Source organism: Rhodococcus sp. IEGM 1306, from assembly GCF_036541985.1.
Classification (GTDB): Bacteria; Actinomycetota; Actinomycetes; order Mycobacteriales; family Mycobacteriaceae; genus Rhodococcus_F; species Rhodococcus_F qingshengii.
In genome coordinates, this window is record NZ_JAZHFF010000003.1 from 518098 (window position 1) to 575768 (window position 57671).

A 57671-nucleotide genomic window follows, 5' to 3' on the forward strand; every position below is an offset into this window, starting at 1 on the left:
CCTTGTCGTTTTCGGTCACCGCGCAAGCACCACATCGGTAGTGCGGACACCTTCGCGCTCACTGCGATCGAGGCCGTCGAGAATTTCTGCCACCGACAACTTCTGGCCGTCGACGATCAGCGTCGCATCAGGGTCGACGTCCAGCCAGGGAACGAGCACGAATGCCCGAAGATGCGCGCGCGGATGCGGAAGTGTGAGCGCCGGATCGGAACTGACAACGCCTTCGCAGTCGACCACGTCCACGTCCAGGCTCCGGGGTCCCCACCGCTGTTCACGCACCCGGTCTGCGGCTTCCTCGAGCGCTTGCGATCGGCGAAGCCACTCAGCGGCGTCGGCCTCGGGATCGTCGACCACCACCACCGCGTTGTAGAAATCCTGCTGCTCGACGCCACCCCACGGCGCCGTCGAGTAGACCGGTGAGACAGCAACGACAGCGCTGCCCAGCCCGTCGACGACGGACTGCAGGTGAGCCACGCTGTCGCCGATGTTGGAACCGATCGACAGAACAGCGCGCGTCATACCGATCTGGTCCGATGTGCGACGACGGCGACGTCCGCGAAGACCAGCGGAATCGGTGCCGAAGGTTTGTGGACCACGACCTCGACGCTCTCGACCCGCGAATCCTTCATGACGTCGTCCGCGATCTCCGCAGCGACGGTCTCGATGAGATCGCGCGACGGGCCGGCGACGATGGCTGCGGCGGCCTCCGCCAACTCGCCGTAGTGCAGAGTCTGAGTCAGGTCGTCCGACGCTGCGGCTGGAGCCAGGTCCATCCACACGGTGATGTCGATGAAGAAGTCCTGACCGTCACGCTTCTCGTGGTCGAACACTCCGTGGTTGCCGCGAACCTTCAGCCCGCGCAATTCGATTCGGTCCCCCATGTCAGGCCCTTTCTCGTCCACGGTTCCAGGCGTCGACCACGGCAATGGCGTCGAGCGAGGCTTGTGCGTCGTGCACCCGAACTCCCCAGGCACCCTCACGCGCCGCAAGCGCGGAGACCACGGCCGTCGCAGTCTCGCGCCCACCGGGCGGACGGGGATTGCCGTCGGGATCGCTGAGCAGAGACCCGAGGAAACGCTTGCGGGAGGCTCCGACGAGCACCGGGAATCCGGTCGCGTTGAACTCGGGTAGTGCTCGCAACAGTGCCCAGTTGTGGTCGGCGTTCTTCGCGAACCCGAGGCCGGGGTCGAGGATGATCGACGACGAATCGACACCGGCCTTCAACGCCAGATCGACCTGCGACAGCAGTTCGTCACGGACGTCGCGGACCACGTCGTCGTACTGATCGGCGCTGCCGCGGTGGACGTAGTCACCGGCCGAGCGCCAATGCATGAGGATCCAGGGCACTCCGGCGTCGGCCACAACGGATGCCATGTCGGGGTCTGCGCGACCGCCCGATACGTCGTTGACGATGCCTACGCCCGCTTCGATCGCGGCGGCGGCGACGGAAGCACGCATCGTGTCGACGCTGACGCGAATTCCGGCTGCCACGAGTTCTTCGATCACCGGGGCAATGCGATCGGCCTCGAGTTTCGGATCGACGCGGGTGGCTCCCGGGCGCGTCGACTCGCCGCCGACGTCGACGATGTCGACGCCTATGCGTTGCAGTTCGAGCCCGCGAGCGATCGCCGCGTCACGATCGAGAAATTGACCACCGTCGGAAAACGAATCGGCGGTGACGTTCAGAATCCCCATCACGACCATCCGGGCCGGATCGCTGCCTGCAACGGGAGCCGCGGACATCTCGCTCACTTACGCAGGATGAGGTCCAGCGCTTCGGACCGTGAGGCCGCGCTGGATTGCAGGAGCCCACGAACCGCAGACGTGGTCGTGCTGGCTCCGGGCTTGCGGATACCGCGCATCGCCATGCAGAGATGCTCGGCTTCGATGACGACGATGGCTCCACGCGGGTCGAGCTTGCGCATCAATGCATCCGCGATCTGACTGGTCAGGCGTTCTTGAACCTGCGGACGCTTGGCGTACAGATCGACGACGCGCGCGAGCTTCGACAAACCGGTGACCTTGCCCGACTTTCCCGGGATGTAGCCGACGTGGGCGACGCCGTGGAAGGACACCAGGTGGTGCTCGCACGTCGAGAACATCGGAATGTCTCGCACGAGCACCAATTCCTGGTGACCCTCGTCGAAGGTCGTGTTCAACGCGTCGTCGGGCTCGGAGTACAGACCCGCGAAGATCTCCTTGTACGAGCGCGCAACCCGGGCCGGCGTGTCGAGCAGGCCTGGGCGCTCCGGATCTTCACCGACCGCGATCAACAATTCCCGTACGGCAGCCTCTGCCCGCGCCTGATCGAACGGGCGGCCCGTTCCGAGCGACACCAGTTCACTGGCCACATCATTCACCGACAACCGAACTCTCCTCGAGAATTGTTCACAGGTCCCCCGCCGCAGAGCCTAGTGGCGCAGGGTCAGCGAGATCCGTCCGGTCCGTCCCAGCGAGCGGTGCTCGGGCCGTCGTCCTCAGCCGAATGATGCGGCGGCGGAGTCTGCGGTTGTTCCGGCGTGGGGCTCTGCCACTGGTTTTCGCCTGACGGGTTTCCCCGATTCGGATCGGCGAAGGGTCCACCGTCCGGGTACTGCACCGGGTAATCGGGCTGCGCGGGGTAACGGCGGCCGGGATGCGGCTGCTCCGGGTACGCCTGCTGGCCCGGATGCGGCTGACCGTACTGCCCCTGATCGGGCTGGGGCTGACCGTGTTGGGGCTGTCCGTACTGGCCCTGCGACTGGTTCGGCGGGGTCGGACTCTGTCCACCGGTGTATCCACCCGACTGCTGTCCGGGGTACGTCGGAGACGGATTCTCACGCGGAGGCCAACCCGGTGCCGACCATCCGGCGGGCGCTCCGTAGTCCGGTGTTCCCGGTTGCGGCGTCTGCTGCGGAGCACTCGGCTGTGGGTACGAAGGCTGTGCGTAGCCGTTGGAAGGTCCCTGGTTGCCGTTGTTGGGGAGACCACCGTTGTTGGGGACACCACCGTTGGGGGCACCGCTGTTGGGTGCGCCTGCCTTGACGAGAACAGGTGCGGCAGCGGGCTCCGGCCACGTCTCGCCGCGCTCGATTGCGAGTTCGCGCGGAGTCTTCACCGGCGGACGATCCGAAGGCGTACGCCCACCGAAATCGTTGAAAGCCGTGATGCGCGGACGCTTTTCGACGCCGGCAAGGATCTTCTCGAGGTCCTTGCGAGTCAACGTCTCACGCTCGAGCAGTTCGGTCGCGATGAGGTCGAGCGCATCGCGGTACTCGTTGAGGATGGCCCACGCTTCGGTGTGCGCTGCCTCGATGAGGTTGCGCACCTCCTCGTCGATTTCGCGGGCGATCTCGTGGGAGTAGTCGGACTGAACGCCCATCGAACGGCCGAGGAACGGATCCCCGCCCTCCTGTCCGTAGCGAACTGCGCCGAGCTTGGCGCTCATGCCGTATTCGGTGACCATTGCGCGGGCGATCTTGGTCGCCATGTCGATATCCGACGACGCTCCGGTGGTGGGCTCGTGGAACACCAGCTCCTCGGCGGCGCGTCCACCCATTGCCATGACGAGACGAGCGATCATCTCCGAACGCGTCATCAAACCCTTGTCGTCCTCGGGCACCGTCATCGCGTGACCGCCGGTGCGACCGCGAGCGAGGATCGTGACCTTGTAGACCGGCTCGATGTCAGGCATTGCCCAAGCAGCCAGCGTGTGACCGCCCTCGTGGTACGCCGTGATCTTCTTCTCGTGCTCGCTGATGATGCGACTCTTACGCCGCGGTCCACCGACAACACGGTCCACCGATTCCTCGAGCGACGCTTCGGTGATGACGGTCCCGTTTTCGCGTGCGGTGAGCAGCGCAGCCTCGTTGATGACGTTCGCAAGATCGGCGCCGGACATGCCGACGGTCCGCTTGGCGAGACCTTCGAGGTCGGCGTTGGGATCGATCGGCTTGCCCTGCGAGTGCACGCGCAAGATCGCGCGGCGACCGGCGAGGTCGGGGGCCCCGACCGGAATCTGGCGATCGAAGCGTCCCGGACGCAGCAGTGCGGGATCCAGGATGTCGGGACGGTTGGTTGCGGCGATCAAGATGATGCCGGTGCGATCACCGAAGCCGTCCATCTCGACGAGCAACTGGTTGAGTGTCTGCTCGCGCTCGTCGTGTCCGCCGCCCAGGCCTGCGCCGCGCTGACGACCGACGGCGTCGATCTCGTCGACGAAGATGATGCAGGGGCTGTTCTGCTTGGCCTGCTCGAACATGTCGCGAACGCGCGAAGCACCGACACCGACGAACATCTCGACGAAGTCAGAACCGGAGATGGTGAAGAACGGGACGCCGGCTTCGCCTGCGACAGCGCGAGCGAGCAGCGTCTTACCGGTTCCGGGAGGGCCGTACAGCAGCACACCGCGCGGAATCTTGGCGCCGAGTGCCTGGTAGCGAGCCGGGTTCTGCAGGAAGTCCTTGATCTCGTACAGCTCTTCGACAGCCTCGTCCGCACCGGCGACGTCGGCGAACGTGGTTTTCGGCATGTCCTTGGTGAGCTGCTTGGCCTTCGACTTACCGAATCCCATGACTCCGCCGCGACCACCGCCGCCCTGCATCCGGTTCATGACGAAGAAGAAGATGCCGAACAGAATGATCATCGGCAGCACGAACAGAAGGATCGACGTCAGCCAACTCTCCTGAGTGACCGTCGTGTTGAACTTGTCCGCTCCGGCGCCTTCGACCTTGTCGAAGATCTGCTCCGACGCACTCGCGGGGTACTTCGCCAGGATCTGCGTCTTACCGTCGGTGGCGTCGTTGCCGTTCTTGAGCCACAGACGAACCTGCTGCTCACGGTCGTCGATCTGCGCCGACGCAACGTTCTTGGCGTCGAGTTGGGAGATCGCGACCGAGGTGTCGACGGTCTTGAAGTCGCGGGTGTCGTTGCTGAAGTAACTGAAGGCATAGATCACCAACAGCACGACGGCTACGAGTAGCACGTTACGGAACACAGTCTTACGGTTCATACAGGTCGGCCGATGTGGCCGGTCCTTTCGAGAGTGCGGGTCTGCCAGGTCGCCTTCCGGCTGCCAACCGGACACCTGCAGGTTACCGCGATCGGCCCCATCGATGCCCGCCAGCAGCCGTGCCGCTTGGTCGGAACGGTCGTCACTGTGTTCAACGTGCGTATTGCCGATCAGGTTCCCGGGCTACGTCGCAGCACAGTTTCCCGTGAGCGAACACGCTCACAGTGGTTATCGTGCGCTTTTCCGACGCTCGTCCGTCGTTATTCGTCAGGCCGTGTCGGAGAGGATTCCCGCAACAGCGTCAGCGGCGCCCGACGGGTCACCGTCGATGATCCGGTGTGCGAGCCGATCTAACCGCGCAGACAGCCGAACCGAGGATTCGGGCACGTCCGCCTGCTGGGCGATGGTGTCGTCGAGATCAGCCAACAAGCCACCTCCGGCCAGGTGCCGGATGCAGCGCCACGTCTCGGCGAAGTTCCTCGCGGTCCCGTCGTCGGTCAGCATCGCGACCCGCAGCGCAGCGTTGGGATTCGACGCCGCCGCCCGCGCCAGACCGGCCATGATCGCTTCCCTGGCCGCAGTCAGTTCGTCGACGGTTCGGTCTTTCAACCGCACTCCCGAGTCCGCAGAGCGGCCCGCGTCAGGCGTCGGAGCTTCACGAATCACTGCACCGTTGCCGTGCTGGATTTCGACTCGGCCCCGGATTTCGAGGGCAACGAGCGCCTGAGCGAGCGACGCGCGACTCACGCCGAGTTCGGCAGCCAGGCTGCGTTCGGGAGGAAGCCGATCGCCGGGCGAAAGACCTTGAGCCTCGATGAAATTCGAGATGTGCTCGGCCAACTGCTCGTACAGACGCGGACGCTTCAATCGTCCGGGCAGGCCCGAGCGCGAGCCGGGCGATGACGTCGAATTCATGCCTCGGAGTGTACTTGACAAATGGCGCAGTGGCAGAGAGGCTAGGCCAATTCCAAGTGATGCAGACCACAAGCTGGTCGCGAACGGATTGAGAGTTCGATGGCAAATGTCATAGCCCTGTCAGTACTTGTCCTGGTGTTCGTCATATCCACCGTGAGGTCGGTGAACATGGGTGCACTCGCCCTGGTGGCTGCCTTCGTCGTCGGAACACTGGTCTTCACCGTCGATACCAGCGAGATCCTCGACGGTTTCCCGGCCAGCCTCTTCGTCATCCTGGTCGGTGTCACTTACCTGTTCGCGCTGGCCAGAAACAACGGCACGGTCGACTGGATCATTCACGCGGCAGTGCGGGCGGTCAGAGGACGAGTGGCCCTCGTGCCGTGGGCGATGTTCGCGGTGTGCGCGGCAGTGACCGCCATGGGCGCGGTCAGTCCCGCTGCCGTCGCCATCATCGCGCCCGTGGCGATGGGCTTCGCCACCCGCTACCGGATCCACCCCATGCTGATGGGCTTCATGGTCGTCCAGGGCGCAACGGCGGGCAGCTTCTCCCCCATCGGAATCTTCGGCGTGATCACCAACGACGTCATGCGCCAGAACGGTCTCCCGTCGAGCCCGGCCTTGCTGTTCGTCTCGACCTTCGCGGCCGCGGCCGTTGTCGCTGCCATCGCGTACGTCTCGTTCGGCGGACGCGCGTTGATTGCGCGCGGCGCCTCCGAGCGCGTGCTCGTCAACGCAGTCGGAAACGCGTCGGGCGGTGGCGACACCATCACCGGTTCGGGTTCCGGCGACAGCTCGAAGGGTGGCGGTAGGTCCTCGGGTGGGACCGCTCCGCACGAGGGAGCACTCAATCTCGAGCGGCGACTCACCTTGCTCGGACTGGCGTCACTTGCACTCGGCGCCTTGGTCTTCGACCTCGACGTGGGATTCACCGCACTGACCGTCGCGGTACTCCTCACCCTGATCTTCCCGGCCTCCGCCCGCGGAGCCGTCGACAAGATCAGCTGGGGCACCGTGCTCCTCATCGGCGGAATCGTCACGTACGTGGCCCTACTTCAGAACCAGAACACCGTCCAGTGGCTCGGGGATTCGGTAGCGCACGTGGGCATTCCACTTCTCGCGGCCTTCTTGATCTGTCTGATCGGCGCGATCGTATCGGCGTTTGCGTCCACCACGGGAATCCTCGGCGCACTCATCCCTTTGGCAATTCCATTCCTCATGACCGGTCAGGTCAATGCAACCGGTCTGGTCATCGCGCTGGCGATCTCGTCGTCTCTGGTCGATTGCAGTCCGTTCTCGACCAACGGCGCACTGGTGGTGGCGAACGCCGCTCCGGAAGAACGCGACGTGGTGTTCGGGCTGACGATGCGGTGGGGCATGACCATCATGGTCGTGACGCCGATCCTCGCCTGGCTGCTGTTCGTTGTTCCATGGTCCGTCTGAATCTTCGCTCAAAGAAAGGGAACTCGCGATGAACAGCGAATCCACACTTTTGCGCTCCCTCGACCCCCACATCTTCGACGATCACGGAGCGGCGGTCAGTTTCGGCGAAGGCGCAACCCTCTCTCGCGCCGACCTGTTGGCCGCCGCCACCGCGGTCGCCGATCGAATCCACGGTGCGCAGCGAGTAGCAGTACAGGCCGCCGCCGGCGTCGATACGGTGGTTGCTGTGACCGGCGCGCTGATCGCCGGTGTTGCCGTGGTCCCGATCCCACCCGACTCCGGCCCGCTAGAACGTCAGCACATCATCGCCGATTCGAAGGCCGAACTGCTACTCGGAGAAGGACTGTCGGATTCGAGTATCCCGTTGATCCCCATCGATATTCACGCACGATCGTCGACGTCGTATCCCGAACCGAACGCGGCAGCCACCGCCCTGATCATGTACACCTCGGGAACCACAGGAGCACCGAAAGGCGTCGTCCTCTCGCGAGCAGCGATCGCAGCGGATCTCGACGCGCTTGCCCACGTGTGGAATTGGACTCCGGAAGACACACTCGTCCACGGGCTACCCCTCTTCCACGTCCACGGGTTGATTCTCGGCGTGTTGGGCGCCTTACGCGTCGGTTCACCGCTGATTCACACTGTCAGACCGACCCCGGAGTCGTACGCCGCAGCGGGTGGCTCGCTGTATTTCGGTGTTCCGACCGTCTGGTCACGAGTGTGCGGAGATCCCTCGGCGGCAGCCGCATTGCGATCCGCGCGTCTGCTCGTGTCCGGCAGCGCGCCACTTCCGGTTCCGTTGTTCGAGCGGATGAAATCGCTGACCGGGCTGGCTCCCGTCGAGCGCTACGGAATGAGTGAAACTCTCATCACCGTCAGCACGACGCACGACGGCGAACGTCGCCCGGGTTGGGTCGGCCACGCTGTTCCCGGAGTCAGAACGAGGTTGCGCGGCGAGAACGGTGAACTGTCGGCGCACGACGGTGAGCAGCTTGGGCAACTGGAAGTCGCGGGAGCCGTGCTCTTCGACGAGTACCTCGGGACCCCCTCGAAGACAGCGGAATCCATGACCGAGGACGGCTGGTTCCGCACCGGCGACATCGCGGTGATCGACGACAGCGGATTCCACCGCATCGTCGGACGCGAGTCTGTCGACATGATCAAGTCCGGTGGATACCGCATCGGTGCAGGCGAGGTGGAACAGGCGCTTCTGGCGTACCCGGGGGTTCACGAGGCCGCCGTCGTCGGTGTGCCGGACGACGACCTCGGACAGCGCATAGTCGCCTTCATCGTCGGGGAGGTAGCCGACTGCGCAGTGGTTTCGGACTTCGTCGCCGAATCGCTGTCGATCCACAAGCGTCCTCGCCAGGTTTGTCTGGTCGACAGCTTGCCCCGCAACGCCATGGGCAAGGTGCAGAAGAAACTGCTGACGCTCTGAGGTTGGACCTGTAACAGCCACCGACGAACCCAGCGGCTGTTACAGGCTCATTTGCAGTACGGGTCGGTCGGACTAGGCGGCGAGAGCGGGAAATACGACAACCGATCCATCACGCCGTCTTGCGATCTCGATCGCCACGTCGGATTCGTTGTCCGACATGGCGACCCCATCTCCCAACTCCCGCAACAGGTATGCGGTCCGCAGCATCTTGTCGACCTCACTCGACTTGAACACGAAATCACGAACACCGTGTGATCGGTCAAGCCTCAACTCGGACAGTCCCATGAGCAGTGACGCGATCCCCGACTCCAACTTCGAGACTCGCTACTGATCGCTCTTCAACGCGCGAGTAAAGCTCTCGAATGGGTTGGCCTCGTCCATCTGAGCGTGCTCCACGGCTTGAAGGACGATCACACGTTCTTGAGCGCGATAGCGAGTGCGGCAAGCTCGAGGTGGGCGCGGAACTCGCCACCCTCCTCGTCGATTTCAGTGAACTAGCTTGGAGTCAGCCACTCTCCAACAGGACGGCAACAACTCCACACAAATGCCGCACCTCGGCGACGGTCGGCGCAAGTTCGTAGGCATGGTGGTGACAGACGTTGCTCAATCTGTTCCATGCCATTGCTGCGGCGTCGGCACGTGCCGGTGTGTCGAGGGAACGCAGTATCACCAATCGCGAGCGCATGCTTGCTTGCGGCGCTTCGGCATTCAGCGCGATGCACCGTTCGGCTACCAGTTCCTCCAATGCCTGCCTGGCCAGAAATGCAGCCAACCGTGCCGAACTTCCAGCAGCACCGACACTTCCATCGAGCAGTAGCTCCGCATTTCGCAGCACGACAGCCGGCGGCATCTGTGTTGTCATTCCGCGAGGATCCCGTCGACCGTCTTCCTGAGGTCATTCACTTCGCTCCTCGTGATCGACATGTCGGCCCCGACATGCGAGCCGGCGTTAGCAATGTTGAGCGTCGCTTTGCGCCCTTCTCGCAGAATTTGCCACTGTGACAAAGGCTTCTCGGCATCGCCGTACACCGCGAGCGCGATCTTGTCCCTCGTCTTTTTCACCGACGTCCACCGGTTCTCGGTGTCGACCCGACTCTCGCCCGCCTTGTGCTGCTTCGCGTAATACACTTGTTGCGCCGCGGATTCCAATGCCAACCGGAACAAACCTGGCGCCACTCGGCGCTTGACCTCGTCGGGAACGTTCTCGTCGAGCACCAGCGCGCGGACGTCGTCCACATAACGAGTCGCCTGGTTCAGTGTCTCTGCGACACAGACCTGCGATCCGGTCTCACGTGCAACCTCGACCAGTCGCGCATTCACCGCAAGTTGCCGTATCGCGGTGGCCAATCGGTCGTCGTGGGAGAACACGATGACCTGCCGTGTCTCCGACAACTTCGACAACACTCGGATGAACCCGTCGATCTTGGCCGGGTCCATCGCCTGAATCGGGTCATCGAGAACGATGAAGCGGAACGGACTGTTCGGTGTGGTCGCACGCGGAATGAACAGTGCAAGCGCCAAAGCGTGCAACTCCCCCTGACTCATCACCGCCAATGCTTCGGTCGGCACTCCGTCCACCGACCCTTTCAGCACCGCCCTGCGTCGAGTATTGCTGCCTTCCAGGCTGATCGACCCGATGTCGACGTTGCTTTCCTGCCTGAGCTCCGACCAAATCTCGCGCGCCTGCTCCGCGATCGGCTCGAGTCTCTGATTCCGCAGTTCTGCCGCGTGGGCGGCTACCCACTTCTTCGCCGCATCCAGGACTTTGACGGTGTCATCACTCAAACGTGCGTCACGCTCGAGGTTGACCCACGTCATCAAACGACCCGCGATCGGAGCCCATGTGTCTTCCTGCTCAGCGATTGCGAGCGACGCCTCTTCGCGCACGGCGTTCGCAGCGTCGATCACCGCAGGCAAGGTCTTCTCGATGTGCTCGGCGAGTTCGGTTACTCCGGTCGGCGCACCTTGGGCAGCGACCACTGAATCTCGGTACCGGGTCAACGACTCCAATTCCTGGCCGTCGACCGATTCCAGCCGTACCAGCTCGTTCAGCAATTCCTTTGCCGCCCGACATGCGTTGTCAAGATCGCGCCGAGACTGCCGATACTTACCCAGCTTGCTGTTCTGTTCCGCGAGGCGCGTTCGGGATTGGGCAGCCCAGGCGTCATCCAGCACCCCCTCCGCGCATACCGGACATTCGATTATGCCTGTGCCACTGTGCAATTGAATTGCTCTGTCGAGGATATCGCTGCGCTGTTCCACTACGGACAAAGCATCGCCGGCGTGCTCGACGGTGTCGGCGACCGCAACCCGGAGATCGGCGACAACCACCTCGATCGCCGACTTCTGCGGGACCGCCAGAGTCGCGCACCTGCGCAGACCAGACAAGGTGGGAGCAACAGCCGAGCCGGAGCCTGTCGCGAGCGCAAGCACTTCGTCGAGATCGTGAGTCCGCTTCTTCAACTGAGTGACGGCGGATTGTGCACGCTCGTCTGCTGATTCAGCGACGATTTGCTTGAGTTGACGCAGATCTTCATTCGCGCGCTGACGCGGAATCTTGGCAGCCTTCAGCGCGGCGATGAGCCGCTTCTCAGCGTCGGCGATCTCGTCCAGTCCCAACAGCTTTGCAAGTGCGTCGTACAGCGTCGACGGGCTGTCCTCCACCAGCCCTCCGATCTCGTCGTAAGACAAGATCGGCCGATGCAGCTCGACGGCGGACTTCCATCCGAGTTCGTCGGTGCCGACAGTGCGCTTCTGCTTGCCCGTCTGGGTCCACGCTTGGTTGTCGTGCAACGTGGCACCGATCGGCCAGTCGACGCCGACGACGGTCGGTTGGGAACCCTCGACGGTCAGCCCGACACGCACCTCGCATGGATCCGGGCTGTGTAAGTTTCGCCAGCTGTCAGCCCATAGTTTCGCCTTGTTTTTCCACCGGTAGCTCGAGCTGGTGACTGCAAATTCAAGAGCTTCGGCAAAACTCGACTTACCCGACCCGTTGCGCCCACTGACGATGGTGATGCCGGGCGCAGGATGCAGATCGAGAACGGCTTTCGGCCCGATGCCGCGGAAGCCGGCGACCGAAATGGATGTAAGGAATGCCCCAACTGGTTCTTCGTCTGGGCCGCCGGCGGTTTCGGGTCGGGTTCTCAGCTGTTCCGCACCGCCGATCTGCTTGCTGAGTGCATCATCACCCTCGAGTGCTGCAAGAACGAGATACTTCGCCGCATCAGGCAGATTCGTGTCTCCGTCGATCGCGTCCCAGACGACCTCGTCGAGCGATCTTTCCGCTTCTCTGTTGGCAGTTGTCACCAGAACTCCCTCGCCTCGTCGATCCCAACCGACCCAACGGTTTCATATGGGACCGACAGTACGTCGCGGCGAGGGCGCTCAGCTGTCCGTCAGGACACGACGAAATGCGACAGGATCGCCTGGACTTCGTAGATGTCGACCTGCTTGGTGAACTGTTTCTGGATCGGTGTCGCGTTCCCCGAGATCCAGATCTTCAGCTCGGCGTCGAGATCGAAGGTTCCGGCTGTCTCGACCGCGAAGTGGGTGATCGACCGGTACGGCACACTGTGGTACTCGATCTTGCGGCCCGTCAGCCCCTGCTTGTCGACCATCAAGAGTCGCCGATTCGTGAACAGAAATGCGTCGCGAACCAACTGATACGCCGCATGAACCTGCTCGCCGTGGCCGAGCAGACGTGCGTATTCGTGGTGCGCCGCAGCGGGATCGATTTTTCCAGCGTTACCGATCAACCCGTCCATGAGACCCATCAGGCCCGATACCTCCGTGCTCGTCCAAGTTGCCTCCACGGTCGAAGGCGACAGCGACGCTATCGGTGCACGAGTCAGTGGTGTTACCGGCGAGCAGGCTCAGCCGCCGTAGACCTCGGGGTCCAGGGTGCCGATGTACGGCAGATCGCGGTACCGCTCGGCGTAGTCGAGGCCGTAACCGACGACGAACTCGTTGGGGATGTCGAAGCCCACGTCCCGGACGTCGACGTCGATCTTGACCGCGTCGGGCTTGCGGAGCAAGGTGACGACCTCGAGCGAAGCGGGGTTACGAGTCTTGAGGTTGCGCATCAACCACGACAGCGTGAGACCGGAGTCGATGATGTCCTCGACGATCAGCACGTGGCGACCGGCGATGTCCTTGTCGAGGTCCTTGAGGATGCGGACGACGCCCGAAGACGAGGTCGAGGATCCGTAGGAGCTGACGGCCATGAATTCCATCTGCGACGGGATCGGCAGGGCGCGGGCGAAGTCGGTCATGAAGAAGACCGCACCTTTGAGGACGCCGATCAGCAGGAGATCCCCTTCGGGGGCGCCTGTCGGGTAACGCTTGGCGATGTCCTCAGCCAGTTCCGCCGTTCGAGCACGGATCTGTTCTTCGGAGATCAGTACCGATGCGATGTCGCCCTCGTACACGCGTCAAACCCTTCGTCGGTCTTCGAATCCGAGGATCAGCCTGCCACGTCGCCGGGCCGCCACCAACCTCGCCTCCGGTGTTCCGCCCCCGATCGCGACGCCGCCTTGCCCCCGCCAGTCGATCACCAGGGCGTCGACCGCGCGTAATTGTTTGTCGGTCAATGCTTTTGCGCCACCTTGCAGTAGCCAGGCCCGTAGAGCGCGTCGACGGATTGCGGTGGGGGCTTCGGCAAGTGTGTCCACTTCCACTTCTCCGTCGACGACAACCCGTAGGAGTAGGGCCTCGGCGTACTCGTCGAGCGCCTCGCCGTCCTCACGTAACTGCGTCGCGGTTCGGGCCAACGCCTCGGGAACTCCCCCACCGAGAATTTCTTCGAGTAGCGGCAACGCCTCGTGCCGCAGACGGACACGAGTGAACTCGGGATTGTCGTTGTGCGGGTCCTCCCACGGCGTGATTCCCAGGTCGACGCAGGCCGCCCTGGTTACCGATCGACGGATGCCGAGCAGCGGCCGTCCCCAGGGGTCGTCGAATGCCGCCATACCCTGAATCGATCGCCCACCGGACCCGCGGGATAGTCCGAGAAGGACGGTCTCTGCTTGATCGTCGAGCGTGTGTCCGAGCAGAACCGGGAGGTCAGTCCTGGCGTCGCGCAGGGCGTTGTACCGAGCCTCACGCGCTGCGGCCTCGAGACTCCCACCATCGGCTACGTCGACGGTCAGCACCGTCGCGGTCCGGCAACCCAGCGCCAGCGCCTGATCCGCGGCCGAGCGTGCGACGGCATCGGAGCCGTCTTGTAGTCGATGGTCCACGATCAACGCGTCGACAGAATCGGTTTCCGCCACGGCTGCTGCGGTCAGCGCCAACGAATCGGCTCCCCCGGACAGGGCGACGACCACACGGCGTCGTGGCTCGTATGCGACCGTCCACGCCCGCACAGCCTGTCGCAACGCGAGTAGGGCAGGCGTCTCAGGCAGCAGCATCTAGCCGAGAACGCGCTTTACCCACGCGTCGGGATTGTCGATCTCGTCGAGCAACGGCAAGGTCTCGGGCCCGGTCCAGATGGTGTTGAACTGCTCCATGCCGACCTTGAGGACCACCGCGTCGACGAAGGCCTTGCCGCGTACGTACTGCGCCATCTTGGCGTCCATGCCGAGCAGCATCTTGATGATCCGCTGCACGGGGTTGGACTTGCGCTGCCGACGCTTGTCGAAGGCCGCTCGGATAGTGGCCACCGACGGCACCACGGCAGGGCCGACGGCGTCCATCACGTGGTCGGCATGCCCTTCGAGGAGGGTGCCGAGCACGAGCATCCGATCCAGCGCGTCACGCTGGGGTTCTGCCTGCGAGGCACGCAGCAGGCCGATGATCCCGCCCGCCGTCGCACCGTCACTGGAGTCGGGTTCCTTCCGCGAACGCAGCTCTGCGGCGAGGCGCCCGACGACGTCGGTCATCGACTCGTCCACCGTCGCTCCGAGCGTTTCGACGGATTCCTTCATGTACTCCGCGAGCCACGGCGAGGAAGAGAACTGGACCCGGTGAGTGACCTCGTGCAGGCAGACCCACAACCGGAAGTCACTCGGATTCAGCCGAAGGGACCGTTCGACGGAGACGATGTTCGGTGTGACCAGGAGCAGCGTGCCGTGCTCGCCGGTGAACGGGTCGTACTGCCCGAGGATCGCCGAAGACAGGTACGCCAGCATTGCTCCGGCCTGCAAGCCCGCCGGCTTTCCGACGATGAGATTGCCACTGCCGTCGGGGTCGGCGCCGGTGAGATGCGCCATCGACCGCGAGGCCGCCGTGATCCACCCGGCCCGGTCGAGCACGTCAGCGGCCGGGACCGGTAGGCCGTCGGCCAAACCGGTCACCTCACGAACCGGCAGTTCTGCACGCTTGGACGCTTCGGCGAGTTCTGCGGTTGCCGTTTCGGCCGTGTAGCGAGACATCGCGGGGCCGCCGCGCGCCAGTTTTATCCCGGCTTTGGCGGCAAGACTCCAGTCGACGGCACCACCGAGCGGGGCCGAGGCTTCATCATCGTGTGGAGTCTTTTCGGCCACTATTGGCACCCGCAATTCCTCAATGCTCCGGCAATCGCGTCCAGGGCAGGACGGCTCACTTCTGGCGGCCGGTCATTGGACATCAGTGCGAAGGTGAGCACTCGCCCGTTCTGATCGACCACGAATCCTGACAACGCGCTGGCCGTCGAGAGAGTTCCCGTCTTGGCGCGTACCCAACCCGCACCGGTTCGGTTTCCGGACGCGTAGCGGTCGGACAAACTTCCCGTTCCGCCGGCCACCGGAAGGTAGTCCAGCAGCGGACGAAGTTTCGGATCACCGTCACCGGCCGCGGCCGTCATGACGCGATCGAGTACCTGAGCGGGAATGAGATCGTCGACGGACAGTCCGCTGGAATCGTGCAGCGAAACTCCGCTGTAGTCGAACCCGGCCGCCTGCAAGGTCTTACCGGTCGCGTCGACGGCTCCGGTGAACGAGGCTTCGATTCCAGAGGCAATCGCGACCTCACGCCCGATGGTCTCGGCGAGCACGTTGTCGGAATGTTCCATCATCTGCAACAGCCGGTCGCTCAGCGGCGCCGACTGCACAGTGGCGATCGGCTTGGCACCGGCAGGCGCCGCGCCGAGACTCACGTTGGCAGGATCGACGCCGAGTGCCTGAGCGAGGACCTTGCCCGCGTCCAACGCGGGAGTCTCCGAACGGGGCGACTCGTCTTGAGTGCCGTCGTACCGACCACCTTCGATCATCACCGATTCGATCGGAGTGATGTAGCCCGCGGCAATGTCAGCGGGGAACCAGCCGGTGGCCATGTTGTCGCCCTTGAACAAACTCGAGTCCACCACGACGCTGGTCACCGGCGTACCGGCAGCCTTGATCTGGTCGACGAGATCCGCGACGTGAGCGGCGTTGGCGTAGTACCCGCTCTGCCCCTTCGGCGTCGCCGTCAGCGTCGGATCCCCGCCGCCGACCAGAACGATCTGGCCGGGGCTCGATCCGGGCACCACCGTCGTGGACAGCCTGTGGTCGAGCGGCAACTTCAGCAGTGCCGCCGATGCGGTGAGCACCTTCGTCGTGGACGCAGGCGTCATCGGCGTCGACGGGTCTGCGCTCCACAGAACGTTGCCGGTCAATGCGTCAGCCACGACTCCGGTGAACTTCCCCAGATCCGGGTTGGCCACGGCCGGGCCGATCGCCGCAGCGATTCCCGACGCGCTCGGGATCGGTGCGTCCGTCGGGACGGGCACCACCTGAGGTGACGGCGTCACGAGAGCAGGCTGCGGCGACGTAGTCACGGTCGCGCTGCCGGCAGTGTCGTTCGACGTACCGAGTTTCACGACGACAACTCCAGCGACGGCCAGTACAACAACTGCACCGACCGCCAGAAGGATGCGGAAGTTACGCCGTCGACTCTCTTCCAACGAGCCGATCTTCTTCTTTCCTTGGCCCGCCAACGCCCCTCCGTCTGTGCTCTGCCTACTGGGTGGTCAGGCAACCTTATCCTTGACCCGATATCCTTCCGACGAATCATTACCGACACGACAGCGAGGAATCGGCGTGGAGTTCGACGTCACCATCGAGATCCCCAAGGGTCAGCGCAACAAGTACGAGGTCGACCACGTAACCGGTCGCGTCAAACTCGATCGCTACCTCTACACAGCTTTCGGCTACCCGGCCGACTACGGCTTCATCGAAAACACCCTGGGTGAGGACGGCGATCCGCTCGACGCCATGGTCCTGCTCCCCGAGTCGGTCTTCCCCGGCGTCATCGTCGAGGCTCGCGCAGTCGCGATGTTCAAGATGGTCGACGAGGCCGGCGGAGACGACAAGGTCCTCTGCGTTCCGGCCGGCGACCCCCGCTGGGATCACATCCAGGATCTGGGTGACATCTCACAGTTCGAGCTCGACGCGATCAAGCACTTCTTCGTCCACTACAAGGACTTGGAGCCGAACAAGCACGTCGAGGCTGCCAACTGGGTCGGCCGCGCCGAGGCTGAGGCTGAGATCGAGGCTTCGATCAAGCGTCTCGCTGCCAACGGCGGTCACTGAGCTCGAGTTCTCAGGCCTTACGAAAATCCCCGCACATCGGAAGATGTGCGGGGATTTTTTGTGCTGTTTTTACTCGCCCTTGCAGTTTCTACTCACCCTTGCAGTTTCTACTCACCCTGGAAGACCGGCGGGCGCTTCTGGAAGACGGCGGTGATGGCCTCGGTCAGATCCTGCGAAGGCAGGAACGCCGCGTTCCAGGCTGCGACGTAGCGAAGGCTGTCGTTCACGCTCGCGCTGCGGGTGTGATCGAGCACGTCCTTGATGCCGTGGACCACGAGCGGCGGGTTGAGAGCAATCTCCTTGGCGGTCGCGCGCGCCGCGGCCAGTACTGCGTCGGCGTCTTCGAACACGTCGTTGACGAGACCGATCTTCTCCGCGCGCGCTGCGTCGATGTCCTTGCCGGTCAGAGCCAACTCACGCAGGTGTCCGTCGCCGATGATCGCGGGCAGACGCGCGAGGCTGCCCATGTCCGCGACGATCGCGACCTTGACCTCGCGGATGCTGAACTTGGCGTCGGCACTCGCGTAGCGGATGTCCGCTGCCGTGATCAGGTCGACGCCGCCGCCGATGCACCAGCCCTGCACAGCTGCGACGACGGGCTTGCGGCAGTCTGCGACGGCATTGATGCCCGACTGCATGCGCTTGATCATGTCGTGGAACTTGGTGCGCGGGCCCGCCTGAGCCTTGTCCGCGAGGACGGCACCGAATTCGCCGCTCATCGCCGGCAGGTCCAGGCCGAACGAGAAGTGCTTGCCGGAACCGGCGATGACGATTGCACGCACCTCGGGATCGGCGTCGAGGTCGGCGAAGATTTCGGGGAGTTCACTCCAGAAATCCGGCCCCATCGCGTTGCCCTTGCTCGGCCCGATCAGCGTCACCTGGGCGATGTTGTCTTCGCGCTCGACGGTGAACGCATTCCAGCTCTTCTGTTCAGTCATTACTCAAGAGTAACTAAAGGTCGGGCTCAGCCGAAGACCGCTGCCTTCATCCGAAAATTCCTGCCTCGTCGATTACCAGTACGACGAGGGTGACGGCCATCAGGGCGAACATGATGAGCATCGCCATCCTGGCCGCCCGCTCACTGGTCGGCGGGAAAACGCGCTGCGCCGGATGCTCGGCCACGTACTCGGACAAGGACATGGTCCTGGCACGTGAGCGTGTCGGATTCTGTACCGCTGCTGTTGTAGCCATGTCGGTGATCCTTTCAACTACGCAATCTCAGTCAGGTACCCCAAAGGTGAAGTACCCGACTGAGTTCGACTTCTCCAATGTAGACCCGCAGACCGAAGAAGTCAGCGTGAGTTTCGTGCGAATTACCTGAGAGTTAGTCCACACAGGGGATGCCGCCATTCGCGTCGGCTCGGATGGGTGATCCCTGTGCTCCCGTATTGGGAATCGTCCCGGCCGATACCGACGGACCGGGTTGCACCGGAGCAGTCGAGAACACGGTCTCCGCATTGTCCTCACCGATCAGTACAGACACTGATTCGGCCGCTGCCTGCTCGTTCGACACCGCGACCACACCCAACTGCTCGGCCAGCGCCTCTGCGACAGCTTTGGCGCCGGCCCCATAGCTGACCACCGACTTTGCCGTCGGAGGTGCGGTGCTCACCTCGCCGACTTCGACTCCCGACGCTTTCACCTCCGACGCCAACGCGGCGCCCAACCCGTCCGTCGCGGTTCCGTTGCGGATGTCCACAACTTCGTTCCCGGTCGAGATCGCGGTGTCCATCGCAGGGGCAGACGCAGAGTCGCCTCCCGCGAAGATCCTCGACACTTCACTACGCAGACGCGCCGGATCGACCGTGTTGACGTCCTGGCCGTCGACGGTCTCGTATCCCTCGATCGGCAGGGTGTAGAAGTCGATGTTCCCACCCGCGAGAGCGCTTGCCTGAGAAGCGAATCGGACGGGATCCATGGCGGAATCGATCACCACGTCCTTCTTCACCACGTCGGCGAGTGCCGTCATCTTCGGAATGTTGCCGATGACGCCGGAGCCCTTCAGGTTGGCAATCACCGCACTGATGAATGCCTGTTGCCGATGGGTGCGATCCAAGTCCCCGTTGTCGAGACCGTGGCGTTGACGGACAAACGAAAGCGCCTGTGACGCATCGAGAGTCTGAACCCCGGCCGGGAATTTGGCACCCGAGAAGTCGTCCTGCACCGGATTGTTGAGGCACACCTGAACGGGGCCGATAGCCGAGACGACGTCGTAGAAGCCCATCAGGTTCACTTCGGCAAAGTGATCGATCGGAACCTTGAGCAGATTCTGCACGGTGGTCAATGTCGAGCGCCTTCCGACTTCCCGTGCTTGCTGTTCTCGCGCAGCAGGATCCGTCACACCGTCCGCTACGAGTTTGGCGTCCGCGTCAGCCTTCGCCATTCCGTAGGCTTCCTTGATCTTGGCCATTCCGTAGCCGGGCACCGCGACGTAATCGTCGCGTGGGATCGCCACCGCACTGGCCTTGCCGCCGTCGCCCGGAACATGGAGCAGGATAAGCGTGTTCGTGTTGTACCCACCCACGTCGCTGTCCCCCGCATGCAACTTGTCGGTGACGAACTCTGCCGGCAGATCGCTGCCGTCCATCGCTTTACGACTGTCGAGCCCGATCAACAAGATGTTGGTATCCCCGCCTGGTGAACTGCCGGCGTCGTCACCGAGAGCGGAGAGCGCGTCCGATCGATACAGCCCCGACGTGAGATCCGACTGCACGTACCACCCGATTCCGACGCCCACCAGAATTGTCGTCGACAAGGAGGCGGCCGCCAGCTTGCGCCCCACCGAGAGCGTCGACCGCTGCGGTTGACGCCTACGCCTGTGCCTGTTTGCCGAGTGTCGAGGTCGCGGTTCCACGGCCGACACGCTATCCACCGTTCCTGAGTAGAACCTGTCGATACCGGACACAGCTGGTCATTCGCTGAAAGAACGCTGAGAATGAAGTCCGAATTGGGCAAATCTGCTCTAGGCTCCGCCCTGTGGACCGCCGACGCTTCCTCAGTGCCCTCGCAGCAGCAACCCTGACCGGAACCGCCGCGGTGACCATGGGAACCGCTTGTTCGTCACGTTCGGTCGGGACGGCGGTCGCCGCAGCCGACGAACCAGCGGCCCCCGCGCCTGTCCCCGATCTGCCGCCCGCCTTGTTGCCGCCTCCACCGCCGTCTGCCCGGGTGCCACTGCCCGGTGGCGGATCGTTGACCGCCCTGCCAGGTGGCGGAGATCTGCTCGCCCTGACGGTTGACGACGGGGCCAGCTCCGAAGTCGTGCGACTCTACACACAGTTCGCAAAAGACACCGGTATCCGTTTGACGTACTTCGTCAACGGGCAATACAACTCGTGGACCGAAAACGCCGGACTTCTGAGACCGCTGGTCGAGAGCGGACAAATTCAGCTCGGCAATCACACCTACTCGCACCCGGATCTGACGTCCGTGTCGAAGCAGCAGATCGCCGACGAGCTGACGAAGAACGGAACGTTCCTGCGCAACACCTACGGTGTGGACGCGGCGCCGTACTTTCGACCGCCGTACGGAAGGCACAACGCGACAGTCGATTCCGTGGCCGCAAGCGTCGGCTACACCGTGCCCACCCTCTGGTTCGGGTCACTGTCGGATTCTTCCTTGATCACCGAGGAGTACATCCTCCAAATGGCGAACCAGTACTTCAATCCGGGGGCCATAGTGATCGGACACCTCAACTATCTGCCCGTGACCCACGTGTATCCGCAACTGGTGGACATCATCCGGAGCCGAAACCTGCGGACGGTCACGCTCAACGATGTGTATCTGAAGCCGTGACGCCGTGGTGACCGCAGCAGACAACGAGGTCCCGGCTGAAAACCCGGTTCCGTCTGTGAAACAACGCACCGAGGCCTGGCTGCTCGCGGACATCACCGAGGAACCCGCCGGACATCTGGGGCCACACCGGATGGCGCCGAAGAAGGAGAAGCGCCACCCGTGGTGGAAGGTGATGTGCCTGACGGGTGTCGATTACTTCTCCACTCTCGGCTACCAACCCGGTATCGCGGCGCTGGCGGCCGGCACGTTGGCTCCCGTCGCGACAGTCGTATTGATCCTGCTGACGCTGTTCGGTGCGCTCCCGGTCTACCGGCGAGTGGCCCGCGAGAGTCCGCACGGCGAGGGTTCGATCGCCATGCTCGAGAAGCTGCTGCCCAAGTGGCGCGGCAAGATCTTCGTTCTCGTGCTTCTCGGCTTCGCGGCCACCGATTTCCTCATCACCATGACGCTCTCGGCTGCCGACGCCACGGCACACCTCGCCGAGAATCCTTTTGCACCAACCGTTCTCTCCGGACACACCGTCGCTGTCACCCTGGTTTTGCTTGCGCTCCTCGCTGCGGTATTCCTCCGCGGCTTCACCGAAGCTATCGGTATTGCGGTCGGATTGGTCGCCGTCTACCTCGCCTTGAACGTGGTGGTCATCTCCGTGGGTTTGTGGCACATCGCGACTGCGCCGTCGTTGGTCACCGACTGGACGCGCGCCATGACCACCGAGCATGGAAATCCGGCGATGATGATCCTGATAGCGCTGATCGTCTTCCCGAAGTTGGCGCTCGGCCTGTCCGGCTTCGAAACCGGGGTCGCGGTCATGCCGCAGATCAAGGGCGAGCCACACGACACCGAACAGAATCCACGCGGCCGCATCAAAGGCGCACGGCGCCTGCTCACCACGGCGGCACTGATCATGAGTGGATTCCTGCTGACGTCGAGCCTGGTCACCACCATCCTGATCCCGGAGAACGAGTTCCAGCCCGGAGGCGCTGCCAACGGCCGCGCGCTTGCCTTCCTCGCGCACGACTATCTGGGTGAGATCTTCGGAAGCGTCTACGATCTCAGCACGATCCTGATCCTTTGGTTTGCCGGTGCGTCGGCAATGGCAGGGTTGCTCAATCTTGTTCCGAGGTATCTCCCCCGCTACGGCATGGCACCGTCGTGGGCCCGCGCCGTGCGTCCGCTGGTCCTCGTGTTCAGCGTCATCGCCATCACTGTCACGATCTACTTCGACGCCGGCGTCGACGCACAAAGTTCCGCGTACGCAACCGGCGTCCTTGTGCTCATCTCGTCGGCGACCGTCGCCGTTGCACTGTCTGCTCGCAAGCACGGTCAACGAAAACTGTTCGTAGGATTCAGTTTTGTCGCGGTTCTGTTCGTCTACACGACCATCGCGAACATTTTCGAACGCCCGGACGGTGTGAAAGTGGCGTCGTTCTTCATCGCCGCGATCATGGTGGTGTCCTTTCTTTCCCGGATCTCGCGAGCCTTCGAACTACGGGCAACCTCCGTCGAATTCGACGAGACGGCGCTGCAATTCATCGCCGAGGCAGCCGAGAAGGGTTACCTCGCGATGGTGGCGCACGACGTCGACCGTCTCGACGAGGACGAGTATCGGCAGAAGGAATCGCAGCAGCGCGCCGAAAGCAACATCCCGGAGGCGGAGTCGATCATCTTCATCGAAGTCAACGTCACGGACTCCTCCGAATTCAGCACCGACCTCCTCGTCCACGGACGACAGCGCGGCGAGCACCGGATTCTCTGGGTCGACAGCCCTGCCGTCCCCAACACCATTGCGGCGGTTCTCCTGCGGACGAGGGACATCACCGGCGTGATTCCCGACGTCTACTTCGAGTGGACGGAGGGAAACCCGATCATGTACCTGCTCCGATTCCTCTTCATCGGTGAGGGTGAGACGGCTCCGGTGACCCGTGAGGTTCTACGTCGCGCCGAACCCGATCAGTCCCGACGGCCCCACGTCCACGTCGGTTGACACGGCACTCCCCTTGACCGCTCACGCGGGTACAGATGCGGAGTTGATCGCACGGCCAGCATTGTTGATTGCTTCGGGCACAACCGACCTCGGCCACGAGGTTCGAGCATCCTGCGAGAACGCATCCGGTGAACATCTGCAGCCTCGGAAGTCGGCGAATATCAGTGACAAGCAGTTGGGAGCAGGACGGGCTTACCGGGGCGGGGAGTGGTTGAACGCGATTCTTCGTTCGATCTATGGTCCGGAGCAGACGCTTAGTGGACAATGCGAACATGACGACCTGCGCTCCTGCTCAAACCGTGCACTTTGATCAGAAGCATTACACGGCAGTGGTTTCTGGCGCGAAAGTTTCCACCGTCCGCTGGCGCGAAGACATACACGAAGGGCCGGCAATTTTCATCTTCGATAATCACACGACCGCCCGCCCCTTGCAGGACAGGTCACCGCTGTAGAAACGTACGATCTCGCTCATCTGTCGCCGCTAGCAGCTCGCCAGCCACCCGGTACCGACATGACGAATTTCGCAAGACAACTCCGGGTCAACTACTACCCCGAGATGCCTGAAGACGCTGTTGTTCAGGTGGTCGTCATAGCCACTGGTCACCACGGGGATTCGTCACTGCCCACGACGTAGTGCGACCGAACTCAGCCGTCGAAAACGTCTGTTGCACTTCCGTGTGCGTAGAGGTCTGCGCTGCCGGCGCCGATCGGGTAGTTGCGGCCCATTCTGGCTGGGTTGATCGGTCCAGGCGCGCTGGCACTCGTCCGGGGTCAGCGTTGTCGTGGATCCTCTGCGACAGGGCCGCCTTCGTTTTCCCACCGATCCAGTGCGCGTTTTTCCTGCTTGGCGGCGGTGTCTTTGCGTGATCCGAGTGATCTTACGGACTTGAGTAGTTCTGTGAGTCGGCCCATGACCGGACCATACTCGACTTTCCGGCGAAGCTGACCCAGGGTTGGATGTATATCCATCGGAGATGCCATAGGGGACTTCGACGCCGCCATCGACGGCGTCGACAACCACGACAGAAAACGGCTCCGGAGCGAAATCGATTTCAACAGTTGCCGAATCGCAACGTGTCTCAGAAGGGCTCCAGTGGATGTGAAACTTCGCGGTGTCGAGGTCGGCTAGTTATTTTCGCTCCGGAGCGACGGGTTTGGTAGTCGGTCGAATCTCGAATGGCGTCGGGTTTTGTTGCGGTGCTTAGTTTTATCCAAATTGCCCACGCGCAGGCCTGTTCGGGCGTGGTGCCGTAGCGCTCGATCGTGGCCTGCCAGTGCTGCGGAAAAGTCATGGCGGAGCGAGGCGAATTTCTCTCCGCGAGGACACCGCAGGTGGCCGGACCGCCGAGCAAGCGGATGCAGTAGATGATCCAACCGACAAGGGTTCCTGGTCTGTGGCTCGTGCGACAGACAGGTGCACTGACCGAGCCCGTCCACGACCGCAGACGGCGACCCCATCGCGACGGGACGATGCGACGGAGATCTGGAATGACCGCGACATACAATCGCGGTCAAAGCGAAGCGCCAGGCCGAGATTCCGGCACCGTAGTGAGGGAGGGCAGGATGTTCGGCTGGAAGAAGAAGCGCCACGATTCGAAGATGACGCTCGACGATGTGATGTCGAAGCTCCGGCCTGACCTGAGTCGGGAATCGCTCGGCGTCGGGCCCGACTTCCCGGGCGTCGCCCCGAATCCTCTCCTGAGCAGTGGTGCACGCAAGCGAAATGCCGAACTGCGTACGGCGGCACTTGCACTCGGCGTTCTCGTCGACTGGCGAGAGGTCAGCAGCGACGGCAGTCCACGCGTCGTCCTGATGTTCGACGTGGAGACCGTCGACGGCATCTCGTTCCGCGGTATCGCAGACGAAGACCTCACGATCACCGAGCTGACACGACTCGCCCCAGGACAGACGTTGCCCGTGCGCTACCGGCCGGCCGTCATGGACCACTACGTCGCCCTTGCCCGGGACGCGGACCCCGCCCACGTGCAGCAGCTCTCCGACGAGATCGCGAGCGGCAAGCGGACCTGACCCGAAGCCTTGGCCGGATCCCTAGGTCGCCGGCAATTCGGTGATGGCGTCCGCGGTCACGAGCATGTCGATTTCGACGAGGTTGTTTCCGCTGCTATCGGTGACTCGCACAGTTACCCCTGCCAGCCATGCGACAAACGCATGAATTAACCTACGGCTGGAAGAGGTTCGAGGCGAAGGAGAGGCTTTCGGGGAGCGCTGCCCGCATCGTCTCGATATGACCGGTCGGATATGTTCGGAATGTAACTGGCTGGCGGTTGGCGGCGAGTTCGGCCGCGAGTTTCAAAGCCAGCGGCGCCGGTACCATCTCGTCCGTCAGCCCCTGCCCGAGGAACACTGGCCGGTCGTACCCGGTCGTCGGGATCTCCAGCATGCCGCGAGCAGCAGCCAGCACCGCGGGATCGTCGAGGGGCCGGTTCACCAGATCGCCGATCGTGAGGTCGCCGAGGCCCGATGCCATGTCCTGGTAGCAGTCGGTTTCGGCTCGGGCCAGGGCATCCGTGCCGCGCGGTGTCAGGTAGCGATCGATGTCGAGATCGGGTCGCGCCGCCCGCAGTCCGGCCAAGAGGTACGAGACGAACACGGTGCTGCCGGTCAGTGGCAAGCGGGGAAAGTCCGGCCCCACAAGTGGTGCAAGGTTCTCCAGATTGGACGGCGCCCCGGTCGCGACCGCGCCCCGGTAGTCCAATTCGGGTGCGTACCGTGTGGCGATCGCTGCCGTGACCATAGCGGCCTGCCCGCCCTGAGACTGTCCGAGTGCCAACCACCGCGGTGAGAGCGACGGTTCGACCGCACGCGCGGCACGCACCATGTCGATCACGCTGTGCGCCGCCGACGGTCCGTCCAGGTACGCGTGGGTTCCCGGCGTGCCGAGCCCCACGTAGTCGGTCGCGACGATCACGTAGCCCTGCGAGAGCCAGTTCGTGAGGTATGGACTGCCGACGGTCCCGGTCACGGTGGGAGCGCACTGGTCGGAAATACCTACAGTGCCGTGAGCCCACGAGATGACCGGCCAACCGCCTTCGGGTGGATCGCCGGGGGGCAGGAAGAGCGCGCCCGTACTCAACGCGGGTTGGTTCAGCGGTCCCGTGGACCAGTACGTGAGCTTTGATGCGTTGGCGGCGCCGGGAATCCAGAAGGAGTGCGGCAGGGAAGTTGCCGCGGTCACTGTGCCCGGCGTCGTGATTGGCGCCGGTTCCTGCGCGTGGACGGGCGCGGTCGAGACGGCCGCGGAGGCGAGCGCGATCACCATCAATGCTTGGCCGAGCCGTCGTCGGATCATCGCATCGCTCCCGTGGTTCGTCGGTGTCTGCGCCGACTTCCATTCTGCGCGAACCGGCGGCGCCGGCGTACGGGTTCGACTATCTTCGGGTGCCGCGAATACGGGAAGTCGTGGGCTGGATAGCCACCTCGGGCTTCTCCCTTGGACCAGCCAAACTCCCTGATCGGCAGAAGGTTCTTGAAACGAGTGCCGTGCGCTTAGGTTTGGTCTCGTGCAGCACGAAAGGCTGAGACACGGAGGCAATTACATCAGCTAGCGGACGCACTCACTTCTGAGTGAACTCTGTGCACACCGAGACGTCGGCAACTGGACATTCCACAGCCAAATCACGAACTTCGAAGATTGACACTGACTCCCGAATTGCGCGCGATTAGAGAGCCTGGCCAGCTATCCGCTGGGTCGACTTAGAATCAAATCGATGTCACCAGCGGGACAAATCGCCGCCAATCGCAACCGCGAGAGCTGCGAGCAAAGCGCCTAGCTGGATACGCCCCGGTTGCCGCCCGTGGGGTTCCTGCGTTGTGTGGGTCAGCTCGTTACGCCGCGTTAAGAACCTGAAAACTCGGTGAGCAAACCTTCCTTTCCCAGGTGAAGCGGCGGATTATCGAATTGGCCGCGCATCTGGTTACCGCGCGGCATGTCGAGCGCGCCTGAAGGCACAACGGGCCGGGAGGTCACATGCTGCTACATCAATCGATCGGGTTGGAGCGCTTCAACGAATTACCGCGACAGAAGGCGGTTCACGCATTGTTCGAGTGCTGCTGCTCTCTGACGTGGGCCGGGTGGGTCAGCGACGGACGTCCGTTCGCCGATCACGCGGAGATCCTCTCGCGAGCCGAGGACGCGATTCTCAATCTTTCGGACGAGGACGTCGAGCGAGCATTGCAGTGCCATCCACCCGTAGGCGTGCGCAAGAACAGCGTGCCGTCCCACCTCGAGCAATGCTCGATCTGGGTTCCGGACGACGTCGTCATGGCAACCATCTATCGCGCCGGCGAGGAGTACGAGCGGAACTTCGGCTTCCGGTATCTGTGGTGTTCGCACGGCCACGACGCCGACGACCTGCTCGCGAACATCGGCCAGCGCATGTCCAACGAGCGGTCCGTCGAGCGAAAGGTCTGCGTCGACGAGCTCGCCAAGATCACGCGGACGAGGATCGAGCGGATGCTGGGACCCGAGGACGGTTATCCCGAGTACTGAAAAGAAAAGCGGGTGCAGCGCTTTCGCGCTGCACCCGCTTTCGTGCTCTGAAGATCAGAGATCGAACTCGGCCGGAGAGATTCCGACTGCAAAACACATGTCGCGTACGACGCCGCGCTCGTGCTCGTCGAAGTTGCCGTCTGCGCCGCCGATGATGATGCCGATCTGGATGACCGCCCGGGCCTGATCCTGCTTCGACTTGAGCTTCGCGATGGTTGCCGTTGCCTCGACCTTGCCGAACTCGTAGTCCGAGGACAGCTTGCTGCAGTACCAGTCGAACTGCTCACGAAGCTCGTCCGGTGGGAAGACCGCGAGCGACTCGTTGCTCATGATCAGCGCGGCGGTCTTCTGACGCTCCGACGGATCGATCGAACCGTCTGCGGCGGCGATCAACGCGCACATTGCCATGCTCGCGTTCTTGAATTCCTTGTTCTGGAACTGGCTGGTCTTTGTCTTGAGCTGGCCGTTCATCTCCTGAGCCTTAGCCTTCAACTGATCCCAGAATGCCATGAGTCTCCTCGAGTATTGCCGCCACACACCGCGCGTGGTCGTACCACCACTCTGCCTGTGCGCTCGGCAATCCGCCATCGGCCGCTAGGTGCGGTCGAACACTGTCAGAATTCGCGACTCGGAGATCGGGTCGAGCACGTCCGGGGTGAAGTGCCATTGCGTGCGGGTCCACGGATCGTGAACCTCCGTCTGCCCTGCTGCCGAAAGGTGTTGGCAACCCTCGGACAGCGCGGCGACGGACTCTTCCGCGAAGTTCGACTCGTCCTCTCCGACAATCAGTATCGACAAACCGATTGCGGGTCCCCGTTCGGCGAGGAACATGACGGTCTGTGCGTCTTCGGCGGAGTATCCGTGCGGGAAATCGCTGAGGATCAACAGTCGTAGGGAACTCGGGCCATCTGCGACGCCACTCATTCGCGCGAGTTCGCCCATGTCGACGGCTTCGGCGAGTGCCCGCAGACGCGCTGAGATCTCGGTGTGAGCGGTGATGACCGGCCCCGCGAGCATCGGTGCCAGTCGGTCGGTCAGTGGCGTGAGCGAGCCGGTCAGGTCGACGACGTCGAGTAGCGGCATCGGGCCTGCTGCCATGACGCGCACGGTGACGGCACTGATCAGACCGAGCGCTGCTTTGCTCGACGTACTGTCCACCCAGATGGGCCGACGCAGTGGGAGCGGGACGCAGTAGGGAACGGTGAGCGTGCCGCGGTCCGGAGCCGACAGCTCGCCCAGACGCATTCCGTCGCTGACGGCCGTGATCTGGGCCGGATCGGTTGTTCCCGCCCACGACACCGACTTCCACGACGCCATCGACCGTGGGAGCACGCCGTCGATCACGCCGAGTTCGTGCGCAAGCTGGGCGCTGTCGCGGGCGTGGTTGTCCCGTGCGAGTGAGACGAGGTCGTCGTGACGCTTCTGTGCGGCATCACGCGCTGCCACTCCGGCTGCCGAGTTCCGCAACGACGGATCTGCGACGGCTGCTGTCAGATCTTCGTCCAGCCGAGCCAGCGCGTACTCACTGCTGGAGACGAAGGAAGCGGCAGATCGTGAGGCGTCCTCGAAGATCATCCATGCACGTTCGAGACCGCGGCCCACCTCCAACGGCTCCACCGCGGAGTCCGACGCGGGCGCAGCTGTTGGGGCTGGTTGGGCCGGCTCGTCGTCCACCTCGACGCCGTGCACCGAGATCAGTTCCGCCAGACCACCCGCGTAGCCCTGCCCTACGGCCCGGATCTTCCACGCACCGGACTTTCGGTACAGCTCCCAGCAGATGACCGCTGTCTCGGTACCTGCGGTGGGGATCGCGAATTCGGCCAGGACCGAACCGGATTGATCGCTCAGGGTGGCGGAGAGCCCGGCCGTGCGAAAGGCGCCCGCGGCCGTCGCGGCCGGATCCACGCTCACGATGCACAACACGGCAGCGGCATCGGGGTGGAGTCGATCGAGTTCCACCCGGATGCCGCTCTGATCGAGTTGCACTCCAGCGGTGGACGGTTGGTTGTAGAACACGAAGTCCGCGGACGTCAATGCCCTCAGGTTCGCGTCCGCTACCAGCGCCGACACGTCGAACGGCGTCTGGCTCTCGGCTCGAAACGTCACCACGGGCGCCTGCAGCGGCGCGTTCTGTCCGGGAACAAAAGTCATACCCACAGCAGCGAACTATGCCATGACCGGGCACTCTCGGTCAGCCTTGCAGGTCCGCCACGACTAGATCGGCCACCGCGGTCATCCCGGCATCCGTGAAGTGCAAGCGCTGCGCCGTCGACTCCGAGAACAGGCCTTCGAACCAACGCTGATCTGCACTCGCGCACGCGTCGTGCCCGGCGGCGATGCTCGCCGCCGCAATGTCGGCAGTGCGCACACCGTGGGCGTGAGCGACCTCGTCGAACTTCGTGTTGTAGCGCGCGAAGTAGTCCATGAACCAGGCCGCGTCGGCGTCGGAGAACGGAATGTTCGGCCAGCAACCCCGAGCGGAGATCATGCCGCCCTCACCGATCAGGTAGATGCGAGCGTTGGGCGCGCGCTGCGTGACCGCGGTCAGGATGCGATCCAATTCTCCGGCAGCCCGGTCGATTCCGGACTGGGCGACGGAATTCGCGAGCGGGTCGTACCGACATCCACGATCAGTTCCTGGTCCCGGAGCGACGCACAGGGGCCCGAGGAAAATGCTGTTGGAGTCGTTGCCGCCGATCGAGATGGTGATCAGGTCGGTGTCCGGGTGCACGGCGTCGAGTTGGACCGGCCAGTAGTTCGGAATCAACTGTGGGGTGTCGATGATGTTCTCGGCGCGGGCCGCGCTGCAAGAGACGTCGGCGAACTCGGCGACCTCGAGTGCCCGAGAGATCTTGCCCGCGAAGTTCTCGTACGAGCGCGAGCAGGCGTCGGGGTACATCGGTTCCAGCCGTGGGCCGGAGGCACGGGAGTCACCGAGGGCGACGTACTTGATCCCGGTCTCGGAAAATCCTGACGGCGGTGCCGACTGGGGCACCGAAGCCTGCGCGATTCCGGTGCTCACGAGCGCCAGCACAACGCCTGCGACAGCCGCCGCACGACCGAGAAGTTTCCCTCGAATGATCATCTACTGTGCCAAGTCCTCTCGCGCACGGCCGCTCGACTGACGGCTCGACATGCCGCATGAGGTTAACGCACGGAGTGGACAACGATGTCCGGTTCGGCGGACGGCGATCGAAACCACCTACCGCCGAACCGGATTCATCTCGACTGTGCAGTCTCGACTCACACAGTGAGGAAACGGCCCAGCTGCGGCGCAGCTTCTCCCGCATGCTTGGCCTGAATACCTTCACCGATGGCCTGCAGCTTCCATTCACCGTTCACGCGATACACCTTTGCCATCACCATTCCGGTGAAGGCCATGCCGCCCTGGAGCGTGTATCGAGCGAGCTCGGAGTTGGTGGTGCTGTCCACGAGGCGGCAGAAAGCGTTGGAAACCTGCTCGAACGTGTGTCCGCGGTACGAGGTCACGGTGAAGATCACGGTGGTCACGTGAGCCGGGACGCGCTGCAGATCGACGAGCATGACCTCGTCGTCACCATCTCCGTCGCCTGTCAGGTTGTCACCCATGTGACGGACCGAGCCGTCCTTGGACGTCAGCTGACCGTAGTAACAGACGTCGACGAGGTTGCCGTCGGCGTACAGGAGAGCCGAAGCGTCGAGGTCGACGTCGGCGGTACGGCTGCCGAACAGGCCGCTCTTCTTGATCGGGTCCCAGCCGAGCCCCATCTGGATCATGGTGAGCGCGACACCACCTTCCTTGCGGAGGGTGACCTTCTGGCCCTTGGTCAGGCTGACAGGACGTCCCTTGACCAGGCTCACCTCGGGCTGCTGGGCCGGCGGCTGGTTCTGCACGGGAGGCGCCGGGGGCGCCTGGTTGTACGTCGGCTGCTGGTTGTACGCAGGCTGCTGCGCCGGCGGGTAGGCCGGCGGCGTCGGGCCCTGGTTGTAGGCGGGCGGCTGGTTGTACGCGGGCGGGGCCGGCGGAACCGGCGGAGCGTTGTACGAGGGCTGCTGCTGCGGCGGCTGGTTGTATGCCGGCGGTGTAGGAGCGACGGACGACGGCGGGGCGATCGGAGCCGGAGCCGCGACCGGAGTGGGCGGCGGCGGCGCGGGAGCATCGTCGACGGACACACCGTGATCGGTGACCAGCGCGGCAAATCCACCGGCGTAACCCTGGCCGACGGCGCGCACCTTCCACGCACCCTGGCGTCGGTACACCTCGAGCGCGATGACGATCGACTCGGCGGTGAGGCCGTCGATCACGTACTCGTACAACACGTTCCCGGCCGCGTCGGAGACCCGAGCGGTCGGTGCAGCAGTGCGCCCGAAGTTCGACGACGCGTCGTCGAGCGTGATGACGGCGCGGACTTGCTCGATGTCTGCCGGGACGCCGGCGAGCGAGACTCGGAGTGAGGCAATGCCACCCGCGTTGGGCACCAATTGCACGCCGGGTCCGGTCGGCTGGTTGAAGAAGACGAAGTCGGCGTCGGAACGAACTTTTCCGTTGCTCGTCACGAGGAGTGCAGAAAGGTCAGCGGCTGCAGCCAACTGAACCGACACAACTACATCCGAGACGTCCAGCGGGCCGTTCTGCCCTTTGGCAAGCGATACAGACAACTAAATCCCCTTCATAGAGAGCGTGTATTACCCGAGCGCGGAAGAGAACCACCGCAATATCTCCGCGCTCGCTGCGATACCGGACCTTTCTGTCACAGTAACGGTCGGCCGTTGCCAATTCAGTTCTTCCAGCTCACCGTGCCTCGGCCGGATCGCGAAATCGGAGTATTCGAGCATGTCCGCATCCAACGCACCGTCACCAGCCGAGATCACCACGGCGGACTGATCCAGATCACCCGACTCGACCAATCTGCGGCGCACCTCTGCCAGTGCGCGTGACTTCGAGACCGCGTCGGGCATCGTGTAGATCTTCCGGCCTTGACGAGAGACGTTCCAGCCCCGCGCCACACACCAGTGATTCCATTCGGTCTCGAATTCACTCGGCATCACGGCCAGATCTACGACCAGGTACGGAAACAGATCGTCGGCAACACGAATGGAGCTGACCCAACTCGAGTCGATGCGCGATTCCAGTTCCGCCTGAACCTGCGGCAACTTGGCGCCGGCCTTGCGGGTGGAACGGTCGATCTCGTTTCGCCACTCGCGATCGGCTTCGCCGTCCACCAGGATGTTTCCGCCGTTGCTCGTGATCGCGTACTTCCACGGTCCGCCGGGAAGATCGATCCGCTGAAACTGTGCGATGGTCCGGGTCGTTGTCGGAATCACCGGAACCCGCGAGCTCAGCGCGGTCAGCAGTTCGATCGATTCGACGCTCATGTGTGAGAGCGGACCGCCGTTGTAGTACTCGACGCACAAGGGGCTCGGCGCCGAATCCAGGTCAGAGCCACTGGGATCACCGCCGATCGCGGCCTGTGAATAGATCATCGTGCGGTCCAGATCCGTGGCGATCAGAACCTGAGACGCAGCGGTGTCCGCACGGCTCACGTGATGTCCTTGATCAGGCCGACACACGAGTAGGCGAGGTCGGGTACTTCCTCGACCGGAACCCCACGTGCCTGCGCCAACAACCGGATATGTGCATGCTCCGGGGCTTCGAGTTCGCGCACCAGAACCTTCCACGGGAGCCGGCGCAGCAGCACCCTGGTTGTTTCTCCGACACCGGGTTTGACGAAGTTGACCGTCGAGATCCCGTACTCGGCTTGCACCTTCTCCACCGATTCCCAGCCGGCCCAGGTCGGCGTCCGATCGGAATCGAGCACTACGGCAAGAGAATCCGCTGCGTCGCCGCGAACCGAATCGAACTCGGCCGAGACCACGTCGAGCAACCTGTTGGAGACGTCGACGTCGGCCAGATCTGCGTAGAACTTGGCGCCGTGGAAATCGCCCGGCCCGATGAGGTTGTCGTTGAGGACTGTTCGTGAGACCAACCCGGACACCGTCGAATTGAGGCATGCCGACGCGATCAGGAAGTCGTCGCGGGTTCCGTACGTTCGCACACAGTGGCCGGGGTCCGCGAGAACAGCCAGATCGGAGTCGAACTTTGCGCCGCCCGCCTCGTGGTACTCAGTCAACGCCGCGTCGAGTTCGCGGGCGATCGCACCCTTACCCGTCCAGCCGTCGACGAAGACGACGTTCTCCGAGTCATGATGGTGCGCAAGATAATCGAGTGCGACGGAATCGATGCCCTTTCCGCGGACGATGGACACTGCGTAGTGCGGCAGCGTCAACCCTCGAGTCTGCTGGGCCCAGCGCCGCATCAGAATCCCGATCGGTGTTCCGGCCCGGGCGAGTGAGACCAGCGTGATGTCACTTCCGCGCTCGGCCAGCACCAGGTCCATGACGGTCCCGACAGCGCGCGCCAACCGTGGGGCGCTCTCGGCGAGCACCGTCTCGAACAGATCCCGATATGCCTGATCGGGTTGGTACTCGATGGGAAGAGACTCGGCATAGTGCGCCTCACCCGACTGAATACGCTTCTCGCGCACGGATACATCCGCTTCGAGATCCACGTGCGAAAGATCCTTGAGCAGCCACTTCACTTCGCCCGGCGCGTACGAACCGAAATCGGGTCCGACCAATGGTTCGTTCATGACGAGCCTCCTGCTCTGGAATCTCGCAGCGCCGACGGATCGGCCCCGCGAACGGTGGCGACCAGGACGTCGGTGCCGGAGTTCCGCAACACCTCGACCACTCCGTCCATCGCCGTCAACCGATCGGTGTCGGCGGGCTCGTCGACGACCAGCAATGCAAGGGCTTCGACCGCCGCATCAGGCCACTGCGCGTTGTACACGTATCGAGGCTCGTTCTCACCCAGTTCCGGTGCCGGAAAGGTGAACCCACGACGCAGCGGGTATCCCGGCAGGTCGACGACGTAGGCGGGTGAGCGAGTTGTGGTCTGGTACCGAACTGCTCGCCCAACGCTTTCCAAGCCCGCAGCGATGCGCAGTGGCAGGTACATCAACTCTTCGTGACCGATCACGATCACAGCACGCGACGGGTCGATCGATGTTCCGAGGATGGACACCGCCGCCTCGACGGCGGACTCGAATGCCTCGGTGTCGCCATCGAGAAAACCGTGCCGGCCACCGTCGGGGACGTGTGCGGGCCATGGCAGATCCACTCGAGCCAAGGAGCCTCGACGATCGCCGATCGGATTGAGATCCGGAGCATCCAGGGCCGTGACGCGCTCGGTCAGGCCGTCGGGCAGGACCGTCGAACCCGAAGCGAGAGAGACGTAGTCGATCCGCACGCCCAACTCTGCCGCCGCGGCTTCGCTGGCGGCTCGGTGTTCCTCGGTCCTCATGTCCACCAGCGAGGCCACGACGTAACGGCTTCGCGGGCATTGCCCGTGCAGCGCCCGGATGGCGTCGATCGCGGTTGCGCCGGTGGAGATCTCGTCGTCGACGAGGACCAGCGGCAGGTCGTTCTCGAACAGTTCGGCGGACGTCGGCTGCATCAGATGACTCGTGGCGTGCGAGTGTCCCTCCTCGAATCCGGCGAGCGTCGTGGCACCGGGTACGTCGCGACGAGTCGAGTGCAGGTAGCAGTGAGCGTGCAGACGAGCCGCGACGCAGTGGCCCAAACCTGTTGCAGTTTCGGCAAACCCGAGCACGACGACGTCGACGCCGTCACCGAGAGCGGTCCGCACCAAGTCACCGAGGTCGTCGGCAGCGCCGATGACAACGGACGGCTCGGTAGGTACGTGCTTTCCCAGCACCGTGGAGACCAGCAGGTGAGCGCGACGCGGATTCCGCCGAAGTCCCGGAATCACCAGATCGGGCACCGAATGCCCGAGTGACGAATCGCCGTGAACGAGGCCCAAGCCGAATTCTGCGGTAGCCCAGGGGACGTCCCTGGACTGGACAACCTCTGTCATCGATCGACCAACGCCGTCAGCAACTCGACGAACGTGATGCCCTTGTTGGTCACACCGAACACGTGAGCGCGGAGCGCAGTCTGATGGGCCCAATTGCGGTGCGGCTTCATCTCGTTCATCTTGTTCCGGTATCCGGACGCCTGCACTCCCCCGGCGTCGGCACCGAGAATGTCGAGGGCATCGTGGTACTCCTCGTGCGTGACCGCAGAGAGAGCATTGACCGCCGCGACGTGCGACGGGTGGATGACCGTCTTGCCTTGGATTCCGTTGGCTCGGTCCAGCGCGATCTCACGGAGCAGGCCGTCGAGGTCGCGGCTGACGAGGTGCTGACGGAACCGGACGGCGTCGTGTTCCTCGAACGGGGTGGCGCGCAGCATCGGCCGGAACATGCGTTCGTGATCGGCGAAGTACTCCCACACCGGCCCGGTGATGACAAAACCCGAACCGTCGGCGCGGCCGAGGTAGTTGACGATGTCGGCGATGACGTCGACCACCACGCGCACGTCGTAGATGGTCAGATCGCGGTCACGACGGATGCCGAAGGTGCTGCACATGTCGGTGGCGCCGATGCGGACGGCAAGAATGCGCTCGCGGTGTTGCGCGAGAATTCCACTGATGGTGCGCAATTCGAGATCACGTGTATCGCGGTGAACCAGCGCGGGTGATTCGAGTACCGGCATCGCGTAGAGATGCTTACCGAGCAGCTCGGACGCGTCCGCGACGGCGTCGAGAAACACGGGGCCGGACTCGCTGCCGAACTTGGGGATGACGAACCCGGTGAGCGCGGCACGCCCCTCGGTCAACGACGCGGCGACCTTGTGGATGTCCGCGACCTCACGGACCCGCACGAACAGCAACATGCCGACGGCGTCGGTCGACGCGATCTTGTCGAGAGCGTCAACCGCGTTAGCCCGCGCCGATTCGACCTCGTGATCAGCGACGGCGTCTTCGAGATCGAGCACCATCGAGCTGACGCCCTCGGACGCTCGCTTGACCACGATGTCGGCCAACCCGGCGCGGGTGGCCGGAACGTAGAGAGTTGCACCCAGAGCAATCGCGAGCAGATCCCTCTCGTCGGAATCCGCGAACGACCGAGGCGCATGCAGGAACAGTTGCTCCCGCACGTCGTCCTCGAGATGTTGAAAGTGCTGCATTTCTCTTCTCTCTGTAACCGCAATCAAGTCCATGAAACGACCCCCTGTGACAACGCGTCGAGCTACTCCGATCCCCCGATCGGCCCGACCATTCAGTTTTTGCCGGCTCGCGCCCGCATCTTCTCGACAACTTCGGTGATGAACGTCGATACCGAGTCCAGCTGTAATACATACGACCAGTAGTCCGGATGAGTTCCCGACAGTGACGCACTCGCTCGCTCGATCCTTGCTAGTTGAGCATCGAGTACAGAACCCCACTCCGCCACCAACCCTTGGTTAACAGCGAACATCTGGGCGTCTTTCAGCCGGAAACGAACCTCGCGTTCCTTTTCGCTCGGATCTGCCCGAACTGCACGCAGAGTAGCGAGACGGTCCGTCACGGCATCGGCGCACGCTTCGGCGTCGGCGAGGTGAACACGTGCTTCGGCCATCAAAGCCAGTGCGTGTTCGGGGTTTCCCGCAGCCAACGACTGCTTCGCTTCCTTGAGATCGATGTCAGCCTGATCGATGTGCGCTCGGCTGCGACTGCTGTTGTCGACGAGGTCAGCTGAACTCGCGGCGTTGAACTCGCGCAGCAATGCGGAGTACGCCGGATCCAGCCGGTCCACTCGTGTGCGCACTGCCGACAACCTGGTCGAGACCGAGGAGATCGTCATCTCTGCACGGTGCTGGGTCGACGGGGCGTCTGCCAATGCTTCCTCGAGCGCCGATACCGCTTCGCGGACACTCTCGGCCCGCGTGCGGACTGCGTCGGCGCGACCGGAGGATCGCGCATTGTCGAGCGCTGCAACCGCGTCGTCGAGGTGTTCTGAGGCCGTCACCACCGACGGGTACTCGCGATAGCGCTGATCAGTGGCACCAAGTTTCTCCCGGGCGGCGTTCGCCAGGGTTCGGGCCTGTTGGCCGAGAACGGGAATGGCGGACATCGTGACCGTCGCCTGCTCGAGATGCGCTCGATGTCCGTTGTAGAAGGCGTCGACGCCCTGCGCTGCCTCGACAAGTGCAGCTACCGACTTCTCGAACGCCGCCCGAGCACCGTTCGGGTTCTGGTGAAGTACCTGATCGTTGCCGTAGCGCTCGGATGTGTCGAGGTAGTCCGACGCAGCCTGGAAGCACCGATCTCGAACGGGTTCCCACGCGGCGCGCAGCCCGCGCTCGGGGTACAGCTCGGCGGAAGCGTCGACTGCTGCCGACGCGATGGTCTGCCGCTTGTCCATGTCGAGGAACGCCGAAACCATGGCCGTCTGCGCCTCCCGCGCACGACTGACCGACTCCCCCACTCTTGCCCCCCGATTGAAGCGCTCCGACCATCTTCCCACCACGATTGAATCCTACGGGTCCAGCACTTCGCTTCTCGGTTCGTAATTCTGCTGTTACGGCGAACACACCGGAACTGCGGTTAGGGTGGTGGAGGTAAACACACTCCCAAGACGACTTCGCGTCGTAGTGGGCCTTGTCTCTCCTCTTGAAAGGACCCCTGAATGGGCGTCAGCTTGACCAAAGGCGGCAATGTCTCTCTCACGAAGGAGGCCCCGAACCTGACTGCAGTGGTCGTCGGCCTGGGCTGGGACGCGCGTTCCACCACCGGAGCTGCTTTCGACCTCGACGCCAGCGCGATCGGCGCAGGCTCGAACAAGAAGGTCCTCTCCGACCAGCACTTCATCTTCTTCAACAACCTCCGTTCGCCCGACGGCTCGATCGAGCACAAGGGTGACAACACGGACGGCGAAGGCGAAGGCGACGACGAGCAGATCGACGTGAACCTCGCAGCGGTTCCCGCCGAGGTCGAGAGCGTTGTCTTCCCCGTCTCGATCTACGACGCAGAAGCTCGCTCGCAGTCCTTCGGCCAGGTCCGCAACGCGTACATCCGCGTCGTCGACAAGTCGAACGGCAACGAACTCGCTCGTTACGACCTCTCCGAGGACGCTTCCACCGAGACCGCCATGGTCTTCGGTGAGCTGTACCGCAACGGTGCAGAGTGGAAGTTCCGCGCAATCGGCCAGGGCTACGCGTCCGGCCTCGCGGGCATCGCGCGCGATTACGGCGTCAACGTCTGATCTTCGCTCTCGACGAGCTGACTCGGGGAAGGTTCCGCAGTAGTCTGTGGAACCCTCCCCGTTTTCACGTTCGGATGCGGTGAGAGACCGCTTGCAGTAACCACTCTGCATTGACCAACTAGAAAGGGCCACGCTCCGTGGTACTGCGAATATTCGGTTTATCCATCGCAATTTCGATCCTCGCGATGATCGTTGCGTTCATCTACGGCGGACCCGAGGCACTGTTCCTCGTCATCATCCTGTCGATTCTGGAAATCTCGCTTTCCTTCGACAACGCCGTCATCAACGCCACTGTTCTGCAAAGAATGAGTGAATTCTGGCAGAAGATCTTCCTCACCATCGGCGTCATCATCGCCGTCTTCGGTATGCGTCTGGTGTTCCCGCTCGTGATCGTCTGGGCTGCATCCGGTCTCGGACCCGTAGCTGCACTCGACCTCGCACTGAACCCGCCTGCGGACGACGCCGCGTACTTCGCCAACGGCGAGCCGAGCTACGAAACCATCCTCACCGACGCTCACCCGCAGATCGCTGCCTTCGGTGGCATGTTCCTGCTGATGCTCTTCCTCGGGTTCATCTTCGAAGAGCGTGAGATCACCTGGCTGTCCTGGCTGGAGAAGCCGCTCGCTCGCATCGGCAAGCTCGATCAGCTCTCCGTCGTCGTGGCCGGCATCGTCCTGGTTCTCAGTGGTTCTTTCCTCGCTGCTGACGACAAGGTTTCCACCGTCATGATCTCCGGTGTTCTGGGCATGATCACCTACATCGCGGTCAACGGACTGGGTGAACTGTTCAACCTGCCGGAAGAAGGCGAAGAGGAAGAAACCGCCAAGTCCGGCGGCCCCACGCAGCTCGCGAAGGCAACTGGCAAGGCCGGCTTCTTCCTGTTCCTCTACCTCGAGGTCCTCGACGCGTCCTTCTCGTTCGACGGCGTCATCGGCGCATTCGCCATCACGGCAGACCCGATCATCATCGCTCTGGGCCTCGGCTTCGTCGGCGCGATGTTCGTCCGTTCCATCACGGTCTTCCTGGTCCGCAAGGGCACGCTCTCCGATTACGTCTACCTCGAGCACGGTGCCCACTGGGCCATCGGCGCTCTGGCCGTCATCTTGATGGTGTCCATCGGCGTTCACATCAACGAGATCATCACCGGCCTGGTCGGTGTCTTCTTGATCGGCGCTGCTTTCATCAGCAGCCTCATTCGCAACAAGCGAATCGCGAACGACGATCCGAAGTTGGACGAGAACACTCCGGCAACTGTCTGACGTTCTTTTTCGAAACGCCCGCGACCAATTGGTCGCGGGCGTTTTGTTTGTTATGACTGAATTGAAACTCTCTGCATTCACAGCCGCGCGCCAATTGTTCAGCCGCGCGCCAAATTCAGCCTGCGGGTGAACAATTGCCCTGCGGATTCGAAACCGCACAATTTTCGACCTACCCCGGCACAATCAAGAGGCGAAATCCGACTGTGCACAGTAATGAGGGGGAAAGTCGTGGAAGACCAGTTTCTGTCCAAAGGCCAGAACATCGAGCTCCCCGACGAACTCGATCAGATCGACATCGTGATCACCTGGGACAACTCGGAATTCGGTGTCGATGCCTCGGCATTGCTTCTGGGCGCCGACGGAAAAGTCAGGTCCGACGCGGACTTCGTCTTCTACAACCAACAGGAATCTGCTGACGGCTCAGTTCGATACCTCGGTCGCCGCGAAGCCGAATCCGGCCCGCACGAGCGACTCCTCGTCCACCTCGCTGCTGTACCCGATCAAGTCGACGCGATCGCTCTAGTGGGCAGCGTCGACTCCGGGTCCTTCGGCGACCTCGGCAAACTTGCGCTCCAACTGGTTGATTCCGGCGGCTCTCCTATTGCCGAGTACGTCACCGCCGACGCGTCCACCGAAACAGCATTCGTCTTCGGTCAGGTCTATCGACGTAACGGGAAGTGGAAACTTCGGGCAATCGGCCAAGGTTGGGCTTCAGGCCTCGCCGGGCTCGCCGAAGACTTCGGGGTCGACGTGAGCGAGGACGCACCCGTCGAGGAGCCTGGGCCACCTGAGGTGGAGGCACCCCAACCGATATCGGAACGGGAACCGTCAGTCACCGAGCCCTCAACGCCCACGAAGCCCGTCCGACAGCGTGGGGTTCGAACAGCGAAGCCCGTGCCCAAGAAAGCCCCACTACCCGAATTCAAGCACGCCGAGTCCGAGGCCTGGCAACCTGCACGACTCTTCTCTGTGATCGGCGTCGGAACCGGTGAGGAACAAGAGCGTCGAACGACGTCGGCATTGGTTTCCACGATGCAAGCGGTTCCCATGTTTGCGCGGGCAGTTTCGTCCCGTGTGGGGGCACCGGCCGGCTCGTTCGAGGGATACGTCGAAGTTCCCTACGTCAAAGGTGAATCTCGGGTGATCCCGGATGCGGTGTGGCGCATCGCCCGCGGAAGCCGACTCTGGACAGGCTTGCTCGAGGCAAAGACTGGAGCAGGCACCCACACCCGAGAGCAGCTCGAGAACTATCTCGACGTCGCCAAGAAGAACAAGTACGACGTCGTGATCAGCCTGTCCAACGACTTGCCTGCCGGCGCCGGCGAATTACCCGTCGAGGTGGACAAGCGCAAGCTCACCAAAGTTGCGTTACGGCATCTCTCCTGGGCAGAAGTCATCCACGAGGCACGGATGGTGCTCTCGCACGGCGGAATCGACAATCCACTGCAAGGTTGGATTCTCAGCGAGTTTCTCCGGTACATCGAACATCCCAAGTCCGGGGCCGCGGAGTTCGTCGACATGGGTCGGCACTGGGTATCGATACGCGATTCCGTGAGTGCCGGAACGCTCCGTCCTGGAGATCCGAAAGCAGCGGCGGTCGCTCAGTCGTGGATCGCGCTCGCGCGGAACCTCGCGCTGCGGTTCACCGCAGATCTCGGTGTCGTCGTCAAACACGTGTTGCCCCGACGGGTAGTCAACGATGCGGATGCGCGTACCGCGCTGACGGTCAACGAATTGGCGAACGACGGCACCTTCAGCGCCACCCTCCGAATCCCCGACGCAGCCGGAGAGTTACGGGTTACTGCTGATTTGAGAACCAACAAAGTGAGCTGCAGTACGACGGTTTCTGCACCCGACGAAGGTACTTCGGGAAAACGAGTCACCTGGGCTTTGCGTCAGTTGAAGAATGCTCCTGCCGACTTGTTGGTCGAAGCGTTGTTCACCGGCCCGGCCTCGTCGACGTGCGAGACCATTGCATCCGCTCGCGCAACGCCACGCCTGTTGACGGACGGTCAAGGCGGCCAACTCAGTTCATTTGTACTGACGCAGTCCTTCACTCTCGGCAGCAAGCGTGCGGGTACTGCTGCGAGTTTCATCAACAGTGTGACCAGTTCGGCCGAAACCTTCTACTCCGAAGCCGTTCAACCGCTCCGTGAATGGGTCCCCGCTGCCCCGAAAGCGTCCGATCTCCCTCGCGACGAACAAGTCGACAACGAAGACTGACAATGGACGAGATCGTCATACAGAACGCAACGGACGAGGACGCCGCGGAAATCCTTGTTCTACAACGCTGTTGCTGGGTCTCGGAAGCAATCTCGAACAACAGCATGGACATACCCCCGCTCCACGAGGACCTACCCACGGTCCGAGCCTGGGTTCAGGAGTCGACGGTCTGGACCGCACGACGCGGCGGCCGGCTCGTCGGGGCCGTCCGCGGCACAGCCGACGGAACCGCATGGCAGATAGGTCGCCTCATGGTGGCGCCGGACTTGGCGGGCAATGGCCTCGGCCGACGCCTCTTGCAGCACGTGGAACAGAATGCACCCGAGCACATCACCAGTTTCGAGTTGTTCACCGGAAGCAGGAGCGTGCGGAATATTCGCCTCTACATCCGAGCCGGCTACGCTCAATTGCCGCCGGATCCCAGCCACATCCCCGGAGTTGTCTACCTGTCCAAGCCGAACGTAACCGCCTCAGCTTGAACGGCAATACTGATGTGTGTGGTGAACATTCGCGTCGCAGCGCAGACAGACTTGCCGTTCTTACGTGAGAACGACTCGCACATCGCAGACGAGGAACTCGTGTCGGTGGTCCAACGCGGCCGGATACTCGTCGCCGAGGACAGCGATAATCCAATCGGATGGCTCCGTTGGGGCCTGTTCTGGGACGAGATTCCGTTCATGAACATGCTGACCGTCCAGTCTCTAAACCGCGGCCAAGGCATCGGGAGCGCGTTGGTCAGATATCGGGAAACACAGATGCGCCGTGCGGGATATTCGACGGTCCTCACCTCCACACTCGCCGACGAATCAGCCCAGAACTTCTATCGCGCAATGGGATACGTCGACGCAGGAGTATTGCTACTCCCCGGCGAGTCCTCCGAGATCTTTCTACGCCGAGAACTCGACACGGCGCCCGAGATGACCGATCCCCACATTACCCGCGAGTAATATATGGTGGTCGTCACACCGCGATCTCAGGGTGGGGCGTGGCACACCAATGTGGAGGACGAGTATGTCGTCAAGGGTCTTATCTCGCACAGTTGTCGGAGTACTCGCTGTCGCACTGACAGGCGTCGGCGCACCGGTAGCGCTCGTACAGCCGGCTCTTGCCCAGTCCCCTGATGACGGTTTCTACAGCTACGACGGCGCGACGCCCCTCTCGTCGTACGCTCCCGGCGCAGTCCTCGAGACTCGCACCGTGCCGTACACGGTGCTCAACGTCCCGACCCCGATACAGGCAGTGCAGGTTCTCTATCGATCAACCGACGCCCTGGGACAACCGTCCGCCAACGTCACCTCGATCCTGCGCCCCGCCAACGCTCAACCGAACAAAGTTGTTTCGTACCAGTCCTTTTACGATTCCCTGAACCCCGACGACAGTCCGTCTCGCGCAATCGCGGGCAACACCCCGATCGGTGACTGGACGCCCAGCGGACGCAACTTCAACATCGGCGGTACCTTCACGTCCATCGAGGCAGCCTTGTTCGGGCCGCTCTTCGCATTGGGCTACACGATCGTCGTCCCGGACACCGAGGGCCCGGATGCAAACTTCGCTGCCGGACCCGAATACGGGATGATGACGCTCGACGCTCTGCGTGCCGCCCGCGATGTCCCGGAAACCGGAATCACCGACGACGCAGAGATCGCGCTGATGGGTTACTCCGGCGGAGCGATCGCTACCAACTGGGCTTCGATACTCGCTCCCGCATATGCACCGGAGATCAACGACAACTTGATCGGTGCCGCGCAGGGAGGCGTGCTGGTCAATCCGGCCAACAACCTTCGCTACGCGAGCGGAAGCATCGGGTGGGGCGGCGTGGTCGGCATGGCAGTCGTCGGCGTTGCGCGTTCGTACGACATCGATTTCGGGAAGTATCTCAGCGACCGTGGACGCGACGTCATGGCTCGACTCGAAGACGCGTCCATCGGCAATGTGCTGGCGCAATATCCTGGTTTGACCTGGCAGGACTTGGTCAAACCCGAGTACGCAGATCCCAATACGGTTCCCGAGTACGTCGATGTCGTGAACAAGATCAACATGAGCACTGCCGCGACACCGACGATTCCGATGTTCATCGCGCAGGCAGCGAACGGAACCATCGAGGGCACCCAACCCGGCGGCCCCGGTGTCGGAGCAGGTGACGGCGTGATGATCACGGGCGACGTCCGCAGCCTCGCACGCAAGTACTGCGACGCCGGCCTGGCGATTCAGTACGACCAGTACGACACCATCAGCCACTTCCTCGGCGCCATGCTCTGGCTCCCCGGTGCGCTCGCTTGGGTCGACGACCGATTGAACGGCAAGCCTGCGCCGTCGAACTGCGCGGACACCGCACCGGGGAACTCTCTTGCGCCGCAGGAACATGCACGCTAGCTGACCGAGACCTCGAATCTACTTCGACGGCTCCACCTCCCACCGAACGTGAGTTACCAACGGTTCCAGGCTAAGCCGGCTGACGGCGGATTCCAGAAGTCCGTCGTCACGCTCCGCCGCAGCCAGTTCGGCCACCACCCGCACGCGGTCGCTGTCCGGGATGTCGAAGGACTGCACTGACCGCAGTTGGAACTCCGGCCTCGAAATGGACTGCACGGTAAGCCCTCTGATGTGGGCTTCGGCGTCACCGTGGCAGGTCACCTCGAAGGTGTAATCAGCCGGCGGTTCCTCGCGCCCGGTGCGGGCAGGCTGGTGATCCATCATCCTGCCCAACGGCCTCAACAGCGTGTTCGCCAACATGATCGCACCGGCTCCGAACACCGCCACCCAGTACATTCCGCCGCCTGCCAGCGCGCCGACGGCGGCCGTGGCCCACAAGGTTGCGGCGGTGTTCAGGCCCGTGACCGAGGCTCCCTGCTTCATGATCACCCCGGCACCGAGGAAGCCGATCCCCGAGACGATCTGCGCTGCGACGCGCGTCGGATCAGCGTCCGGCCCCTCGAACCCGTACGCGCCCATGATCACGAAGAGCGTCGCACCCAAGCTCACCAACGCGTTGGTTCGCAGACCCGCCATCCTTGCGCGCCATTGCCTTTCGATCCCGACGGCAGCGCCGAGGACGAGCCCGAGCGCTATCCGCACAAGGATGACGTGGATTTCCACGGTGAACTCCTAGAGCCAGGTCGCGAATCGACGGATGAACATTCCCTTGGCCACCTGCGTGACGACGCAGTATGCCGCGAGAGTGAGGACCAGCCACGGGAAGTAGTTCCACGGCAGTGAAACCAACCCGAGGGAATGGCCCCAGGACGTGAACGGGAACACCAGCGCGAAGACGCAGGCGGCGCCCGTGCCGAGCAGTACCGGCAGCGAAGCACGCGACTGGATGAACGGGATCTTGCGGGTGCGGATCATGTGAACGATCAGCGTCTGCGAGATCAACGACTCGATGAACCAACCCGATTGGAACAACGCCGCATGCTCGGGAGAGTTGGCGGCGAACACGAACCACATCAGCGCGAAGGTCGAGATGTCGAAGATCGAACTGATCGGGCCGATGAACACCATGAACCGACGAAGGCTCTTGGTCTCCCACTTGCGTGGCTTCGCGAGGAAGTCGTCGTCGACACGGTCCCACGGGATCGTGAGCATCGAGAGATCGTAGATCAGGTTCTGCAACAACAGAACTACGGGAATCATGGGGATGAACGGCAGCAACGCACTGGCGACGAGCACCGAGAAGACGTTCCCGAAGTTCGACGAAGCAGTCATCTTGATGTACTTCTGGATGTTTCCGAAGGTGCGACGCCCTTCGATGACTCCTTGTTCGAGTACGCCGAGGTCCTTCTCCAGCAAGATGATGTCCGCGGATTCGCGGGCGATGTCCGCCGCTGTGTCGACGGAGATCCCGACGTCCGCGGCCCGAAGTGCGGGTGCGTCGTTGACACCGTCACCGAGGAAACCAACCGTGTGGCCGACCCGGCGCAGCGATTCGACAATGCGTGCCTTCTGCATCGGATCCGTCTTCGCGAAGACGGTTGTCCGTTGCACCAACTCGTCGAGGGCGTCGTCGCTCAACGCTTCGATCTCGGCTCCGGACACGACAGTTCCCACATCGATACCGACTTTGCCGCAAACGGTTTCGGCGACCAGTTCGTTGTCACCCGTCACCACCTTCACGGCGACGCCATGACTCGCGAGAGCTTCGATCGCCCCGGCCGCAGATTCCTTCGGCGGGTCGAGGAAGGCCAGCAACCCGACCAGGGTCATGCCCTCTTCATCGGCAGTTGAGTACTCGCGTCGCTGTTCGTCGACGACGACCTTGGTCGCCACCGCAAGCACTCGCTTACCCTGACCGTTCAGTTCGGCGACCAGTCGGTCGACTCGGGCCAGCCATCCCGGCGTCAGCTGGTGGGTCACCCCGTCCAGTTCAACCGATTCACAGACCGAAAGAAGCTCTTCCACTGCACCTTTGGTGACGATCAGATCGGCGTCACCGTGATCGACCACCACCGAGAGCCGACGACGCTTGAAGTCGAAGGGAATCTCGTCCACCAACCCGTGCAGACGCGAGATCTCCTCGATCACTTCGGGACCGGCGGCCTCGATCACCGCGTCGTCGAGAAGACTGCGCAATCCGGTCTGATTCACGGAATTGACTGCCGCGAGCCGCAACACGTCCTCGGACTTGCGTCCGGCAGTATCGAGATGTTCACCGAGAACGATGCGGTCCTCGGTGAGAGTTCCGGTCTTGTCCGTGCACAGAACGTCCATGGCGCCGAAGTTCTGAATCGCGTTGATCTGCTTGACGATCACCTTCTTGCGCGACATGTGAAGCGCACCCTTGGCCAGGTTCGCAGTCACGATGAGCGGCAACATTTCCGGAGTCAACCCCACTGCGGTTGCGACGCCGAAGAGTAGTGCTTGGCTCCAGTCCTTGGTCAGTCCGTTGATGACGAACACCGCGGGAACCATGATCAGCATGAACTTGATCAGCAGGTAGCTGACGCTGCGCACCCCGACGTCGAAGCTGGTTTCGGGTCGCTTGGAGGCCAATTGTGCTGTCATGGCACCGAAGTAGGTGCGCTTGCCCGTGTGCACCGCGACGGCGGTGCCGCTGCCCGACACGACGGAAGTACCCATGAACCCGATGTTCTCGGCTTCGAGCAGCCGATCGACGTCGATTCCCGACGACGGTTCCGCCGACTTCTCGGCCGGCATCGATTCACCGCTGAGCATGGACTGATTGACCTGTAGATCCTTGGCCCGAATGATGCGGACATCGGCCGGGATCATGTCCCCGGCGGCAAGCTGGACCACGTCACCTGGCAGTAGTTGCTCGATCGGAATCTCCGCCGTGACCACGGTGTTGTTGATCTTGCGGGTGGCCGCGACGGTCGTCGTGACCATCGCCTTGAGCGCCTCGGCGGCGCGACTCGAACGGTATTCCTGCCAGAACCTCAGTGAGACACTGACAAAGATCATCAACCCGAGGGTGATGATGCCCTCGTAGGAGGGACCGTCCTCGGGGTCCGCCCAGACCACGTCGGTCCCCACCATGATCAGGGCGAGGAACACCAGGATCAGGATGAACGGATTCTTGAAGGCTTGCGCGAACTGCACGATCGCCGGTGCCGGGCGGTCGTGGCGGACATCGTTGCGCCCGTGTTGCCGACTAAGATCGTCGATCTGATCGTCGCGAAGGCCGTTGGCCGTCGTGGTCAGATCTGCGAGAACGGTGCGCGTGTCCGAGGCCGAGTAGTCGACCAATTCCTGTGCGCTTTCCTTGGCCAGGACCGTTGAATGTGCTTGTTGTGCGCTGTTTCTCGTGGGCCGTGGCCGTAATGCGAGAACGGAAAATGACATGACGAATCTCCTCGGCTGCCCGAACACGCCTGACCATGCCAGTACATGAGGGCAGCAGAATGCGCTGAGCGACAATGTAAGTCGTCAGCGGACGCGGCGAGCCGCGCAGATGAAACCGAGGATGCACAGAGTCAGTGAATGAAGAGCAAAAGACCGGGGTGAGCATCGCCGGCAAGAACAGAAGGATGGGTCGAATATCGACTCGGCGGGTCGTCCACGATGGTCACCTCCTGAAAGTTAGGGCGTCCGATGACGCCACAATGCGTGCGCACAACACACGTCAGGAGAACCGAATATCGACGTACTCTCGCCTTCGCCGGAAGAAACCGGCATCAAGCTGCGAAAACACCTCCACGTCCGAGTTTTGGCACTGCACGACGTGTCCCGATCGAAACCGGGAAGCCACTTTGGATCACCCCTTAAGCCGGGGAGATCTGTCCTAACCTTGGGCGTCTCTCGACGTCGTGAGATCAGTGGCCTGTGTTCGTGCAGAAGCCTCACCTAACGAGGTACTGCACCCAGAGGGTAGTTCTCAAATCTGTTGCCTGTCAACCGAGCAACTCAGACGGCGGGCAATCCTGCCCGTGCGACGGCACCGGCGAAGAGTGCCGTCACGGCGGCACCCATGACGCTCTGATCAACTTCTTCCGGATCCACCGAGTGTTCGAGAACGAGCCCGGATATCAAGGCCATCAACGAGATTGCGGTGGTCCGCACATCGAAGGAATCGTCCACTCCCCATTCACGGGCACGTTCGCCGATCAACTCCACGAGTTGACTGCGCAAGTGGCGACGCTCACGTAAGTACGCCTGAGCGATCTGCGGATCACGCCCGGCGAGCACTCCGAATTCGAGGACGAGCAGTGACCACCCCGGGTCGTCGACCATCCACGTCGCAATGGCCTCGCCACCTTTGCCCGCCGCATCGGCCGGGTTCATCCCGGCGATCTCGGCGAGCACACGGCCGGCCAGTTCCAGGGACCGTTGCGCGAACAGTTCTGCGAACAGATCCTGTTTCGACTCGAAGTTGGAGTAGACAGCCCCCTTGGTGAAGCCCGCTCGGCGAGCAACTTCAGTGAGACGTGCAGCACTGAATCCGCGCTCCGCAAACTCTTCCGCCGCAGCGTCGAGCAGTCTTTGCCGCACCACGTCGCGTCCGGGGCGGGTTACCGGCGTCCAGTCCGGTTGACGAGATTCAGTCACGATACCTAGAGTATTCAATACCTCGGGTATTGACAAGCTCTTTACTTTCGACAAGATCAGGACTCTTTCGTGACCACTACGCATCCGGCACACGCCGCACCAGACAACAGCTCCACCCACGACGAACACCACCACGACAATCTGCTCGTGAAGTACGGCGCACCCAAGGTGATGGCCGCGCTGTTCGTCGGCGTGCTCCTGCTGCAGATGGGCTTCATCCTCAGCTACGTCGCCGCCTTCCATCAGCCCACTCCGCGAGACATCGAAATCGCGGTCATCGCCGATCAGGGCACACCCGACGGTATGGACCAGCAGATCGCCGACAAACTCAACGCCATCGACGGCAGCCCGCTCGACGCTCAGGTGGTCGACAGCACGGCGACCGCTCGACGCATGATCAACGACCGCGAGATCCAGGGCGCGTTTGTCATCAATCCGGCCGGACCGGACACCCTGATCACCGCGAGCGCGGGCGGCAGCTCCATCGCGTCGTCACTCGAAGCGGTGTTCACGAAGGTCGAGGCGACGCAGGACCGACAGTTCGTCGTCCGCGACGAGATCCCCGTCGGAGCGCACGACAACCGCGGCCTCTCCGGCTTCTATCTCTCGGTCGGCTGGGTCGTCGGCGGCTATCTCCTCGCGGCAGCCATCGGACTGTTCATCGGTGCGCCGAAGACCCTCCGCCAGGCCAGTGCACACACGGGCGTGATCGCGATCTACTCGATCATCTCGGGAGCCCTCGGCGCCCTCATCACCTCGCACGTGCTCGGAACTTTCGCCGGCCACTGGTTCCCGCTCTGGATCCTGGGAACAGCCGTGGTGTTCGGCACCGCCATGTTCACGCTCGGATTGCGCGCCGCCATCGGCGTTCTGGCAGTCCCGCTGGCCATCGCCGTCTTCGTGATCCTCGGCAATCCCAGTGCGGGAGGCGCATTCGGCTCCAACGTGATTCCGTCGTTCTATGCCGCCATCGGCCGATGGATCACACCCGGCGCCGGTACCGAAGGCGTGCGAAGCATCGTCTACTTCAACAACGTCGGCGTCGGCCAGCCTGCTCTGACGCTCTTCCTGTACGCGCTGATCGGTGCGGTCATGCTGTTCGGCTTCACGATCCGTCGTAACCGAAAGTCCACCGACACGACGCCGACTCCAGCTGTGGCGAACGCCGACTAGTCCTAGTCTGAACTCATGACGAGCCTCCTCCACCCCAACGCCTCGCACGTCGCCGAAACACTGATCTCGCGGGGTCACCACGGCGTCATCGTCACGCAGCCCGAAGCCACGCACACCGCGGCCGAGGCAGCGGCGGCCGTCGGGGTGGAGGTAGGCGCGATCACCAAGTCGCTCGTATTCCTTCTCGACGACGACCCGGTCCTGCTGCTGGTGTCGGGCGCACATCAGGTCAACCTGAAAGCAACCGGAGAACGCCTCGAAGGCAAGCTCACGCGGGCGCCGCTGGAAATGGCGAAGTCGGCGACAGGTCAGCCGATCGGTGGGGTCGCGCCACTCGGGCATCCCACCAACCTGCCCACCTACATCGATACCGCCCTCGAGCAGTACCCCGAGTTGTGGGCGGCCGCCGGGCACCCGAACACGGTCTTTCGCACGACGTACTCCGAGCTCCTCCGAATCACCGCCGGCCTCGCCGTCGACATGGACTGACGCGCTTCAGCCAACCCGGTCCGAACCCACTCAGACGTGCGTCCACCTATAGTTGGACGCACCATGTGCACTGCAACCAGGACCCCGGCCGGTAACCACTGGCGTCGACGACACGTAGATCTGTGCCGCACCGACGCATGTCTGTGTATGCCGAGCGCAGTCACCTCGACCACACCGCACACCTCGAGTTCCAGCCGGAGAGTTCCCGTTGTCTGACAAGCCGAATGCCGTTTCCAGCCACACCACCCCCGACGTCCCCGAAGTAACGGCGACGCCCGAGTTGTCCACCGGCATCTGCGCCGGCGACTACCGCGCAGCGCTTCGCCGCCACCCCGCAGGTGTCACCGTCGTGACCCTCGATTCGGGTACCGGCCCGGTGGGTTTCACCGCCACCTCGTTCTCGTCCGTCTCCCTCGAGCCGCCGCTCGTTTCGTTCAACATCGCGGAGACGTCGTCGAGCATCAATGCACTCAAGGCCGCCGAGTCCTTGGTGATCCATCTTCTCGGCGAGCATCAGCAACATCTGGCCCAGCGCTTTGCGCGGAGTGCCGATCAACGTTTTGCAGACGAGTCACTGTGGGCGGTACTGGACACCGGGGAGCCGGTTCTGCACGGCACCCCCAGTTGGATGCGCGTCAAGGTCGACCAGCTGATCCCCGTCGGAGATCACACTCTGGTCATCGGACTCGTCACGCGGGTTCACGCCGAAGAGGACGACGAATCCGCTGCCGCGCCCCTGCTCTACCACGAGGGCAAGTACTACCGCCCCACTCCGTTAGGTCAGTAGACAACTGTGCGCCTTTATTAACCGCCCGCGGTTAATAAAGGCGCACAGCAAGTTAAAGCGCTACGTACTTGGTATCGAGATACTCGTCGATACCCTCGGTTCCGCCTTCACGACCGAAGCCCGATTCCTTGACGCCACCGAACGGCGCCGCAGCATCGGAGATCGCGCCGCGGTTGACGCCGACCATGCCGGTGTCCAGCTTGGCCGAAACGCGCATCGCACGGTCGATGTCGCGGGTGTAGAAGTACGCCACGAGGCCGTACTCGGTGTTGTTCGCCGCCGCGATCGCTTCGTCTTCGGTGTCGAAACCGACTACTGCCGCAACGGGTCCGAAGATCTCTTCCTTCAGCAGGCGCGCATCGGCGGGCACCTGGTCCAGAACGGTCGGGGTGAAGAAGAAGCCGGGGCCTTCGGGTGCCGATCCACCGGTGCGAACGCGAGCACCCTTGGACACGGCGTCGTCGACGAGTCCGGTGACGGTTGCGAGCTGCTTGATGTTGATCAGCGGGCCGATGTTGGTGCCCTCGGCGTCACCGGCGCCCACCTTCAAGGCCGCAACCTTGGCGGTGAACTTGTCGGTGAACTCCTCGCGGACGGAGTTGGCGACGTAGATGCGGTTGGCCGCGGTGCAGGCCTCGCCGCCGTTGCGCATCTTCGCCAGCATGGCGCCGTCGACAGCTGCGTCGATGTCGGCGTCGTCGAAGACGATGAACGGCGCATTGCCACCGAGTTCCATCGACGTGCGGAGCAGCTTGTCAGCGGCGTTGCGCACCAACAGCTTTCCGACGCCGGTGGAGCCGGTGAAGGTGACCTTGCGCAGACGCGAATCCTCCATGAGCGGTCCGCTGATGGAGGCCGCATCGGACGTCGGGAGGATCGAGAGCACACCGTCGGGCAGACCGGCGTCGGCGAACACCTGACCGAGGAGCTGCATGGTCAGCGGCGTGTCCTCGGCGGGCTTGACGATGATGGTGCAACCGGCAGCCAGCGCCGGCCCGATCTTGCGCGTGCCCATCGCGAGCGGGAAGTTCCACGGCGTGATCGCGAGAACCGGTCCGACGGCTTCCTTGGTGACCAGGATGCGACCGTTACCGGCAGGAGCCTGCGTGAAACGTCCCCCGATGCGAACTGCTTCCTCGCTGAACCAGCGCAGGAATTCGCCACCGTAGTTGACCTCACCACGGCTCTCTGCCAACGACTTACCCATTTCCAGGGTCATCATCAGCGCGAAGTCCTCGGCGCGGGCATGCAGCAATTCGAAGGCGGTGCGCAGGATCTCGCCGCGTACACGTGCCGGAGTGGCCGCCCAGTCTTCCTGCGCCGCAGCGGCGAGGTCGAGCGCGCGGATACCGTCGGCAGCGGTGGCGTCGGCTACCTGGGCGAGCTCCTCACCCGTTGCCGGGTTGTAGACCGCAAAGGTCTTCTCGGCCGGGACGAGCTTTCCGCCGAGCCAGAGACCCTTGGGGACCGAGTCGAGAAGATCCGAGACGTTGGACATGTCAGTTCCCCTGTGCTGCAGTGCGGATGGCGGTCTCGAGGACGGTCAACGCGTCGTCGAGCAGCTCTTCGGAGATGACCAGCGGCGGGAGCAGACGGATGACGTTGCCGTAGGTACCGCAGGTGAGGATCACGACGCCGGCAGCGAGGCATTCGGCGGCGATCTTCTTGGTGATGTCTGCGTCCGGCTCCTGCCCACCGGGCTTGACCAGCTCGATGGCGAGCATGGCGCCGCGGCCGCGAACGTCACCGATGACGTCGAGTTCCTTTGCCAGTGCGTTCATTCGGCCGACGACGGTCGACTCGATGGTGCGTGCGCGGCCACAGAGGTCGAGCTCACGCATCTGGTCGATGGACGCCAATGCAGCGGCGCAGGCGACGGGGTTACCGCCGTAGGTGCCACCGAGGCCGCCGGGGTGGACGGCGTCGATGAGCTCGGCGCGGCCCGTGACAGCGGCGAGCGGCATGCCGCCTGCGATGCCCTTGGCGAGCGTGACCAGGTCGGGCACGATGCCCTCGTGATCGCTGGCGAACCAGGCGCCGGTACGAGCGAAGCCTGCCTGAACCTCGTCGGCGATGAAGACGACGCCGTTCTCCTTGGCCCACGCGACGAGCGTCGGGAGGAATCCTTCTGCGGGAACGATGAATCCGCCCTCGCCCTGAATGGGCTCGATGAGGATGGCGGCCGTGTTGGCAGCGCCGACCTGCTTCTCGATCATCGTGATGGCGCGCTGTGCGGCCTGCTCACCGGTGATCTTGGAGCCGTCGACATTGAGGCCCTCGCGGTACGGGTAGGACATCGGGACGCGGTAGACCTCGGGGGCGAACGGACCGAAGCCGCTCTTGTACGGCATGGACTTCGAGGTCAGTGCCATCGTGAGGTTGGTGCGGCCGTGGTACGCGTGGTCGAAGACGACGACTGCGTCGCGACCGGTTGCGTGACGGGCGATCTTGACTGCGTTCTCGACAGCTTCTGCGCCGGAGTTGAACAGCACGGAACGCTTCTCGTGGTCACCGGGGGTGAGTTCGGCGAGACGCTCGGCGACCTCGACGTAGCCCTCGTACGGAGCAACCATGAAACAGGTGTGGGTGAAGTGTGCGACCTGATCCTGAACTGCGGACACGACGGCAGGGTTGGAAGCACCGACGCTGGTCACCGCGATACCGGCACCGAGGTCGATCAGCGAATTGCCGTCGACGTCGACGATGACTCCACCGTCTGCGTCGGCGACGTAGACCGGAAGGGTGGATGCGACGCCGGCGCCGACGACCTTCTTACGGCGTTCGGCGAGCGCAGCCGAGCGCGGGCCCGGGAACTCCGTGACGATGCGACGCTCCTGCGGAAGCCGGTATTCGATTGCACTCATGTGACCACCCTCTCGGTTGTGTATTGCATTCGAGTATGCGACGCGCGAAGCACGGCCAGCACTGCCGAAATGGATACCCGGAGCTTCCGGGCTACTCCATATCGGCAACGACAGCTAGCCTTGATCAGGTGACGGTTCCGATCTCGTGGCTCTTGCGCCAGAAACACCTCTCGCTGGCCCTGCTCACCGACCGAGCAGCCGCCACCCATCCCGTTACGTTTGCGCAGGCCACAGAGCTGACGGACCCCACACCCTGGCTTTCCGGCGGCGAATTGGTGCTCACCACCGGGCTGGCGCTGGTAGGCGCGGACGCCACCGACTACAGCGAGTACATCGACCGTCTGGCCGCCGCAGAAGTGTCGGCTCTGGGTTTCGGGACCGGCCTTTCCCACGAGAGTGTTCCCGCAGACCTGATTGCCGCAGCCCGCGGTCGCGGACTCCCCCTGCTGGAAGTGCCGTTCACGACCCCGTTCGCGGCGGTCACGCGCGCGGTGATGACTCGATTGAGCCAGCAGGAATACGAATCGGTACTCCGCGCGGCAGAAGTGCAAACACGCATCACCCGCGTTGCACTGCGTGGTGGCGTGTCGGCGATCGTGCGTGAACTGGCCACGGCCACAAAAACTTCGGTGGCGTTTGTCGGTGATCGGATCACCGCGGTGCATCCGGCGAACCAGAAGTCGTTGATCACCGAGGTTCGCGCGGTCGCGGCCACCACCCGCGATCCCAACGCTCCGGCGTCGATCTCGCAGAGCACACCCGAGCGGACGCTGACGCTGTCACCGGTCGGAGTGACCGACAGTTGGCACGGCTACCTCGCCATGGCGGGAGCCGGGCCCCTGAGCAACATCGACAGGGTGCTGCTCGGACATGCCGTCTCGCTGCTCACCCTCGAACTCGAGAAGCCGGTTCGCCTGCGGGCCGAGCGAACCCGACTCAATGCCATGGCTTTCGGGCTTCTGCTCGACGGCCGAATCCCCGAGGACGGTGTGCCGTCGTACCTGGACGAAGCGAGCGACACACACGGCAACGTTCGCCTCGTCCACGTTCGCGGATCCGGACTCGGCCCCGTCCTTCGCGAACTCGACAACGCTCTCGCCCGGGCAGGTCGGCCACTGTTCGCACAATCCGAGGACGGCGCGCTGACCGTACTCCTTCGCGGAACCGACACGATCGACACGGCCAAAACGCTACTGGCGCAGCTCTCCCCCACCGAAGCGAAAGCTGTGCGTGCCGGAATCAGCACCCCTCACCGCCTTCTCGACGCACCCCGCGCACTCGTCCAGGCCCGCGCCGCGGCCAACCTCACGACGGCCACGGCGCGCATTCTCGAGTTCGACGCTCTGAGCGGGTCGACAATTCTGGCGTCCGAGCCTGCCCGCGAGGCACTGATCGCCATGGCTGCGGACACCATCCCGGTGTTGACCGAACACGACCAGGCACACGGGACGGCCCTGGTCGCGTCGTTGCGCGCGTATCTCGAGGCGAACGGCCAATGGGAGTCGGCGGCAGCCGAACTCGGTGTTCACCGGCATACCCTCCGAGGTCGCATCGCGCGCATAGAAGAACTGCTGCAATGCGACCTCGGTCAGGCCAGGGTCAGAGCTGAACTCCTGCTCTCACTACTCGCCTGGGAGGGCCGCTGAGCGCTCCGCAGCGTGCACCGAAGCGAAGCTGGACGCACCGCGAACGAGCAGTTCGAGTTCGGCGTCGACCGTGCACAGTCGTGCCGTGTCCAGCGCTCCGCTGCGACTCACGCTCGACATCAAAGCCGTGAACCGGCGCACCGCTTGCGGATTGGCGGCCGTCCACAACTCGACTACGTCCGGAACACCTTCACCGAGCGCTCCTGACACGAGATCCGCGAAACGCGCCGTCAACCTGGCATGCACGGCGGCGCTTCCCATGACCTCCCAATGCGAGGCACCGACGGCAACGTCGACGCCTCCGAGAACATCACCCAGGTCGAGAGCGTCGGAGAGTTCCCGGTAGATCGCGGCAGCGGCCGCGACCGTCGTATTCTCCTGCAAGGCAATGTCCGCCAGAGCGAGCGCTCCGAAGGACGCCTCGATACGGTCGCCGGCCGACAATCCTTCGGTGAGAGCTCGCACCGGAGCTGCCCATCGATCGATGTCGGCGCGCGGGTTCACGGTGAAGCGGCCGGCAGCGCCCGGGCGGCGCAACACCCAGCTCATCTCGGATTCCAACAACTGTTGCAAACGATCGAGAGCCTTCAACTGCTCGGTGGCACTGCGATCCGAGTTCAGGATTTCGCGTCGAAGGTCCTCGGTACCAAGCACTTCGCTGACCACTGCGTAAGCGAGAGCCGCTTCCGGACTGCGAACTCCGAGATGTTCCTCGAGCCGGAACAGCACGCCGGGGCCGACGCGGTTGACCAGTTCGTCGACCACCGAGGTGATGATGATGTCGCGACCCAACCGGTGTGCACGAACTGCGTCCGGTGCGGCCTCGACGACGGAGAGCGGGAAGTATTCGGCAAGGCGACCGGCGAAAATCTGATTGTCCGGGACGGTCGAGGCCCCCAATTCCGCCGTCAGCACGTTCTTCGACTGCGCCACCAGCACAGCAAGTTCCGGTCGAAGCAGACCCTGACCGGCACGCGCCCTGACCGCCAGAGCCTTGGCGTCGGGCAGAGATTCTTCCAGTCGCTTCATGGCACCCGCCGAGACCAGGTTCTCGATCAACCGCTCGTGCTGATCGAGCAGTGCGGGAGCTCGGTGCTCGGCCAGGCTGATCGCGAGGGTCTGATCTTCACTGGCCTCGAGTACTGATGCGGCCACCTCGTCCTGCGCCGCCGCGAGCAGCTCGTTGCGCGCAGTCGCGTCCAACTCTGCGAGTGCGATCTTGATGTTGACTTCACGGTCCGAGGTAGCAACGCCGGCGGCGTTGTCGATGAAGTCGGCGTTGATTCGGCCACCGCCAGCGGCATATTCGATGCGAGCACGCTGGGTGAAACCGAGGTTGCCGCCCTCACCCACCACCGTCGCACGCAACTCGTCCGCGCTGACGCGAACTGCGTCGTTGGACGGATCGGCCGCGTCGACGTTGCTTTCGGTCGACGCCTTCACGTAGGTACCGACGCCGCCGTTCCACAACAGGTCCACCGGAGCGCACAGGATCGCTCGGATGAGTTCCTGCGGGGTCAGCTTCTCCTCGGTGATTCCGA

50 protein-coding genes and 1 riboswitch (1 of these 51 running past the window's edge) are annotated in these 57671 nt (G+C 63.3%); of the genes, 17 read left to right on the plus strand and 33 right to left on the minus strand.

What is annotated here, in order from left to right:
* Nucleotides 1–15: 15 nt before the first annotated feature.
* From folK to V3587_RS11985, 6 genes are all read right to left on the minus strand, one after another.
* Nucleotides 16–519 carry a 2-amino-4-hydroxy-6-hydroxymethyldihydropteridine diphosphokinase gene (folK, locus tag V3587_RS11960; RefSeq protein WP_166813243.1) on the minus strand — a complete coding sequence of 168 codons (504 nt, stop codon included), beginning with the start codon at nucleotides 517–519 and terminating at the stop codon, nucleotides 16–18.
* Nucleotides 516–881: a dihydroneopterin aldolase gene (folB, locus tag V3587_RS11965; RefSeq protein ID WP_166813241.1), complete on the minus strand. Its 366-nt coding sequence runs from the start codon at nucleotides 879–881 to the stop codon at nucleotides 516–518. The genes folK and folB overlap by 4 nt, the downstream gene beginning before the upstream one ends.
* Before the next feature lies 1 nt (nucleotide 882).
* On the minus strand, nucleotides 883–1743 hold the full coding sequence (folP, locus tag V3587_RS11970) for a dihydropteroate synthase (RefSeq protein ID WP_283376672.1): 861 nt from the start codon (nucleotides 1741–1743) through the stop codon (nucleotides 883–885).
* A 5-nt stretch (nucleotides 1744–1748) separates the two neighbouring features.
* Nucleotides 1749–2366, minus strand: coding sequence for a GTP cyclohydrolase I FolE (gene folE, locus V3587_RS11975; RefSeq protein WP_019746783.1), 618 nt, complete (start codon nucleotides 2364–2366; stop codon nucleotides 1749–1751).
* A 59-nt stretch (nucleotides 2367–2425) separates the two neighbouring features.
* A complete protein-coding gene (gene ftsH / locus V3587_RS11980) occupies nucleotides 2426–4990 on the minus strand; it encodes an ATP-dependent zinc metalloprotease FtsH (protein ID WP_283376482.1) in 2565 nt (854 codons plus the stop codon).
* A 267-nt stretch (nucleotides 4991–5257) separates the two neighbouring features.
* Complete coding sequence (locus V3587_RS11985; RefSeq protein WP_283376481.1) at nucleotides 5258–5905, minus strand: FadR/GntR family transcriptional regulator; 648 nt, start codon at nucleotides 5903–5905, stop codon at nucleotides 5258–5260.
* A gap of 99 nt (nucleotides 5906–6004) precedes the next feature.
* Between V3587_RS11985 and V3587_RS11990 the strand changes: the two genes are divergently transcribed.
* Nucleotides 6005–7345 carry an SLC13 family permease gene (locus V3587_RS11990; RefSeq protein WP_124568969.1) on the plus strand — a complete coding sequence of 447 codons (1341 nt, stop codon included), beginning with the start codon at nucleotides 6005–6007 and terminating at the stop codon, nucleotides 7343–7345.
* A 28-nt stretch (nucleotides 7346–7373) separates the two neighbouring features.
* Complete coding sequence (locus V3587_RS11995; protein ID WP_283376480.1) at nucleotides 7374–8783, plus strand: acyl-CoA synthetase; 1410 nt, start codon at nucleotides 7374–7376, stop codon at nucleotides 8781–8783.
* Nucleotides 8784–8855: 72 nt separating this feature from the next.
* On the opposite strand, the gene V3587_RS12000 is transcribed toward V3587_RS11995, so the two are convergent.
* The 8 genes from V3587_RS12000 to dacB all read right to left on the minus strand — a co-directional run bounded on the left by V3587_RS12000 (nucleotide 8856) and on the right by dacB (nucleotide 16677).
* The gene (locus tag V3587_RS12000) at nucleotides 8856–9017 is read right to left on the minus strand and encodes a hypothetical protein (RefSeq protein ID WP_172436580.1); all 162 of its coding nucleotides are present in this window, start codon (nucleotides 9015–9017) and stop codon (nucleotides 8856–8858) included.
* 271 nt (nucleotides 9018–9288) lie between these two features.
* Nucleotides 9289–9645: a hypothetical protein gene (locus V3587_RS12005; protein WP_234036725.1), complete on the minus strand. Its 357-nt coding sequence runs from the start codon at nucleotides 9643–9645 to the stop codon at nucleotides 9289–9291.
* Nucleotides 9642–12092 (minus strand): AAA family ATPase, encoded by a 2451-nt coding sequence (locus V3587_RS12010; protein ID WP_283376479.1) that lies wholly within the window; start codon nucleotides 12090–12092, stop codon nucleotides 9642–9644. The genes V3587_RS12005 and V3587_RS12010 overlap by 4 nt, the downstream gene beginning before the upstream one ends.
* A gap of 89 nt (nucleotides 12093–12181) precedes the next feature.
* On the minus strand, nucleotides 12182–12559 hold the full coding sequence (locus V3587_RS12015; protein WP_030534814.1) for a PH domain-containing protein: 378 nt from the start codon (nucleotides 12557–12559) through the stop codon (nucleotides 12182–12184).
* Nucleotides 12560–12658: 99 nt separating this feature from the next.
* On the minus strand, nucleotides 12659–13213 hold the full coding sequence (hpt, locus tag V3587_RS12020; RefSeq protein WP_020906068.1) for a hypoxanthine phosphoribosyltransferase: 555 nt from the start codon (nucleotides 13211–13213) through the stop codon (nucleotides 12659–12661).
* 3 nt (nucleotides 13214–13216) lie between these two features.
* Nucleotides 13217–14194, minus strand: a complete 978-nt coding sequence (gene tilS, locus V3587_RS12025; protein WP_283376478.1) for a tRNA lysidine(34) synthetase TilS — start codon at nucleotides 14192–14194, stop codon at nucleotides 13217–13219.
* Complete coding sequence (locus V3587_RS12030; protein ID WP_214879873.1) at nucleotides 14195–15268, minus strand: zinc-dependent metalloprotease; 1074 nt, start codon at nucleotides 15266–15268, stop codon at nucleotides 14195–14197.
* Nucleotides 15268–16677, minus strand: a complete 1410-nt coding sequence (dacB, locus tag V3587_RS12035; RefSeq protein ID WP_283376477.1) for a D-alanyl-D-alanine carboxypeptidase/D-alanyl-D-alanine endopeptidase — start codon at nucleotides 16675–16677, stop codon at nucleotides 15268–15270. Before dacB ends, V3587_RS12030 begins: the two co-directional genes overlap by 1 nt.
* A gap of 103 nt (nucleotides 16678–16780) precedes the next feature.
* Between dacB and V3587_RS12040 the strand changes: the two genes are divergently transcribed.
* Nucleotides 16781–17272 carry an inorganic diphosphatase gene (locus tag V3587_RS12040; RefSeq protein ID WP_003941181.1) on the plus strand — a complete coding sequence of 164 codons (492 nt, stop codon included), beginning with the start codon at nucleotides 16781–16783 and terminating at the stop codon, nucleotides 17270–17272.
* Between the two features lie 107 nt (nucleotides 17273–17379).
* On the opposite strand, the gene V3587_RS12045 is transcribed toward V3587_RS12040, so the two are convergent.
* The 3 genes from V3587_RS12045 to V3587_RS12055 form a co-directional block, all read right to left on the minus strand.
* Nucleotides 17380–18210 carry a crotonase/enoyl-CoA hydratase family protein gene (locus tag V3587_RS12045; RefSeq protein WP_007727023.1) on the minus strand — a complete coding sequence of 277 codons (831 nt, stop codon included), beginning with the start codon at nucleotides 18208–18210 and terminating at the stop codon, nucleotides 17380–17382.
* 46 nt (nucleotides 18211–18256) lie between these two features.
* On the minus strand, nucleotides 18257–18463 hold the full coding sequence (locus tag V3587_RS12050) for a hypothetical protein (RefSeq protein WP_283376476.1): 207 nt from the start codon (nucleotides 18461–18463) through the stop codon (nucleotides 18257–18259).
* Between the two features lie 133 nt (nucleotides 18464–18596).
* On the minus strand, nucleotides 18597–20126 hold the full coding sequence (locus V3587_RS12055) for an LCP family protein (protein WP_283376475.1): 1530 nt from the start codon (nucleotides 20124–20126) through the stop codon (nucleotides 18597–18599).
* Between the two features lie 122 nt (nucleotides 20127–20248).
* On the opposite strand from V3587_RS12055, the gene V3587_RS12060 reads away from it, so the two are divergent.
* From V3587_RS12060 to V3587_RS12070, 3 genes are all read left to right on the plus strand, one after another.
* Nucleotides 20249–21067 (plus strand): polysaccharide deacetylase family protein, encoded by an 819-nt coding sequence (locus V3587_RS12060; RefSeq protein ID WP_283376474.1) that lies wholly within the window; start codon nucleotides 20249–20251, stop codon nucleotides 21065–21067.
* Between the two features lie 4 nt (nucleotides 21068–21071).
* Nucleotides 21072–23051, plus strand: a complete 1980-nt coding sequence (locus V3587_RS12065; RefSeq protein WP_283376473.1) for an amino acid permease — start codon at nucleotides 21072–21074, stop codon at nucleotides 23049–23051.
* 1488 nt (nucleotides 23052–24539) lie between these two features.
* Nucleotides 24540–25079 carry a hypothetical protein gene (locus V3587_RS12070; RefSeq protein ID WP_283376472.1) on the plus strand — a complete coding sequence of 180 codons (540 nt, stop codon included), beginning with the start codon at nucleotides 24540–24542 and terminating at the stop codon, nucleotides 25077–25079.
* A gap of 151 nt (nucleotides 25080–25230) precedes the next feature.
* On the opposite strand, the gene V3587_RS12075 is transcribed toward V3587_RS12070, so the two are convergent.
* Nucleotides 25231–26361, minus strand: coding sequence for a lipase family protein (locus V3587_RS12075; protein ID WP_283376471.1), 1131 nt, complete (start codon nucleotides 26359–26361; stop codon nucleotides 25231–25233).
* A 678-nt stretch (nucleotides 26362–27039) separates the two neighbouring features.
* Here V3587_RS12075 and V3587_RS12080 point away from each other — a divergent pair.
* Entirely contained in the window at nucleotides 27040–27561 is a 522-nt protein-coding gene (locus V3587_RS12080; RefSeq protein ID WP_200314482.1) for a 2-oxo-4-hydroxy-4-carboxy-5-ureidoimidazoline decarboxylase, read from the plus strand.
* A gap of 54 nt (nucleotides 27562–27615) precedes the next feature.
* Here V3587_RS12080 and V3587_RS12085 read toward each other — a convergent pair whose 3' ends face one another.
* From V3587_RS12085 to V3587_RS12125, 9 genes are all read right to left on the minus strand, one after another.
* Nucleotides 27616–28071 carry a tellurite resistance TerB family protein gene (locus V3587_RS12085; RefSeq protein ID WP_003941110.1) on the minus strand — a complete coding sequence of 152 codons (456 nt, stop codon included), beginning with the start codon at nucleotides 28069–28071 and terminating at the stop codon, nucleotides 27616–27618.
* A gap of 84 nt (nucleotides 28072–28155) precedes the next feature.
* Nucleotides 28156–29712 (minus strand): TerD family protein, encoded by a 1557-nt coding sequence (locus tag V3587_RS12090; RefSeq protein ID WP_283376470.1) that lies wholly within the window; start codon nucleotides 29710–29712, stop codon nucleotides 28156–28158.
* Nucleotides 29713–29752: 40 nt separating this feature from the next.
* Entirely contained in the window at nucleotides 29753–30646 is an 894-nt protein-coding gene (locus tag V3587_RS12095; protein ID WP_283376469.1) for an SGNH/GDSL hydrolase family protein, read from the minus strand.
* 158 nt (nucleotides 30647–30804) lie between these two features.
* Nucleotides 30805–32199: a TerD family protein gene (locus tag V3587_RS12100; RefSeq protein WP_283376468.1), complete on the minus strand. Its 1395-nt coding sequence runs from the start codon at nucleotides 32197–32199 to the stop codon at nucleotides 30805–30807.
* A 27-nt stretch (nucleotides 32200–32226) separates the two neighbouring features.
* Nucleotides 32227–33084: an HAD family hydrolase gene (locus tag V3587_RS12105; RefSeq protein WP_283376467.1), complete on the minus strand. Its 858-nt coding sequence runs from the start codon at nucleotides 33082–33084 to the stop codon at nucleotides 32227–32229.
* Nucleotides 33081–34190 (minus strand): cysteine protease StiP family protein, encoded by a 1110-nt coding sequence (locus V3587_RS12110; protein ID WP_283376466.1) that lies wholly within the window; start codon nucleotides 34188–34190, stop codon nucleotides 33081–33083. Before V3587_RS12110 ends, V3587_RS12105 begins: the two co-directional genes overlap by 4 nt.
* The gene (locus tag V3587_RS12115; protein WP_283376465.1) at nucleotides 34187–35476 is read right to left on the minus strand and encodes a phosphoribosyltransferase family protein; all 1290 of its coding nucleotides are present in this window, start codon (nucleotides 35474–35476) and stop codon (nucleotides 34187–34189) included. Before V3587_RS12115 ends, V3587_RS12110 begins: the two co-directional genes overlap by 4 nt.
* Entirely contained in the window at nucleotides 35473–36630 is a 1158-nt protein-coding gene (locus V3587_RS12120; protein WP_021342746.1) for an HpcH/HpaI aldolase/citrate lyase family protein, read from the minus strand. The genes V3587_RS12115 and V3587_RS12120 overlap by 4 nt, the downstream gene beginning before the upstream one ends.
* Nucleotides 36631–36722: 92 nt before the next feature.
* Nucleotides 36723–37868, minus strand: a complete 1146-nt coding sequence (locus tag V3587_RS12125) for a hypothetical protein (protein WP_235172248.1) — start codon at nucleotides 37866–37868, stop codon at nucleotides 36723–36725.
* A 243-nt stretch (nucleotides 37869–38111) separates the two neighbouring features.
* On the opposite strand from V3587_RS12125, the gene V3587_RS12130 reads away from it, so the two are divergent.
* The 6 genes from V3587_RS12130 to V3587_RS12155 all read left to right on the plus strand — a co-directional run bounded on the left by V3587_RS12130 (nucleotide 38112) and on the right by V3587_RS12155 (nucleotide 44542).
* Entirely contained in the window at nucleotides 38112–38687 is a 576-nt protein-coding gene (locus V3587_RS12130; RefSeq protein ID WP_003941199.1) for a TerD family protein, read from the plus strand.
* Between the two features lie 137 nt (nucleotides 38688–38824).
* Nucleotides 38825–39946, plus strand: coding sequence for a DUF475 domain-containing protein (locus tag V3587_RS12135; RefSeq protein ID WP_235171225.1), 1122 nt, complete (start codon nucleotides 38825–38827; stop codon nucleotides 39944–39946).
* Nucleotides 39947–40174: 228 nt separating this feature from the next.
* Nucleotides 40175–42169: a TerD family protein gene (locus tag V3587_RS12140; protein WP_283376464.1), complete on the plus strand. Its 1995-nt coding sequence runs from the start codon at nucleotides 40175–40177 to the stop codon at nucleotides 42167–42169.
* Between the two features lie 2 nt (nucleotides 42170–42171).
* Nucleotides 42172–42648 (plus strand): GNAT family N-acetyltransferase, encoded by a 477-nt coding sequence (locus V3587_RS12145; RefSeq protein WP_283376463.1) that lies wholly within the window; start codon nucleotides 42172–42174, stop codon nucleotides 42646–42648.
* Nucleotides 42649–42660: 12 nt separating this feature from the next.
* A complete protein-coding gene (locus V3587_RS12150) occupies nucleotides 42661–43116 on the plus strand; it encodes a GNAT family N-acetyltransferase (RefSeq protein ID WP_283383807.1) in 456 nt (151 codons plus the stop codon).
* Between the two features lie 64 nt (nucleotides 43117–43180).
* A complete protein-coding gene (locus tag V3587_RS12155) occupies nucleotides 43181–44542 on the plus strand; it encodes a lipase family protein (protein ID WP_283376461.1) in 1362 nt (453 codons plus the stop codon).
* An 18-nt stretch (nucleotides 44543–44560) separates the two neighbouring features.
* On the opposite strand, the gene V3587_RS12160 is transcribed toward V3587_RS12155, so the two are convergent.
* From V3587_RS12160 to V3587_RS12170, 3 genes are all read right to left on the minus strand, one after another.
* Nucleotides 44561–45265, minus strand: coding sequence for an MgtC/SapB family protein (locus V3587_RS12160; RefSeq protein WP_095970789.1), 705 nt, complete (start codon nucleotides 45263–45265; stop codon nucleotides 44561–44563).
* 9 nt (nucleotides 45266–45274) lie between these two features.
* The gene (mgtA, locus tag V3587_RS12165; protein ID WP_283376460.1) at nucleotides 45275–47968 is read right to left on the minus strand and encodes a magnesium-translocating P-type ATPase; all 2694 of its coding nucleotides are present in this window, start codon (nucleotides 47966–47968) and stop codon (nucleotides 45275–45277) included.
* A gap of 342 nt (nucleotides 47969–48310) precedes the next feature.
* Nucleotides 48311–48484, minus strand: a riboswitch (M-box (ykoK) riboswitch).
* Between the two features lie 45 nt (nucleotides 48485–48529).
* Nucleotides 48530–49114 carry a TetR/AcrR family transcriptional regulator gene (locus V3587_RS12170; protein ID WP_029254386.1) on the minus strand — a complete coding sequence of 195 codons (585 nt, stop codon included), beginning with the start codon at nucleotides 49112–49114 and terminating at the stop codon, nucleotides 48530–48532.
* Between the two features lie 126 nt (nucleotides 49115–49240).
* Between V3587_RS12170 and V3587_RS12175 the strand changes: the two genes are divergently transcribed.
* The 3 genes from V3587_RS12175 (at nucleotide 49241) to dszD (ending at nucleotide 51620) form a co-directional block, all read left to right on the plus strand.
* Nucleotides 49241–50344 carry a hypothetical protein gene (locus tag V3587_RS12175; protein WP_095970787.1) on the plus strand — a complete coding sequence of 368 codons (1104 nt, stop codon included), beginning with the start codon at nucleotides 49241–49243 and terminating at the stop codon, nucleotides 50342–50344.
* Nucleotides 50345–50359: 15 nt separating this feature from the next.
* The gene (locus V3587_RS12180; protein WP_019746727.1) at nucleotides 50360–50833 is read left to right on the plus strand and encodes a YbaK/EbsC family protein; all 474 of its coding nucleotides are present in this window, start codon (nucleotides 50360–50362) and stop codon (nucleotides 50831–50833) included.
* 208 nt (nucleotides 50834–51041) lie between these two features.
* Complete coding sequence (dszD, locus tag V3587_RS12185) at nucleotides 51042–51620, plus strand: NADH:FMN oxidoreductase DszD (protein ID WP_283376459.1); 579 nt, start codon at nucleotides 51042–51044, stop codon at nucleotides 51618–51620.
* Between the two features lie 52 nt (nucleotides 51621–51672).
* On the opposite strand, the gene V3587_RS12190 is transcribed toward dszD, so the two are convergent.
* A complete protein-coding gene (locus V3587_RS12190) occupies nucleotides 51673–53118 on the minus strand; it encodes an NAD-dependent succinate-semialdehyde dehydrogenase (RefSeq protein WP_283376458.1) in 1446 nt (481 codons plus the stop codon).
* Nucleotide 53119: 1 nt separating this feature from the next.
* The gene (gabT, locus tag V3587_RS12195; protein ID WP_007727077.1) at nucleotides 53120–54484 is read right to left on the minus strand and encodes a 4-aminobutyrate--2-oxoglutarate transaminase; all 1365 of its coding nucleotides are present in this window, start codon (nucleotides 54482–54484) and stop codon (nucleotides 53120–53122) included.
* A 128-nt stretch (nucleotides 54485–54612) separates the two neighbouring features.
* On the opposite strand from gabT, the gene V3587_RS12200 reads away from it, so the two are divergent.
* Nucleotides 54613–56130: a PucR family transcriptional regulator gene (locus V3587_RS12200; RefSeq protein ID WP_283376457.1), complete on the plus strand. Its 1518-nt coding sequence runs from the start codon at nucleotides 54613–54615 to the stop codon at nucleotides 56128–56130.
* Here the strand turns inward: V3587_RS12200 and V3587_RS12205 are convergent.
* On the minus strand, nucleotides 56107–57671 hold the 3' end of the coding sequence (locus tag V3587_RS12205) for an NAD-glutamate dehydrogenase domain-containing protein (RefSeq protein ID WP_283376456.1). It continues 1627 nt past the right edge of the window; the window shows 1565 of its 3192 coding nt (coding positions 1628–3192); its start codon lies off the right edge, out of view; its stop codon occupies nucleotides 56107–56109. The two genes, V3587_RS12200 and V3587_RS12205, sit on opposite strands and share 24 nt — an antisense overlap.

What these genes read in the sequence shown, in the direction of transcription:
- folK (WP_166813243.1), bottom strand. Translation starts at nt 519, where the DNA reads ATGACGCGCGCTGTTCTGTCGATCGGTTCCAACATCGGCGACAGCGTG.
- folB (WP_166813241.1), bottom strand. Translation starts at nt 881, where the DNA reads ATGGGGGACCGAATCGAATTGCGCGGGCTGAAGGTTCGCGGCAACCAC.
- folP (WP_283376672.1), bottom strand. Translation starts at nt 1,743, where the DNA reads ATGTCCGCGGCTCCCGTTGCAGGCAGCGATCCGGCCCGGATGGTCGTG.
- ftsH (WP_283376482.1), bottom strand. Translation starts at nt 4,990, where the DNA reads ATGAACCGTAAGACTGTGTTCCGTAACGTGCTACTCGTAGCCGTCGTG.
- V3587_RS11985 (WP_283376481.1), bottom strand. Translation starts at nt 5,905, where the DNA reads ATGAATTCGACGTCATCGCCCGGCTCGCGCTCGGGCCTGCCCGGACGA.
- V3587_RS11990 (WP_124568969.1), top strand. Translation starts at nt 6,005, where the DNA reads ATGGCAAATGTCATAGCCCTGTCAGTACTTGTCCTGGTGTTCGTCATA.
- V3587_RS11995 (WP_283376480.1), top strand. Translation starts at nt 7,374, where the DNA reads ATGAACAGCGAATCCACACTTTTGCGCTCCCTCGACCCCCACATCTTC.
- V3587_RS12005 (WP_234036725.1), bottom strand. Translation starts at nt 9,645, where the DNA reads ATGACAACACAGATGCCGCCGGCTGTCGTGCTGCGAAATGCGGAGCTA.
- V3587_RS12015 (WP_030534814.1), bottom strand. Translation starts at nt 12,559, where the DNA reads ATGGGTCTCATGGACGGGTTGATCGGTAACGCTGGAAAAATCGATCCC.
- tilS (WP_283376478.1), bottom strand. Translation starts at nt 14,194, where the DNA reads ATGCTGCTGCCTGAGACGCCTGCCCTACTCGCGTTGCGACAGGCTGTG.
- V3587_RS12045 (WP_007727023.1), bottom strand. Translation starts at nt 18,210, where the DNA reads ATGACTGAACAGAAGAGCTGGAATGCGTTCACCGTCGAGCGCGAAGAC.
- V3587_RS12050 (WP_283376476.1), bottom strand. Translation starts at nt 18,463, where the DNA reads ATGGCTACAACAGCAGCGGTACAGAATCCGACACGCTCACGTGCCAGG.
- V3587_RS12070 (WP_283376472.1), top strand. Translation starts at nt 24,540, where the DNA reads ATGACCGCGACATACAATCGCGGTCAAAGCGAAGCGCCAGGCCGAGAT.
- V3587_RS12075 (WP_283376471.1), bottom strand. Translation starts at nt 26,361, where the DNA reads ATGATCCGACGACGGCTCGGCCAAGCATTGATGGTGATCGCGCTCGCC.
- V3587_RS12080 (WP_200314482.1), top strand. Translation starts at nt 27,040, where the DNA reads ATGCTGCTACATCAATCGATCGGGTTGGAGCGCTTCAACGAATTACCG.
- V3587_RS12085 (WP_003941110.1), bottom strand. Translation starts at nt 28,071, where the DNA reads ATGGCATTCTGGGATCAGTTGAAGGCTAAGGCTCAGGAGATGAACGGC.
- V3587_RS12090 (WP_283376470.1), bottom strand. Translation starts at nt 29,712, where the DNA reads ATGACTTTTGTTCCCGGACAGAACGCGCCGCTGCAGGCGCCCGTGGTG.
- V3587_RS12095 (WP_283376469.1), bottom strand. Translation starts at nt 30,646, where the DNA reads ATGATCATTCGAGGGAAACTTCTCGGTCGTGCGGCGGCTGTCGCAGGC.
- V3587_RS12110 (WP_283376466.1), bottom strand. Translation starts at nt 34,190, where the DNA reads ATGAACGAACCATTGGTCGGACCCGATTTCGGTTCGTACGCGCCGGGC.
- V3587_RS12115 (WP_283376465.1), bottom strand. Translation starts at nt 35,476, where the DNA reads ATGACAGAGGTTGTCCAGTCCAGGGACGTCCCCTGGGCTACCGCAGAA.
- V3587_RS12120 (WP_021342746.1), bottom strand. Translation starts at nt 36,630, where the DNA reads ATGCAGCACTTTCAACATCTCGAGGACGACGTGCGGGAGCAACTGTTC.
- V3587_RS12125 (WP_235172248.1), bottom strand. Translation starts at nt 37,868, where the DNA reads ATGGTTTCGGCGTTCCTCGACATGGACAAGCGGCAGACCATCGCGTCG.
- V3587_RS12130 (WP_003941199.1), top strand. Translation starts at nt 38,112, where the DNA reads ATGGGCGTCAGCTTGACCAAAGGCGGCAATGTCTCTCTCACGAAGGAG.
- V3587_RS12145 (WP_283376463.1), top strand. Translation starts at nt 42,172, where the DNA reads ATGGACGAGATCGTCATACAGAACGCAACGGACGAGGACGCCGCGGAA.
- V3587_RS12150 (WP_283383807.1), top strand. Translation starts at nt 42,661, where the DNA reads ATGTGTGTGGTGAACATTCGCGTCGCAGCGCAGACAGACTTGCCGTTC.
- V3587_RS12155 (WP_283376461.1), top strand. Translation starts at nt 43,181, where the DNA reads ATGTCGTCAAGGGTCTTATCTCGCACAGTTGTCGGAGTACTCGCTGTC.
- mgtA (WP_283376460.1), bottom strand. Translation starts at nt 47,968, where the DNA reads ATGTCATTTTCCGTTCTCGCATTACGGCCACGGCCCACGAGAAACAGC.
- V3587_RS12180 (WP_019746727.1), top strand. Translation starts at nt 50,360, where the DNA reads ATGACGAGCCTCCTCCACCCCAACGCCTCGCACGTCGCCGAAACACTG.
- V3587_RS12190 (WP_283376458.1), bottom strand. Translation starts at nt 53,118, where the DNA reads ATGTCCAACGTCTCGGATCTTCTCGACTCGGTCCCCAAGGGTCTCTGG.
- gabT (WP_007727077.1), bottom strand. Translation starts at nt 54,484, where the DNA reads ATGAGTGCAATCGAATACCGGCTTCCGCAGGAGCGTCGCATCGTCACG.